This is a genomic window from Marinifilum sp. N1E240, from assembly GCF_009295825.1.
In the GTDB taxonomy this organism is placed as follows: Bacteria; Bacteroidota; Bacteroidia; order Bacteroidales; family Marinifilaceae; genus Marinifilum_A; species Marinifilum_A sediminis.
The window spans coordinates 57,672-115,342 of the sequence record NZ_WHKF01000003.1; the positions used below are offsets into that span (position 1 = coordinate 57,672).

31 protein-coding genes (1 of these 31 only partly in view) are annotated in these 57,671 nt (G+C 35.3%); 14 read left to right on the plus strand and 17 right to left on the minus strand.

The annotated features are described in order from the left end of the window. From GCQ56_RS09330 to GCQ56_RS09350, 5 genes are all read left to right on the plus strand, one after another. Positions 1-276, plus strand: the 3' portion of a protein-coding gene (locus GCQ56_RS09330; protein ID WP_193323756.1) for a glycoside hydrolase family 88 protein. The gene continues 936 nt to the left of window position 1, outside the view; 276 of the gene's 1,212 nt are visible here — the last part of the coding sequence; its start codon lies beyond the left edge, outside the window; the stop codon is at positions 274-276. Positions 277-434: 158 nt separating this feature from the next. After that, positions 435-3,500 carry a chondroitinase family polysaccharide lyase gene (locus GCQ56_RS09335; RefSeq protein WP_152734206.1) on the plus strand — a complete coding sequence of 1,022 codons (3,066 nt, stop codon included), beginning with the start codon at positions 435-437 and terminating at the stop codon, positions 3,498-3,500. A 90-nt stretch (positions 3,501-3,590) separates the two neighbouring features. Further along, complete coding sequence (locus GCQ56_RS09340; protein WP_152734207.1) at positions 3,591-5,093, plus strand: sulfatase-like hydrolase/transferase; 1,503 nt, start codon at positions 3,591-3,593, stop codon at positions 5,091-5,093. A gap of 116 nt (positions 5,094-5,209) precedes the next feature. Beyond that, on the plus strand, positions 5,210-6,067 hold the full coding sequence (locus GCQ56_RS09345; protein WP_152734208.1) for a DUF1961 family protein: 858 nt from the start codon (positions 5,210-5,212) through the stop codon (positions 6,065-6,067). Between the two features lie 211 nt (positions 6,068-6,278). Then, positions 6,279-8,612, plus strand: coding sequence for an outer membrane beta-barrel family protein (locus GCQ56_RS09350; RefSeq protein ID WP_152734209.1), 2,334 nt, complete (start codon positions 6,279-6,281; stop codon positions 8,610-8,612). A gap of 334 nt (positions 8,613-8,946) precedes the next feature. On the opposite strand, the gene GCQ56_RS09355 is transcribed toward GCQ56_RS09350, so the two are convergent. From GCQ56_RS09355 to kduI, 14 genes are all read right to left on the minus strand, one after another. Beyond that, on the minus strand, positions 8,947-11,814 hold the full coding sequence (locus GCQ56_RS09355; RefSeq protein WP_152734210.1) for an AraC family transcriptional regulator: 2,868 nt from the start codon (positions 11,812-11,814) through the stop codon (positions 8,947-8,949). A gap of 182 nt (positions 11,815-11,996) precedes the next feature. Continuing rightward, positions 11,997-13,256 carry a glycoside hydrolase family 88 protein gene (locus tag GCQ56_RS09360; protein WP_152734211.1) on the minus strand — a complete coding sequence of 420 codons (1,260 nt, stop codon included), beginning with the start codon at positions 13,254-13,256 and terminating at the stop codon, positions 11,997-11,999. A gap of 55 nt (positions 13,257-13,311) precedes the next feature. Then, positions 13,312-14,904, minus strand: coding sequence for a RagB/SusD family nutrient uptake outer membrane protein (locus GCQ56_RS09365; protein WP_152734212.1), 1,593 nt, complete (start codon positions 14,902-14,904; stop codon positions 13,312-13,314). Between the two features lie 53 nt (positions 14,905-14,957). Further along, on the minus strand, positions 14,958-18,095 hold the full coding sequence (locus GCQ56_RS09370) for a TonB-dependent receptor (RefSeq protein WP_152734213.1): 3,138 nt from the start codon (positions 18,093-18,095) through the stop codon (positions 14,958-14,960). An 89-nt stretch (positions 18,096-18,184) separates the two neighbouring features. Next, positions 18,185-19,780 carry a surface glycan-binding family protein gene (locus GCQ56_RS09375; RefSeq protein WP_152734214.1) on the minus strand — a complete coding sequence of 532 codons (1,596 nt, stop codon included), beginning with the start codon at positions 19,778-19,780 and terminating at the stop codon, positions 18,185-18,187. A gap of 379 nt (positions 19,781-20,159) precedes the next feature. Continuing rightward, positions 20,160-21,689 (minus strand): RagB/SusD family nutrient uptake outer membrane protein, encoded by a 1,530-nt coding sequence (locus GCQ56_RS09380; RefSeq protein ID WP_152734215.1) that lies wholly within the window; start codon positions 21,687-21,689, stop codon positions 20,160-20,162. A 54-nt stretch (positions 21,690-21,743) separates the two neighbouring features. After that, a complete protein-coding gene (locus GCQ56_RS09385) occupies positions 21,744-24,743 on the minus strand; it encodes a TonB-dependent receptor (protein WP_152734216.1) in 3,000 nt (999 codons plus the stop codon). 575 nt (positions 24,744-25,318) lie between these two features. Next, complete coding sequence (locus tag GCQ56_RS09390; protein ID WP_193323757.1) at positions 25,319-29,344, minus strand: two-component regulator propeller domain-containing protein; 4,026 nt, start codon at positions 29,342-29,344, stop codon at positions 25,319-25,321. A 171-nt stretch (positions 29,345-29,515) separates the two neighbouring features. Beyond that, positions 29,516-30,835, minus strand: a complete 1,320-nt coding sequence (locus GCQ56_RS09395; RefSeq protein ID WP_152734218.1) for an MFS transporter — start codon at positions 30,833-30,835, stop codon at positions 29,516-29,518. Between the two features lie 34 nt (positions 30,836-30,869). Further along, complete coding sequence (locus GCQ56_RS09400) at positions 30,870-31,538, minus strand: bifunctional 4-hydroxy-2-oxoglutarate aldolase/2-dehydro-3-deoxy-phosphogluconate aldolase (RefSeq protein ID WP_152734219.1); 669 nt, start codon at positions 31,536-31,538, stop codon at positions 30,870-30,872. Positions 31,539-31,568: 30 nt separating this feature from the next. Next, a complete protein-coding gene (locus GCQ56_RS09405; protein WP_152734220.1) occupies positions 31,569-32,609 on the minus strand; it encodes a sugar kinase in 1,041 nt (346 codons plus the stop codon). Positions 32,610-32,632: 23 nt separating this feature from the next. After that, on the minus strand, positions 32,633-33,901 hold the full coding sequence (locus tag GCQ56_RS09410; protein WP_152734221.1) for a DUF4861 domain-containing protein: 1,269 nt from the start codon (positions 33,899-33,901) through the stop codon (positions 32,633-32,635). A gap of 180 nt (positions 33,902-34,081) precedes the next feature. Next, positions 34,082-34,873 (minus strand): gluconate 5-dehydrogenase, encoded by a 792-nt coding sequence (locus tag GCQ56_RS09415; protein ID WP_152734222.1) that lies wholly within the window; start codon positions 34,871-34,873, stop codon positions 34,082-34,084. Between the two features lie 37 nt (positions 34,874-34,910). Continuing rightward, positions 34,911-35,753, minus strand: a complete 843-nt coding sequence (gene kduI / locus GCQ56_RS09420) for a 5-dehydro-4-deoxy-D-glucuronate isomerase (RefSeq protein ID WP_152734223.1) — start codon at positions 35,751-35,753, stop codon at positions 34,911-34,913. A gap of 315 nt (positions 35,754-36,068) precedes the next feature. Between kduI and GCQ56_RS09425 the strand changes: the two genes are divergently transcribed. Then, positions 36,069-37,088, plus strand: coding sequence for a LacI family DNA-binding transcriptional regulator (locus GCQ56_RS09425; protein ID WP_152734224.1), 1,020 nt, complete (start codon positions 36,069-36,071; stop codon positions 37,086-37,088). Between the two features lie 36 nt (positions 37,089-37,124). Here GCQ56_RS09425 and GCQ56_RS09430 read toward each other — a convergent pair whose 3' ends face one another. After that, a complete protein-coding gene (locus tag GCQ56_RS09430; protein WP_152734225.1) occupies positions 37,125-39,686 on the minus strand; it encodes a glycosyl hydrolase 2 galactose-binding domain-containing protein in 2,562 nt (853 codons plus the stop codon). 316 nt (positions 39,687-40,002) lie between these two features. Between GCQ56_RS09430 and GCQ56_RS09435 the strand changes: the two genes are divergently transcribed. The 8 genes from GCQ56_RS09435 (at position 40,003) to bglX (ending at position 55,718) form a co-directional block, all read left to right on the plus strand. Then, on the plus strand, positions 40,003-40,743 hold the full coding sequence (locus GCQ56_RS09435) for an NrtR DNA-binding winged helix domain-containing protein (RefSeq protein ID WP_152734226.1): 741 nt from the start codon (positions 40,003-40,005) through the stop codon (positions 40,741-40,743). A gap of 5 nt (positions 40,744-40,748) precedes the next feature. Next, positions 40,749-42,347, plus strand: a complete 1,599-nt coding sequence (locus GCQ56_RS09440) for an MFS transporter (protein WP_152734227.1) — start codon at positions 40,749-40,751, stop codon at positions 42,345-42,347. Positions 42,348-42,358: 11 nt separating this feature from the next. Continuing rightward, entirely contained in the window at positions 42,359-44,791 is a 2,433-nt protein-coding gene (locus GCQ56_RS09445; RefSeq protein ID WP_152734228.1) for a GH36-type glycosyl hydrolase domain-containing protein, read from the plus strand. Between the two features lie 150 nt (positions 44,792-44,941). Next, positions 44,942-48,013 carry a TonB-dependent receptor gene (locus GCQ56_RS09450; RefSeq protein ID WP_193323758.1) on the plus strand — a complete coding sequence of 1,024 codons (3,072 nt, stop codon included), beginning with the start codon at positions 44,942-44,944 and terminating at the stop codon, positions 48,011-48,013. A gap of 116 nt (positions 48,014-48,129) precedes the next feature. Further along, positions 48,130-49,665 (plus strand): RagB/SusD family nutrient uptake outer membrane protein, encoded by a 1,536-nt coding sequence (locus GCQ56_RS09455; protein ID WP_152734230.1) that lies wholly within the window; start codon positions 48,130-48,132, stop codon positions 49,663-49,665. Between the two features lie 81 nt (positions 49,666-49,746). Next, the gene (locus GCQ56_RS09460; protein WP_152734231.1) at positions 49,747-51,207 is read left to right on the plus strand and encodes a glycoside hydrolase family 30 beta sandwich domain-containing protein; all 1,461 of its coding nucleotides are present in this window, start codon (positions 49,747-49,749) and stop codon (positions 51,205-51,207) included. Positions 51,208-51,260: 53 nt separating this feature from the next. Next, a complete protein-coding gene (locus tag GCQ56_RS09465; RefSeq protein ID WP_152734232.1) occupies positions 51,261-53,444 on the plus strand; it encodes a glycoside hydrolase family 3 protein in 2,184 nt (727 codons plus the stop codon). After that, positions 53,445-55,718 (plus strand): beta-glucosidase BglX, encoded by a 2,274-nt coding sequence (gene bglX, locus GCQ56_RS09470; RefSeq protein ID WP_152734233.1) that lies wholly within the window; start codon positions 53,445-53,447, stop codon positions 55,716-55,718. It abuts the gene before it with no gap. A gap of 324 nt (positions 55,719-56,042) precedes the next feature. On the opposite strand, the gene GCQ56_RS09475 is transcribed toward bglX, so the two are convergent. Then, positions 56,043-56,672: a LysE family translocator gene (locus GCQ56_RS09475; protein ID WP_152734234.1), complete on the minus strand. Its 630-nt coding sequence runs from the start codon at positions 56,670-56,672 to the stop codon at positions 56,043-56,045. A 101-nt stretch (positions 56,673-56,773) separates the two neighbouring features. Next, positions 56,774-57,652, minus strand: coding sequence for a helix-turn-helix domain-containing protein (locus tag GCQ56_RS09480; protein WP_152734235.1), 879 nt, complete (start codon positions 57,650-57,652; stop codon positions 56,774-56,776). Between the last annotated feature and the right edge of the window lie 19 nt (positions 57,653-57,671).

Consider the following 57,671-nt stretch of genomic DNA (forward strand, 5'->3'; position numbering starts at 1 on the left):
AGAGATGCTTCCGCAGCCGCAGTTATTGCCTCGGCTCTATACGAAATGAGTACCTACAACATCACAAAAAGTTCTGAATACAAAAAATATGCAGACCAAATTGTAGAAAGTTTATCCTCATCAGCCTATCGTGCAAAATTGGGTGAAAACAATAATTTTCTTTTAATGCATAGTGTAGGAAGTATTCCTCATGGTGCAGAAATTGATGTACCGTTAAACTATGCAGATTATTACTTTTTGGAAGCACTTACCAGAAAAAAAGAGTTAGAAAAATAATGACATAAACTGACAGGTTTATTGATGTAATACTATAAACCTGTCAGCACTATAACCCATTTGAACTCCCAAATTCATAATCTGGCACCTTTGTATGCAGATGAAAACCCAAAAAATCAATAAGATTTATTTTATTGCAACCGATTAAAACGATCAAAATGAAAATATCACTACATTATAAATTAATACTGATTTTTCTGATATCATTCTTCAATAAAGTATCAGCACAGGATTTTTTCCATCCTGCCATTATCTCTTTTGAAGAATCAAAAAATCAAAATTGGTCTACTCCATCCCCATCTAGCATTGCGACAAGCACAGCACACTACAAACATGGCAAACAAAGTTTGCAGTGGACATATTCACCAAATTCTGAATTGAAATTAAGTCAGAACATCAATTTCAAACCGTTCGATCCAAATGCTATTGACAAATCGATTCCAACTTTTTGTGTTTGGATTTACAATGAAACCCCTAAAGATGAGAAAATCAAATTTCAATTCTTAACAGATAAACAAGTCAATTGCGAATTCGAATTTGGAATTAATTTTAAAGGTTGGCGTGCAGCATGGGTTGCCTTTGAACGTGATATGAAGGGAAAACCAGTAACAAGTATGAACAATATGAAGATCATTGCTCCTGAGAATAATTCAGGAACATTATTTTTCGATCATATCATGCTTTGTACAAATGCTGATAGCAGATGGAATACACCTGATTATCAGATTCCTTTTGTGAATGCCCAAACTAAAAATCATTGGTTAATTCTTTACAAGTCTAGTTTAAACAAGCCTTCTGAGAAACTTCAACCCATAACACAAAAACAGATCAAAGGCATTCAAACCATTAACAAAAGATACAGCAAGGATGTAATCAAAAAACTAAAAGTCAACTCAAAACTACTTAGCAAACTGAGAAAGGCTTATAGTCAATATGGTATTACTCGAAACAATGAGCAAATATCCGGTAAGGTGATGTGGTTCTGTCGTTTTTCAGAAATTTATAAACCATACACTTCAAAATTTAAAAACTATCACAACAAAAACGGAAAAGGTTTTAAAGCTTATACAAAACTAATGTTCGAGTTGGCTTCAGCTTATAATCAAACCGACAATGCAGAATATAAAAAAGAATTGGAAGAACTCTTCTTCAATATGTCCGATCATTTAATTGACCAGGGATGGGCTGAAGGAAGTGCAAACGGAACACTACATCATTTGGGTTATAGCATGAGAACCTACTATGCTGCTTACTTTTTAATGCGCGAATCGTTAATTCGTACTCAGCGTGCCGAACAGGTTCAAAGAGCAATGGAATGGTATTCTGGCGCCAAAGAAGTCTTTGCTCCTATTCACGAAAAAGGCATGAGTATCGATGCTTTCAATACTTCTGTTATGGGGCGCTTGGCAAGCATTTTAATGTTGGAAGATTCACCTGAAAAAGTTCGTTTTTTAAATGCCTACATTAAATGGATTGATAATGGTTTGGCTTACGCTCCCGGAGTGAAAGACTCTTTTAAAGTAGATGGTTCGGTTTTTCACCATGCCAATAACTACCCTGCTTATGCCAACGGAGGTTACGATGGCGCAACAAAAATGGTCTATTTCTTTAGTAGAACTCCTTTTCATGTTTCTGAAGAAGGTCACAGAATCTTAAAGGAATCTTTACTAAAAACGCGCCTATTCTGTAATAAAAAAACCTGGCCTACCTCTATGTCTGGTCGTCATCCTAATGGAAAAGGAAAGCTTTCTGCAGATCATTATAAGTTTATGGCTTTATCAGGAACTCCTGATAGAAAAAATAAGATTGATGAAGAAATGGCCGCTGCTTATTTAAGGCTAATGCTTGATAAAAAAGAAAATAAAACAGTTAAGAGATTACAAAAGTTAGGCTATAAAGCAGAATCAGATCCCAATGGAAACTGGACCATGAATTATGCTGCATTAGGCATTCATCGTAGAGATAATTGGTCGGCAACGGCACAAGGGCACAACCGCTATTTATGGGCTGCTGAGCACTATATTGGAGCTAATTATTACGGTCGTTACATGAAACATGGTCAAGTTCAAATCATCTCAGGAGATAAGAACCCAAGCGTATTTACCTCAGGCTTTAATGTAAATGGATGGGATTGGGGACGTTTTGCGGGAACCACCGCTATTCATCTTCCAATCGAAAAACTTCGCGCAAATATTCTTAATATTGATCAACTTACTGGTTATGAGGAAATGTTGATCTCCGATGAGATTTTTGCTGCTGCTATCTCTCTTGAAGGAAAAAATGGTGCATGGGCTATGAAATTGCACGAACATGACAAGTATAATGGTTCACATCATGCTACGAAATCTGTATTCTTTTTCGATAACAGAATCATTTGTTTGGGGAGTGATATTGAAAATACAAATACTGAATATGAAACCGAGACCACTCTTTTTCAAAACTATTTGAATGAGGAATCAGAAAGCATCACATTTAACAAAAATGAAATCAATCAGTTTCCTTTCAAGCAAGTAAGTCAAACTAAAAGAGCCAGTTTATTAACCGACAATGTTGGCAACAGCTTTTATATTCCCGCTAAGTATACTGTTGAAGTGGGTAAACAATTGCAACACTCAAAAGATCAGAAAAAAGAAACCCCAAATAAAGGAAACTTTACAACGGCTGTAATTAAACATGGGAAAGCACCTAAAAATGCTGACTATGAGTATGCGATTCTTGTGCAAAGCACACACAACGAACTCGTACAATTTGCCAAACAAATGAGCAAAAAGAAGAAAATGGCATATACTGTTCTTCAAAAAAATAAACAAGCTCATATTGTTAGAGATCATGCAACTGAAATAACTGCTTTTGCCTTATTCGAATCAAATTCCAATGTAAATCAATCAGACTTGATCTCGGTAAACGCACCTGCCTTAGTCATGATAAAAGACAAAGACAACACTAAAATAATGAGTCTTTGCGATCCGGATCTTCATCTATATGAAGGAGAAGCTGATGTTGTTATGGAAAATGGTAAGCGAAAAGAAAGAAGTGTTTACTCGAGAGATTGGGTACGAAATGAAAGTAAGGTTTCAAAAATACAGCTTAGCATTAAAGGCAAATGGTCATTAAAATCAAATGAATATTGCAAGATAATAAGCAGCAATGCGAATGTAACCATTCTCGAATTTTCTTGCCAACATGGGCTAACAAGAGAAGTTGAATTAATAGCAAATAATTAATAACTATTATTGTGTGTCGACTGTATCTTATAATGAGATCCTAGTCAACACACAATAATCCGATTAATTCGGAATAAAAAGTGACTTCAAATGATTAAAAAAAATATATCCCGAAGAAATTTCTTAAAAAGTTCAGCTGCTGTTACAGCTGGTTTGACCTTGATTCCGCAAGGCTTCCTTACCTCTTGCATGAAGAATGGAAAAAAACCAAATTTACTTTTCATCTTTCCTGATCAATACAGAAAACAGGCTATGGGATTTATGAATCAAGATCCAGTTAGCACACCTAATATCGATGCGCTGTCAAAACAAGGGGTTGTATTTTCAAATGCTGTAAGTAATCATCCACTTTGTAGCCCCTACCGAGGGATGCTTTTAACTGGTAAATATCCTTTATCAAACGGTGTTCTTTCAAATTGTCACTCAGGTCGTACAAAACATGGGAATTTTTTAAAGCCTGATGATGTTTGCTTCTCGGATGTGCTATCACAAAACAATTACAATGCAGGATACGTTGGTAAATGGCATTTAGACGGACCAGAACCTCCTGAAGATGGGAAAGCTAATGTTTGGGATTCGTATTGCAAACCTGGCAGATATCGTCACGGGTTCGATTTTTGGTATTCCTACGGAGCTGATGACAACCATCTAACTCCGCATTATTGGATTAACGAAGCTAAGGAAGAAGAAGCGAAGTACTTTGAACAATGGTCTCCGGAGCATGAAGCCGAAGTTGTTCAAAAATACTTGCAAAATGCTGGTGATAAGTTTAGAGATGATGAAAAACCATTCGCTTTATTCTGGGGAATAAATCCTCCTCACCATCCATTCAACCTGGTACCCGAGAAATACAAAAAAAACTTCGAAGGTAAAACTGAAAAAGATGTATTGAATAGACCTAACGTTCAGTTTAGCAATAATACTGAAATGGGTGATCACGGATTTGGTGATATGTGGGTTGATGATCGAATTGATCAATCGACCGATTATTTTGCCATGTGTGAAGGTGTTGACGAACAAATTGGGAAAGTTTTACAAACTCTAAAAGAACAAGGATTGGATGATAATACTATTGTCATTTTCACTTCCGATCATGGCGAGATGCTAGGTAGTCATGGCATGATGCACAAGAACATCTGGTTTAGTGAAGCTTATGATATTCCGTTTATTATTCGTTGGCCTAAAAAGATAAAGCCTGGAACTGATGATCTTCTTTTGAGTGTTCCCGACATTATGCCAACATTGCTAAGTTTAATGGGAATGAAAAAGGATATTCCTGCTGAAGTAGAAGGTAAAGATTACTCAGGAATATTTAAAAATGAGCCAGTGGAAAGACCTGAAGCTGCATTGTATTTCTTTGCAAAACCTGAGGATGAAACTGAAAAAAGAAGGGGTGTAAAAACCCATACTCATACCTATGTGATTGCCTATGATAATAAAGGTGAAAAACATCAATTCTTATACGATGATGTAAATGATCCATATCAGATGAAAAACATTTATGGTGAAAATACAGAATTGGAACAGGATTTAACCGAAAAATTACGTGAAATTCTTATCAGAACAAATGATCCATTTATCTCACTATTGTAATAACTTTTAGCATATCGTGATAGGGAAAAGGAGTAGTATTGAGCAATTCTATTTTTTTTATTGAATTATCGCTTCATTTTGAATACTCAATACTCTCCTTTTCAATTTTAAAAATTATGAAGATCAAACTGAAATATTTATTAATAGTTGCTTGTATCTCTTATTCACAGTTAATTTTTGCCCAGGAATCATTAGAGATAGGTAAAAGTAAAACACTGGTATATGAGTGTAATTTCAACAATAAATCATCCTTAAACGATTGGGTAATGGAAGGTCCCGGAATTGCAAAAATCAACAAAGGGAGATTGGAATTGTATTCGCGATACCACAAAAAAGTAAACCGAAGAATGAAAAAAGGTGAACTGGTATTCGAAGAGAATTCTCCCAAATGGTACCAGTATTATGTGGATGGTTTAGCTAAGAAAGTTGAACCTGAAATATATCCTATTTACAAATCGGGAAAAAATTTCAGAGGCGGACATTTGGTCTATTGGAACAAAACCATTTCTCCAGAAAACTATGTAATTGAATTTGACTTTCAGAGTCCAATTCCCTATCCATTGCACATGATCATGTTTTCTGCCACTGGTAAAAATGGTGAAAATGTATTCGATTCTAAACTAAAACCTCGCTGCGGTTTGGCAGGACAATACACCAAAGGGGATCTACACAACTATCGAATTTCTTTTCTTGCTCCAAAACGAGGAACTGCCAATATGCGCAAATGCCCGGGAAGAAGATTGGTCACAAAAGGAAGTGATCTTACATTAGATGATTTAACCGGAAAACATCACATGAAAGTAATCAAGTGGCAAGACCAGGTTGAGTTCAGAATTGATGGAAAATTGGTCTTTGTGTATACCGATGATGAAAAAGAAAAAGACAAAGCCTTTGGTGCCGGACAAACTGCCATTCGATTAATGGTTCCTGCAAGAGGTTTCTACGATAACTATAAAATTTACGAGTTAAAATAATTGATCCGAAATCAATTTTAAATTCCCTTTCCAGAAATGTAAAGGGAATTTTTGTTTCTATCAGGATCGTTGAATCTATTTTCATTTTATTACCCGAACCTATCCCAAATTTTAATTTTGGCACTCCCAGAAGCCTTTTATATAAGCAAAACTCAGCATAATTCAATTATTTCGTGATTCAATAAAACTCACACCTAAGACTGAAAAAAATATGCGACTGCCACTTGTTCTTACCTCTCTTCTTTTCATTTTAAGCCTAACATTAAAGGCTCAAAAAATACTTGTTACAGGACAAGTCTATGATGAAAAGATAGAAGAATCTTTACCTTTTGCACAAGTTGCCATTAGTGATATAAAAGGAGAAGAATGCATGAGTGGGGCTTTGACCGATAGTTTGGGTGTATTCTCCATCGCTATAACGCCGAATAAGACTTATAAAATAATAGTTCAATATCTGGGATACGAATCCTTTGAAAAACAAATAGACACCTTTACAGAACATATTAATCTGGGTAAAATCAAACTGAATTCATCGGCGCATGATCTTCAGGAAATATTTGTGACGGCAGAAAAAAAATCCATTGGTAAAGAGAATGGAAATTGGGTTTTGTACCCTGATAAATTACCCGAAGGAGGGAACAATTCAGCCATTGAATTGCTTAGTTCAATTCCTTCGGTTGCCGTTGATATGGATGATGCTATTAACATTCGTGGACGTGAAGCCAGCATACTAATTGATGGTGTAAAAATTGATGATCAATCGGAATTGGATCAAATATCGCCATCCGCAATTGCCAAGATAGAGGTCATACAAAACCCTTCTGCCAAATACGATGCCGATGGTAGTGTCATCAACATTCAATTGAAAGCACCAATACTGTCTAGTTCCTCGAGTAATTTGAAAGCTTCTGTTGACCATTTTGGGAATCATCAGGAGAATTTTTCAACGAATAAAAAACACAAAAATTGGGGTGGTTTTCTACAGGCTAACTCTAATATCAACCAATTCGATTCTGAAATAGATGTAAAAAGGAAAAATCTGCTTTCAGGTTCTCCTTTTTTGAATCAACTCAAAAAACAAAGCATGAAAAACAACAAACAGCAAATTAGAGCAGGTTTGAATCATCGCTTATCCATAAAACATCTCTTTAAAATTGACGTGCAATTGCAAAATCATCAAACAGATCCATCTATTTTTACTCATAAAGATATTTTGAATCTCGAAGAAGAATTGACCAAATACACAGAGCAAAACCAGAATATTGAAAAGGAAAAAATAACTCAACAATATCGTGCCCATTACATCGGAAAATGGGAGAATGAAACACTAAAAGTCAGATTGAATCACAGAAGACAAAATCAATGGGACAATCGTCATTTAGAAAATATGAATTTCTATCCCAATGGTGATGCATACTCAAACCTACCTGCCATTAAGAAAGATGATATTGATTGGGTGATTAGAAATTATCAAATTAAAATCGACTATCAAAAACCAATTTCTTCTTCAACAACACTTGAAGCTGGAGCCGATTGGAAGTATGAAGAACAAACACAAACAGCCTGTCAACAAAAATTCAAACACGATGAGAATCGCTGGGAAATCAATCCTGCCAAAACTTTCGATTATCAGTACAGTAGACGTAATATTGCCAGTTATGGTATTGTTGAGATCAAAAAAGAGAATTGGTTTCTCATTGCAGGATCAAGATTCAGGTTTATTGAATTATCTACAAATAACGCAAGAGAAGAAGTAACAAGTAGTCAGTACAATTTCTACCCAAGTGTTTTACCTACGGTTAATATCGGTAAAAACTGGCAGCAAAGCGATCTTAGTTTTTCCTATAAGAAAAGTCAAAAATTGCCCCGATCGGCTCAATTAAACTCTTTTAAAAATGATGCCAACCCTTTAAACATACAATTTGGTAATCCTGATTTAAAACCAGAAAAAGAACACTCCTTCTCTCTTGATTATTCTGTGCAAAAAGAAAATTTTCAGCTTGGAATTGCTCTCTTTCATCGCATGATTCAAGACGTGGTGATGCAGCAATACTACACACATGGCGATACTCTGTTTCGATCCTTTAACAATATGGCAAAACAATTTGTAACTGGTAATGAGTACACTTTTAATTTCAAACCAACAAAATGGTGTAGGTTAAATGGAAGCAGTACAATATATCACCAAAAGTTTATTGGAGAAAATCTAAGCTTAGGCAAAAAGAAGATTTGGAGTTATAATTTTAAAGTAGGAGGGCAATTTCAATTACCTAAAAACCTAAATATGATGGTCAACTACAATTATATCTCAGAAACTCTAACCGCCAACGGAGTAAAAGGTAATTTGTACAATCTGGATCTGGCATTTAGTCGGGATTTCTTACATAAGAAACTGAAAATCTCGATAAAAGGAATTAACCTGCTTGACAGCAAAAATCAATGGACGGATATCGAAAATCTTCAATTTACAGCTCGTAACAGACGTTATCAGGATAACAAAAGACTAATTGTAGGAGTGGTTTACAAATGGAGTCATAAAAACTAGGAAAGTTTCTATCATTTGATATTTATCTTCAAATAAAATCAGCACAAGTTAGTTGTATAGTTAGAAAATTGATCAAAATTGAAAACATTTAGATTTTCTAAACTAACAAGGACTGAAAAAATAGTATGTTTTTATCGTTACCTATTTAGGTAAAGACCGGAAAATGGTTTTTTTAAGCTTTACCTGTTTAGGCAAAGACCGAAAAATGGTTTTTTAAGCTTTACCTGTTTAGGTAAAGACCGAAAAATTAGTTTTTTAAGCTTTGCCCGTTTAGGTAAAGACCGAAAAATGGTTTTTTCAAGCTTTGCCTGTTTAGGTAATGCGTAAAAACTTTTTATCCTTCTTGTTGTTCCAAATACTCACTAGGAGTTAAATCGGTAAATTTCTTAAAAATTCGGTAAAAAGAAGTTTTAGAATTGAACCCACAATCCTCTGCAATGGCTAACAAGGTGTAATCCTTATTTTGAGGATCTTTCAAGCGCTTTTTCACTTCATTAACACGATAGGTATTAATAAAATCATTAAAGCTTGTCTGCAAACCCTCTCTCAATACATTAGATAGTTGCAATTCGCTCCATTCCATCTGCGTCGCAAGTTGCGCTTTTGTTAATCTCTTATCTCTATAGGGAGATTCCTTTGCCATAAACTCGTTCAACAAAAGAATGTAGTTTTCCCACTTCTTACTTTTATGATTTGTAATAATTCTTTTTGATGATCCTTTTGATTTTTGCGTCTTAAGGCTCTTTTTCTTTTTTCCTTTTAAGTAAACAATTGCAAAAACAGTACTTAAAATTAGAATTATAAATAGATAAATCACCCAGAAATATTCTTTCCAATCCCTTTTAACCACTATTTCCAATACAGAAGGTTCTCCCCATCTCATGTGGTTGTTCGAAGCCATTACTTCCAATTGGTATTCGCCAACCAACTGTTTGTCTATACTTATTTCGTGTAAACCAAGGGGTAAAATTGTCCAGGCAGAATCTGCAGAAGTCATTCTATATTTAATCCTGTTTTTTTCTGGCTCACAAAATGACATGACTGCCACTCTTAGCTTAAAATCCTCATCGGTGTGAAGAATTTTAATTTTATTACCAGAAATTTCATCCGAGTTTTTTGCTACACCATAACTGGTAAACCGTATTTTCGGTTGGTAGGTATTCATTACAAATTCCGATGGATTAAATGAGTTCAAACCATTGTTTCCACCAAAAAACATTAATCCCTGCTTATTTGTACAAGCTACTTTGTATTCAAATATATCGCCTTGCAAGCCATCTTCCTTAAAGAAGTTTGCAAACTGATTTTTCTCGATATCGAAACAACTCAAACCTTTATTGGTTCCCAACCATAATCGACCCAATTTATCTTCCTGTATGCTAAGCACCACACTTCCCGGCAATCCGTTGTTTTCATTCAACAACAAAAAAGAATCGCTTTTGCTATTGTACAAATTCAATCCCCTATCGGTAGCAATCCAAACTCTATCTTTACTGTCCTGAAAAATAGAATAAACTCTATTTCCCGATAGACTACCCTCTTTTTTAGAATCCCGATAAGAGGTAAAAGTACTCTCCCCTTTTTTTAATCGGCAAACACCTCGCATATGACAAGCAATCCATACATCTCCATTCTTTACTTGAGTCATCAGTTTTACATTCAGATTACTCAATTTATTCTTTTCCTTATTTAAAAGTTCTACCTCATTATTCTTAGGATTCCACTTCCATATTCCTTTATCTAATTCCGAGAACCAATAATTGCCTTTTTTATCTTGTAAGATTTCGAAAACTCCTTTACGAAATTTCAGGATTTTTTCATCAGGAAAGCTCTCAAGAGTTTTCTTCTTAGCATTGTACTTTAGAACACCTCCATCAGTTCCAAATAATACTTGTCCTTCCTGATCCAGATAAGCAGTTCTAACAACCTTATGCCTTTTCCTTGCCTTAACATTTTCTCCTAAAGGAATCGTGGTAAATTCTTCTTTTACAACATTAAACCTAGAAACACCATGTCGCACATTTCCCAGCCAAACATTTTCTTTAGAATCAGCTACAGCAGCTCTAAGCGTATTATCAATTAAGGATTCGGTGTTACCCGGGATATTTTGATACAAGTTAAAATTCAGATTATTTTGACTAAAATGGTTTATACCTTGCATGCTCCCTAACCATACACTTCCGGATTTCTCGCTTAAAACGACAAGTATATTATTACTCGAAATACTTTTTTCAATCATTGGATGATGCTTGAAATAATGAAATATTCCTTTGCTCACATCAAAATAGTTCAATCCATTTTTCGTGCCGATCCACAAATTCCCCTTTCTATCATCCGAAATTGCTGTCACATAATTATCAGACAACGAATTTGCCTTTTCGTTTGAGTGACGATAAACAATAAATGACTCATTTAGGGTATCAAACAAATGCAGACCATTTACCGTAGCCACCCACATTTTTCCATTTCTATCCTGAAATAGATCTTCAATAAAATTAGATGTTAATTCCCCTTCTTTTCTCTTTGCCGATCTTTTAAAAAATTGCTTTTTATTATGCACTATATCCAACAGACAAATTCCACTTCCTGCAGTGCCAATCCATAGTTTTCCATCTTTATCGAAACACAATTCATTAATCAATCTTTCCCCCTTTGAATAACTTACAGATTTGCTATTAAATGGAAAATATTCGTATTGTTCAAATTGATTTTTCAGCTTATTGAATCGGTATAAACCATTTCTGGTTCCAATCCAAATTTCTCCCAATTCGGAAATTGCTATGGCGTTTACATACCTGCTTTGCGCCTTTTTAACTTCGTATGGCAATTCATAATAAACTGTTCTTCTATTATTAGGATTTAATGATACAATGCCAAGCTGAGTTCCGATCCATATTTTCCCATCCAATCCCTCCGCCAGAGCATTTACTCTTTTATCTGCAACTTTGGCGAAAGGCACAGTTGGCAAGTCATAATTAATAAGTTTCGATCCATCATATCGATTCAAACCTTCCTTGGTTCCAAACCATAAAAATCCTTTTGAATCCTGAAGAAGAGAATATACAACGTTGGAATTTAATCCTTCAGATGTATCAATTTTCTTAAAATGAACTTCCTTGCCAATAGCATATCCACTCACCGAAAAAATCAGTAAGAAAAAAATTATCAATATCTGTTTTATCATTCCCATTATTATCTTCAATCTATAACTTTTATGAACCGCCTAAAATTAACATTTCATTTTGTGAGAAATACTCATTTCTGGAATTTAACTAAAAAAAAGCTCCCTTAAGTAATAATACCTAAGAGAGCTCCAATTTAAACAGATGTTTCAGCCTCCTTGGCTTTATACATTACAAGTATGTTTTTTTTAACCTTGTGTAACTACATATTGCTTTCCATAGCTTTTCTTCTTCGTAGCGCTTCCAGATAATAATAATCTGCATACACCAAAGCCACATCAATTTCGTTTCCTTGTGGTTTAGCACCTGTACTGTGTAATAAAAAAGCATCATTTTCTTCTTTAGCACTATAGGCTGGAGAAGCTAGCGAGTTTAAGATCGCATCAGCAGCGGCACAATATTTCTTCTTTAAATTCGCATCCTCTACCAAACTGCTCAATTCTACCAAGCCAGATGCTGCAATTGCTGCTGCAGAGGCATCTCGTGGTTCACCTTGCTTACCTGTTAAATCGAAATCCCAAAATGGAATGTAATCCTGAGGTAAACCTGAAATAAACCTATTGGAAACCTTTTCCACCAAGTCTAAAAATTTTGGATCTTTAGTTTCTCTGTATACCATGGTATAACCATAAACAGCCCATGCCTGTCCTCTTGCCCAGGTACTTTCGTCGGCAAATCCCTGCGAAGTATTTTTATTTCGCACCTCACCGGTTTGTTCATCGTATTCAACTACATGATAGCTACTAAAATCAGCTCTGAAGTGATTTTTCATTGTAGTTTCAGCATGCTTTACAGCGATATTCTTATAAATTGGATCGCCTGTTTCTTTTGATGCCCAAAACAATAACTCTAGATTCAGCATGTTATCTATAATGGTAATGTGCTGTTTCCACTGTGGGTGCAATTCATTAGACCATGACTTTATGGTACCAACCTTAGAATTATATCTTGAAATCAGAGAATTCGCAGATTCTAATAAAACATCCCGATACTCTTTATTACCAGTCAATCGATAAGCTTGTCCGTAAGAACAATACATCATAAAACCTACATCGTGGTGCTCTTTATTGAATTTATATGGTTCCAAAGGTAAGGTCCTTTTAAGAGCTTCTGTTTTCCAATAATCATTTTTGGTAACATCATACATCTGCCAAAGTATACCCGGGTAAAAACCAACGGTCCAAACAAGAACACCATTTTTAGGCATTTTCCAATGCTGCTCTCCACTCTCTATTAAACGAGGATGTGTTTCAAAATCGGTATGTAGAGCCACCGATTTTTTTAACTGTTCCTCGCAGTATTCCATTTCGTTTTCAATATTAATCTCCAATTGCTCCTGAAAAATAGTATTGTCGACAAGATCATTCTTTTCACTTTTGCCCTTTGCAGAGTTCGAACGGCAAGATGAAATCGATACTATTAATAGCAAAATGGGAACAAAACGAATTATTTTTTTCACCATTTGATTCATTTTTGTTTTAAGATAGAAACCGGAACAAATCCGGTTTCTCTAAAATCTATTCCCAAAGAGGATTCTGCTTAATTAGATTGTTCTCTTCAATCTCCTTTAACGGAATTGGAAGAACTTGGTGTTTTTCTTGTACATTATTTGCCCAGATGAACATCCACTCCAATTTTCCACTAACACCGGCATCAACCATATCTTGTTTTGCAGATTGTAGTTTCTCATTAAACACTCCCCAACGAATCAAATCGTATCTTCTTAATCCTTCAAAGCACAACTCTCTCATTCTTTCATCCATAATCTCATTTCTGAAAGCTTCTTTTGTTGCTACAGTTGTTTCATCGATTCCTTCTAAACCTGCTCTATCTCTCACCTGATCCAACACTACAATTGCCTCAGCAGTTTTATTCAATTCATTTAATGCTTCAGCTTTCATTAATAGAATATCTGAATAACGTAAAACCGGAAAGTTAATTCCTGTATAGTTCTTGTCTCCTGATTCTAGAACTTCGATAGAATATGAACCATCATCGTTTAGTACTCGTTGTCCTCTTTTGTATTTTCCAGGATACCATTGATAGATATTCTTCTGAATTACAGGAACATCTTTCTTTGCTTTCCAATTGGCTATATTCCAATCGTAACGATTATCATTATCCTTATCGTAGGCATTAATCAAACTTACACCGGCAAAAATATATCCATACGAATAAGGTCCTGTTGTACTGTTTTTTGTTTTGTTTTCGATACCATTCAATTGCCCAATTTTACCAGCTTCCTGTAATCCCTGATCACGCATGCTTGAAAATTGAATATCAAAAATAATTTCGGTCGGATTATTTATATCCTGAATCAAATTCATGAAAATATCTTCATAATTAGCCATCAAACTGTGTCTGCCCGAATTGATGACCATATCGGCATATTCAACCACTTTTGCATACGATTCTTCAGGTAAAATCTGATAAGGATAACCAGCTCTGTTTAGATATACTCGAGTTAACAGACCGTAAGCGGCAGTTTGTGTTGCTCTTCCATATTCCACTTGACCTGCAATACCCAAATTTGGAGCAATCTCTTCCAATTCATCGATAATAAATTGATATACATCCGCAGCGGATGACTTGGTAACGTTATTTCCTGATACACTTGTGATACTCTCTGTTCGCAACGGCACATCGCCCCATGCACGAACCAAATTGTAATAGTAAAATGCTCTAAGGAATCTAGCTTCAGCAATAAAACTCAACTTTAAAGCTTCATCTTCAACACTAGCGCTAGGAGCTTTTTCTAAAAATGTATTGGCATTATTGATACCATGATAAAGTGTTCTCCAAGTATTCTCAATAGTTACAGTAGTAGGAGTAAATTCGTTTCTTGTAACCGCCCAAGCGAAACCATTGTTATCTCTAGACATTGCAGCCTCATCAACTCCAGCCATCCACTCGATACTCATTGTTGAACCAAATGTTGAAGCAACACCCAAATCACTATAAATACCAGTTAAAGCAAGATTTAAATCCGCCTCTGTTTTGTAAAAGTTCTCAACCGTAATTGATGAATCTGGATTGTATTCCAAACTATCTTCGCAAGCAATAAATCCTAATGGAAGTAAAGCAAAAAGCAAAAAATATATTTTCTTCATCTTATTTATATTTTTAAAAGGAATGGGAATTACCCCATTCCCGGTATATTCAATTAAAATTTAAGATCAACTCCAAAAGTTACTGTTGTACTTGCAGGATATGCAGAATAGTCAAGTCCAGGAGTTAAAGCTCCTTTTTTACCAACAGATACTTCAGGATCGTAACCACTATAGTTTGTCCAAGTGTATAAGTTCTGTGCTGCAACATAAACTCTTGCTTTAGAGAAACATGTTTTCTTCAAGAACTTTTTACTAAAATTATAGCCTAACGAAACAGTTTTCAACTTAAGGAATGAACCATCCTCAACCAATCGATCAGACACCTTATTTCCATCTGGCGCACCTCCCAGAACAGATTTTTCTCCACGTATAATATGAATATTATTTCCAGGATTTGTTGAGGTATAACGATCTTCAACAGATTGCAAATAATTGTAATTGTACTTAATTCCCGGAGATTCCAATAATACTCGGTTTACATTTAAAATATCATTACCATACGACCATTGGAAAAAGATTGATAAATCGAATCCTTTGTAAGTAAAATCATTACCCAAACCACCAAAATGCTTAGGTTCTGCACTACCAATCACAGTTCTATCTTTTTCATCGATATTACCATCATTGTTTAAATCCTTATATTTTACGCTTCCCGGAATAACAGCTGAAGAACCATTCATTGGCACATCTTCTTTTAACACATATCCTTGTCCGTTTACATAGTTAAAATCTTCAACCTGGTATAAACCATCTGATTTCAATCCATAGAATTGTCCAACAGAACTACCCACTTCTGAAATATACTGGTACTCTGTAATTTTGCTATTCCATTGCGGATCTGTTTTCAACTCAGTAGCTCCACCAGTAAGCTCAATTACTTTGTTTCTATTCATTGAGATGTTAAAGTTGGTCGTCCAAGTAAAATCATCTGTTTCAATATTTCTTGAGGTAAACGAGAATTCAATCCCTTTATTTTCAACCTCTCCAACATTGGTCCAAATGGTTTTGAAAGAGGTTGATGGAGCCATAGCAGCATCCAATAGCAAATCTTTTGTGTTCTTTTTGTACACATCAATAGTTGCACTCAATCTTCCATCCAATAAACCAAAATCGATTCCGGCATTGTACTGGTAAGTGGTTTCCCATTTTAAATTCGCATCAGCCAATTTACTTACATAAAATCCTTTTGATAGATTGTTTCCAAATACATAACCATTCTCCGAATTTGAAGCCATAAGTGAATAAGCACTTTCATTTGGAACACGGTTATTACCTGTTGCACCCCATCCAGCACGAAGTTTCAAATTCGAAAATACATTCAAATCACTAATAAATTCTTCTTCAATCATTCTCCAACCAACAGAAACAGAAGGGAAATATCCCCATTTATTATCCCCAAGGAAACGAGATGATCCATCTACACGATACGATGCTGTTAATAAATACTTCTCACGGAAAGAGTAATCCAAACGTGAAAAATAAGATTGCATCATGTGTTTCGACTTATAAGAAGTAGGTAATTCAGGAGTCGCACCCACTTGTAAGCTGTGAACATTTAAATTGTCAAGTGGCATATCTTTACTTCCCGCAGTAAATACCTCATCATTTTTTACACTGTACTCATATCCTAACAAAGCACCAATCTTATGACCACCATCAATTTTTGTACTGTAATTTAAGGTATTGGATGTTGAAAGAGTTGTGTAAACACGATCGGTTAAACTTCCACTAATTCCACCATCTTTATATGCCTGACGAGTATCTGCATTGTAAAAAACACTCTCTTTACGATTATCAGAAACATATCCCCCAGTTAATTTCAAATCCAAACCTTTCATCAGTTCAAACTGTGTATAAGCATTTGCTCTAAACACTGTCCATCGCTTCGATTTGTCGGTATTGTTTAAGGTTTTAACCGGATTAAATCTCAAGTTGTCAGGATCATCAGGATCTACTCCATTTTCTAAACCATCAGAATTAATTGGTTCAACAGGTCTACTTGTTAAAGCATCCATAATAACACTTACACGATTGTTACTGGCAACTTTCACACCTGATTGTTCCATTTTCGAATAGTTGATATTTACACCTGTCTTGATTTTATCAGACAATTTGTGATCCAACTTTATTTTTCCATTAAATTTCTCAAAACCAGTATTAATTAATGTCCCTTCCTGATTTAAATAATTTAAAGACATATTATGAGTGGTCTTTTCATTACCTCCCGATAATCCTACTGTGTGATTCTGGATAACTGCAGATCTGAAAATTTCATCCTGCCAATTGGTAGCCTTACTATCGCGATACAATTCCGGATTTACCCATGTATCAATAAAATTCTGAGGTTCATCTCCCCCTTTTCCAATTGCAATTTCCTGCTGAAGTTTAACAAACTCGTAAGGACTCATTACATCCATCGTTTCCGGAATCCATTGAATACCAATTGAAGAATTAACAGTCACTCTTGAAGGACCTACATTTCCTCCTTTGGTATTAATGATGATAACCCCATTTGCACCTCGGGATCCATAAATTGCAGTTGCTGATGCATCTTTTAATACATCGTAACTTTCAATATCGCGAGCATTAATAGAACCGGAATCAAAATCTTCCATAGGAATACCATCAATTACATACAATGGCTTATTACTACCAGTGATTGAATTACCACCACGAATAATAATATTCATTCCTTCTCCTGGCTGAGCATCGGTAAAGTTAACTTGTACACCTGCCATACGACCTGCCAATGCCTGATCGAAATTTGCTACCGGTGCTTTCGCTAACTCTTCAGGTTTTACAGAAGCGATTGCGCCCGTAACATCCTTAATGCTTTTTCTACCATATCCAACAACTACAACTTGTTCCAATTGTTGCACATCCTCTTCCAATGTGATAATGAAAACGTTCTGCCCTTCAGAACTAATTGTTTGTGTTTTAAATCCGATAAAAGAAATTATTAAATCAGCTTTATTCCCTACATTCAAACTAAACATACCATCCATTCCTGTTATGGTACCATTAGATGTTCCCTTCTCTAAAACGCTAACACCTGGCATTCCAAATCCGGAATCATCAACAATTTTACCACTAACTTGCTTGCTTTGAGCAAAAATTACAGTGGAAGAAAACATAAACACAATCAGAAGTAAAAATCGTGTTATATTCTTTATTTTATTAGAATAATTCATTTGCTATCATATTTGAATTACGATCCTGAATTCCCTTCAGTTCAACTCACTTCCTATCAGGATCGTATTTCTATTAATTCAATTATTTCTTATTTCAATCCAAAGATCTGGAATTTTTGAATACCTATATCTCCTGTAGATTGATCCTCTGCAACTACATGAATTGCAATTGTAATTACTTTGCCTTCATAAGTTTTCAAACTCAATTCATTCTTTGAATTGTAATCGAAAACTAAAGGAATTCTTTGAGCATAACTTGTATAAGCCTCTTGATAAATCTCTTCAGGAGTAAATTCATACAAAGTGTCCCAATTCGCTGTAGTTACATCCCCTTCGAAATCTTCAGAAACCTTGATCGTAACTTTGTCACTTCTTTTTGCTACACTGTTTGCTACATCCCAAACATACAACTGGAAAATGTGAATCAAAATACCAGGCTCGCTTACATCTGTTAAATCAATATTTCCAGAAACTAACCAGTCATCATTCTCAGTATTCACTCCAGCTTCTTTCTTACCTTTCATTTCGGCAGTTGGAGCTTTTTCTCCGTCGATATTTCTTAGTGTAGTATTTAATCCCCAGGAATTAACCCATCTTAATTTACTGTCCTGATATCCTGGATTTTTAAAATCGAATTGAGTAAAATTACCAAGCTGATGTTCTCCATTTACATATCCTAATTCCTGCCATCCATCTTCAAATACCATCTGCAAACTTGGAGCTTCAACGGTTACAGTCAACACATCATTATAGGTTACATCTCCAGCATCGCTTGTCATTGTTACTGATAATTTGTAATCACCTTTAGTTAGTGGATTTCCAGCATCCAATGATATTACTCCTGTTTCAGCATTGATTTTAAAAGCTCCAAAATCGTCGACTAAAGCAAAGGATAATGTTCCATTTCCAAATGCTGATGGAGTTTCAGATACAAATTCTTTTCCTTCGGTTACACTAGCTGTTGGATTGGTGAATGAGAAAGATTTGTTTACAAGCTTTACGGTAATCGCATCTTCGAATGTTTGTTCTCCTGCCGCATTAGTAACCTTAACAGACAAGCTGTAATTCCCTTCTGCAACATCCACTCCATCTTGTAAAGATATTTCTCCTGAATTTTCATCAATTGCAAACTGAGAGTTATCTACCAATGCGTAGATTGCAGGTTTGCTTCCCTTAAAATCAGGACCTGTAGTTTTTGATCCGGCAAAATCTTTAGAAATTGTTTGAATTGATGGTGTAAAAATTAAGTCTTCCGCCAAACTTGGCATTATTCTTAATTCAAAAGCCGCAGGAAATACATTCTCTCCCGAATTATTCTTAACCTTAATATCTAGTTTATATAATCCTGCTACTAAAACATTCTCGTTTACAAGACTAACAACTCCTGTCGAATCTTTAATCGCAAAAGTATTTTCTACATATACTCCATTATCTTGAGCCGTTCCGCCTGCAATTTCAAATATTGGCTGAGTATCTGATAAAACAACCGGTTTAGCGGATTCCATTCCTTTTCCTTCGTACACTTCAGTAACCGACGCATAACGCAATCCACTTGGAGCTAAAATTTCCCCAACAGAATCGTCGTCATCGCATGAGAATGATATAGGTGCCAATATTGTAATTAATACCGCCAACCATTTCGATCTCAAACGCCATTTACTTTTACAATCGTTTGAATAATTCATTGATTACTTTTTTGATAAAGATTAGTATTAGATTTTTTTTGAATTTCAACATCGTTCCGAAAACGACTGCATAAATGTATCTAAGCCTCAAAATGGCTAGATGATATATTCATTCAGAAAATCTCCAATATTGTCCAAACCCCAATAAATCATCCAATTCAATTGTTGTGTTGAATAATTACAGCATATAATTGAATGATATTGGAAACAAAAATATCAAAGAGATTAATAGCAGAAAGTGTTTTATATTAGGAAAGGAAAATTGAGTAGTTGAAATTTGACAAACAACATTGAGCAAGATATCAATGCTTTTTTTAATCGATATACTAACATCGCATAAAAAAAAAGAACCGATCCGGAAAAACCGGATCGGTTGAAACTATAAATTTGGATTGATTAATTTTTCTCGAGCGGGAATTGGAAATAGATAATTCAATTCCGTTATTCTTGAAGGATCAAAATCACTTCGTTCATCCATGTGGTTTACATTTGCCTCTTTTACTTTCTTTCTACGAACCAAATCGTGCCAACGCTTTAATTCAAATGCAAACTCCCAGGATCTCTCCGAAAGAACTGCTGAATCAAATTCCTCACTTGTTGCTCCTGCATTCAGTCTATTAGCTTCTGCAGCACTTCCCAAATAAGCTCTATCTTGCACTGCCCATAAGGCTTCGTATGCACTTGCTGAAGGAGATCCTTCCGCTAAATTAGATGCTTCTGCATAAATTAACAGAACATCTGCAAATCTATAAATAGGGAACAAAGCATTTGAAGTTGCCTCTTTCCAAACGGCTCCTCCAATATCTCTATATTTTGCAATAAATGGATGAGCCTCTACCGATTTATCCCAAGATTTCCATTTCGACTCTGGAAGAAGTTTCCCTTTTTTGTCATATTTAAGAGTATCATAAATAGTCCATTCTCTTCGATTATCAAGTGGGTAATTGCGAGCGAATTCCTTTTCAACAAGTACCTCTCTCCATCCACCTTCATCTTTACCTCTAAATGCTTTATTTCCAAAAGAACCATAATTCCTATTTGAAGAAAAATCAGGATAAAAAGCAAAAATATGTTCCTTTTCTGACAATCGTTTTTCGAAAGACCAAAGTGTAGAAAATTCAGATTCTAATTGATAATTAGCTGCATCAATTATCTCTTTTGCCTTATCGGCTGATTTTTGATAGTACTCTGTTCCTTTCTCTAAAGGCCAACCTGCCATATGCAAGTAAACATACGAAAGTAAAGTTTTCGCTGCATCCTGAGTCGGACGCCCTTTATCCATTTGTTGAACAGGTAGTAGCTTTTCAGCATCCAAAGCATCGGCAAGAATAAAATCATATACATCTTGAATGGAAGCTTTTCTGGCAGATTGAGCCTGTTCTCCATTCATTAGTTCATCTATAATAGGCACTTCTCCCCAGAATCTAACAAGATAAAAATAAGACAGTGAACGTAAAAATCGAACTTCTCCAATTCTCTCATTTCGAGTATCATCAGACATTGGAATTTCCTGTATCTGTTCTAAATTTTGAAGAATATTATTTGCGGCTCCAACAGATCTGTATAATGCTTTCCACACCATCTCTAAATCATTGTTTTCCGTAGAAACTTCAAAATCATCAAATTCCAATAATCGTTGTTTATTTAATCCTCTTGTTGAAGTAATATCTTCCGCTCCACAATTCAATCCCCATCCACGACCACTTAAACCGTTCAAACGACTGTCATCTTTAAAAATGTAATTGTATATAGGATAGATTGCGGCATCCAACTCTTGTTCCGTTGAAAAATAATTATCAGGACTCATAAGGTAAGTATCCTCTTCATCCAGTAAATCACAAGATGTGATAAGACCGAATCCTAACAAAAGGCTAAGTCCAATCGTAACTTTATTTAATATATTATTCATTTTTGATTCTAAATTTAGATTGTTAATAACGACTTTACATTAGTTATCATTAAATCAAAATGTAAGATTTAAACCTACAGTTATGATTCTAGCTTTAGGATAAGGTGCTCTATCAAAACCAACACGATAATCGGCTTGAGATCCTCCTGCATTATTTACTTCAGGATCGTATCCCTTATAATCCGTAGATGTCCATAAGTTTTGGCCACTTGCATAAACTCTCAGCTTACTAATGTTACATTTTTTCAACCAAGATTGACTGAATGTATAACCTAAAGAGATATTACTTAATCTGATAAAAGATGCATCTTCAACGGTAGCTGAAGAGTTATTTAAATACGAAGTTTTATAAGTGTTACTAAAGGCTGGAATTGTATTACTTTCGTTTTCAGGAGTCCATCTTTTCAAAATATCCTGATTGGTTGGATCTTGATTTCCCCATCCCATGGTACGACTATAAACCTCATTCATAACTTCATTCCCAAAAATTCCGGTAAATAGAATGTTCATATCAAAATTCTTATAACTCAAAGAATTTGACCATCCCATACTCCATTTTGGATATCCATGTCCAATAATGGTTCTGTCATCTGCAGTTATCGCATTGTCACCATTAACATCTACAAATCTTGCATCTCCAGGTTTATTTCCATATACAGCTGCTTCAGCAGATTGATTTTGTTGCCAAATACCATCAAATTTATATCCATAAATTAATCCCATAGATTCTCCTTTTTGAATCATTGAAATCGCATTATTATCTCCCATTAAAACCTTATCAACATCACCAAGATCTAATACCTTATTTCTATTAAGAGAGAATGTAACATTAGAGTTCCAATTAAGTTCACCATGACTTAAATTACTTTCCAAACTGAATTCAACTCCTTTATTTTCTACCTCACCTAAATTTTTAAATTCTGATTTAAATCCGGTATAATAAGGAACAGCTACTTCCAGTAATAGATCGGTTGTTTTTTTATAGTAATAATCTGCTGTGAAAGTGAATTTCCCATCTAAAATTGTCATGTCGAAACCCAAATCGATTTGCGATGTTTTTTCCCACGATAAATTTGGATTTGCAGAACGAGCTGGAGCAATACCTACACTAACTGAAGAGCCATCAACGGCATAATTCACACCTGTGCTCATTAATCCTTTAGATTGATATGGATCGGTAGCCTGAGATCCTGTGATACCGAAACTAGAACGCAATTTTAAATTGTCCAGAAAAGTAAGATTCTTCATAAAATCCTCTTCTGATATGCGCCATGCCAAAGAGCCGCTTGGGAAATAACCCCATTTTTCATTCTCAGCAAACTTAGACGAACCATCGGCTCTCATTGCAACTGTTAACAAATACTTGTCATTGTAAACATAGTTGAAACGTCCTAAAAAAGACATCAATTGCCAATCTACAAACGACGACGTAGGAGCTAAAGGTTCTTTACCTAATGAAACATCATAATATCCATTTTCAACATCAAAATTCTTGGTAGATAAACTAGAACCTTGAGTCTTAGAACCTGTTTGTTCGTTCACAAAAGTAAAATCAAGTTTGTGTTTCCCAATTTTGTTCTTGTAGCTTAAGATATTCGTATTCTGCCATATATAGTATTTCTTATTCGAAATACTTGCACGTCCGTTATCTCCTTCTCCTGCATACAAGTCCACACTAGAATATTGGTTAGATACATAATCTCTTGTATTGAATCCACCAGAAACACGTAGGTTCCATTTTTCAGAGATTTGGTAATCAAAATATGCATTAAAATTTTGCTTCACATTATCTATATAATGATTCTGCTCCATATAATCAGCTACAGGATTTGATACAGTAGCAAAGGACGAACGAGTATAATTTCCTTCCTCATCATAAACTGGTAAAGTAGGTTCCATGGTAATTGCATCATTCGATATAGATCCATTCGGCCAGCTCAGTTTATGGGGACGATCTTTGCTTATGATTCCGTTGATACGTACACCCATTTTTAATTTCTCGGTAAGATCAACGTCAACATTTGCTCTATAACTAAATCGTTCAAATTTAGAATTCTTTAAAATTCCTTCTTGATTTAAATATTGACCTGAAAAAAGAAAATTAAATCCATCCTTTTTACCACTTACCGATAAATCGTGACTTTGAGTAATTGCTGTACGATAGACTTCATCTTGCCAATCCGTTCCACCATTTTCTTTAAAGTTCTTTATTTGTTCTTCTGTATATTCTACAGATCCTCCTGTCAACAAGCGTTTTTCATTGATGGTTTCAGCATAAGTAGCAGCATCCAACAAATCCATTTTATTCGCCAGATTTTGAATTCCCATGTATCCATTATAGGCTACCTGAATTTTACCATTTCGTCCTCGTTTGGTTGAAACCAAAATTACGCCATTAGCTCCTCTTGATCCATAAATTGCAGTCGCAGAAGCATCTTTCAAAACTTCTAAAGATTCAATATCATTAGGATTTAAATCAGACAAGGACTGCCCAATAAATCCATCAACAATTACCAATGGATCGTTACTTCCATTAATTGAATTTGTACCTCTAATTCTGATTTTCATGTCTCCACCAGGAGCACCACTATTGGATTGTACCATTACACCAGATAATTTTCCTTGTAATGCCTGACCCACATTAGGTGTTTGAATATCCATAATAGATTCGGCTGAAACACGTGATGTAGCACCAGTTAAATCACTTTTTCTCATCGTTCCATAACCAACTGCAACAACCTCATCTAAACCAACATTATCTGTCTCCAAACTAACATTGATTACTCGTTTCGATTCCACAAGCACCTCCTGCGTTTTCATTCCTACAAACGAGAAAACAAGAATCTTACTACTCTCAGGAATCATTAATACGTAATTGCCATCGATATCAGTGGTTGTTCCAACAGTAGATCCTTTCACCATAACCGAGGCACCAGGTACTCCTAAACCATCATCCACCAAGCTCACTTTCCCTGATATAGACAATTCTTGGGCACTTAAACATTGTAATCCTATAACGGATAGGAAGACAAAAAGTCCGATAATTTTTTTCATTAGATTAAAATTAGTTTTTAGTTTCAGATCAAATCTTAAATCTAGCAACTCTCAAAAGTTTTGAATTCTGAAACCGGGTTAGACATTAGTAAATCGATCGTTTGGAACTCCCAAAATCCAAAAATGGAACTTTGCGATTAACTATTGTAAGCACAATGGAATCCGCAATCGAATGCATAAATGTAAATGGGTAATTCTCCAGGTATATCACAATACTGTTCGGAATTCCTCCAATATCATACACTTAGCATGACCTATGCTTTAAACAATGTCTTTCTGAACGATTCTATAAGTTGGGTGAATTAATTTGGATGTTTGAAAAGGTAAATCAGAAATTGAATACTCTTATTTGTAAATCAAAAATTGGTAAAAACCTTATCTCGAACTATGATTACAATATTAAAGCTTCTGTTCCAATTCAATATTGTATAGATTGATACTGTCCATTGATTTTAATTCTCGAGTTACACCATTTTCCTTAAAATAATGGCACAAGTAAATTACCAGTATAATGCATATACCAATAATTATCCTGCAATTTAAAATATCAATTAGAAGCTAGCTTTATACAATATCTATAATTCAGGATTATCTCCTTTGGCGTATTTCGATGGGGAAAGTTTAAAATGATCGCTAAAGCACTTGCTAAAATAACGCGGTGTGGTAAATCCAACTGAATAGGCAACTTCAGAAACACTTACACCAGATTCGGAACGTAACATTACAGCAGCCTTTTTCAAACGACTACTTAAAATAAATTCGTTTGGTGTTTGACCGGTTATACCCTTAATTTTAGCATACAAACTAGTTCTACCCAAACACATATCCTGAGCAAAAGTATTCACATCAAACTTGGAATTATCCAGGTTTTCTTCCACAATTTGAATTGCTTTTTCCAAAAGCTCTGCGTCTAAAGTATTTGAGGTAATATTTTTTATTCCTAAGGTAGGATTTGATCTAAACTTATCCTGTAATTGTCTTCTGGATTTCACTAGATTACGACAACGAGCCTGAAGTAATTTCATATTAAATGGTTTGGTAATGTAATCGTCGGCACCAATTTCCATACCTTCCAATTTGTATTCCAACGCATCTTTAGCCGTCAATAATATCACAGGAATATGACTTGTAGTAATATCATTTTTTAATTGCTGACACATCTCTGTTCCTGTCATAACAGGCATCATCACATCACTAATAATTATATCAGGCTGAAATTCAATAGCCTTCTCCATACCTTGCTGCCCATTTTCAACAGCAATTACCGTAAATTCATCTTCAAATGAAGATTTTAACATTTCTCGGACTTCTATATTATCTTCAACTAACAACAAAGTAGAGTTCAGCAATAATGATTTGCTATCTGGAAGTTGTTCATCTTTATCTTTTATTTCGTCAGTTAGAATTTTTGTATTTGCACTTAATTCAAAAGTTTGTTCATCATTCCAAATAGTATTCTCGTTGATAAAATGACTTTTCCCTTTTGGTAAATAAACTTCGAAGCAAGATCCTTCTTCCGATTTACTATCAACCTTAATTCTACCACAATGCTGTTCTACAATTCCTTTGGTTAAAGCTAAACCTATACCAGAACCAAGATGTTGTATTTTTTCTTGACTTAAATTGTCAACCTGATAAAATCGATCAAATATTTTATCCAAATACTCCTCAGGCATACCTTCTCCTGAATCCAGTACTTTCAACACTACTTCATCATCATGATTATCGATTAAAACATATATGGAGCCTCCTTCGGGAGTAAATTTAAATGCGTTGGATAACAAATTAAACAGCACCTTTTCCAATTGTCTTGCATCAAAATACAATGGTATGTTTTCCTGATGACAAACCAATTTAAATCTGATGTTCTTACGAGAGGCAAACTCATTAAAGGAATCACAAATACTGCCAGCAAAGTCTACAAAATTGTGCTCACTTACGTGCAATTTCAAATGACCTAACTCTTGTTTTCTGAATTCTAATAATTCGTCTACCAAATTTTTTAAACGAAATGAATTCTTATAGGCAATTAATATTTTGTTGTAAAACTTCGGAGCAATACCCGATTCATCCAAAAGACCTTCAAGCTGACCCAAAATTAAAGTTAAAGGTGTTCTAAACTCATGTGAAATATTAGTAAAAAAACGTAGTTTTGACTGGTTCAACTCCCTTATTCTCTCCTTATCAACCTGTTCCTTTTTTAAATTCTCCTCTAAAATGGCTTTTGATATCAAAACTTTATTGATGTATACCAAAACAGCGCCTATAATCAAAATATAAATAAGGTATGCCCACCACGTATTGTAAAAAGGAGGATCAATTTTAATATTCATACTTGTAGTGGCACCAATTTCGCCATCTTTATGTCTTTCTCTAACTTTAAAAATGTATTTCCCTCCCGATAGATTTGTGTAACTAACCGATCTTCGATAGCCCGCATCAATCCAATCATTATCAAATCCCTCCATTTTATACTGATATCGGGATTTATTTGCCTTTAAATAATTAAACGAAGTAAAATCAAAAGCAATGACATTGTGATAATGTTTCAAGCGAATTTTCTTTGTGTATGGCAGCGTTTGTGTTAAAATATTGGTTTCATCACCAACATGTACTTCCTTATTATTCACTTTTAGCGAAGTAAAATACAATGGATGCGTAATGGTTTGATTTTGCAATTCCTTTTCCCAAAAAGAAACCATTCCATGTATTCCTCCAACAAATACTTCTCCATCTGATGTGATAAAAAGTCCTCGCTCGTTAATTTCTCCCAAAGGAAATCCACTCTCATAATCGTAGGCTCTAAATTTTTCTGCTTCCACATCAAATTTACTGATACCTTTACTTGTTGCGACCCAAAGAAATCCGTATCTCGATTCTGTAATACCGTAAATAAAATCAGAAGGTAAATCGTAATTCACACTCGAATAAACTTTAAAATCGTCTGTTTCCGGTTGATATTTGTTTAAACCACCACCCGATGTGGCAACCCAAACCCTTCTCATATGATCCTGATAGATTTGATATACAAAATCACTACTAATACTATTTGCCTTGTTTAAATTCCTTCTGTAATTCGTTAATTTTCCACTTTTCAGATCGAGAACACTAAGTCCTTTACTTTCTGACCCAATCCAAATACGATTATTTCGATCATGCAATAAAGCCAATATTTTCTGTCCAACTAATTGTTGTTGTTCCTTATCCGAAAAGAATTCTGTAAATCTTTCTGTCTTTGGATCAAAAAGAATTACGCCCTTATTGGTTCCTAGAATTAGTTTCTTTTTGTAAGGAATTATCGCAGAAATCACATTACTAGGGATGGTATAAACTTGCTTATCACTACTTAAGTATTTCTTTATTCTACCTGAATTGATATCCAACACATTTAATCCACCAAAATGAGTTCCAATCCATAAGCTATTTTTGTCGTCGAGATAAAGGCTTTTTGCATTATTGTGCGATAACTTATTCAATCCTTTACCTTGAGTTATGTATTTAAATCGTTTGCTTTTTCGATTGTAGAAGTTAAGACCGCCACCTTCGGTTGCAATCCATAGATTTTTGTCGTCATCTTCCAACATCGAGCCAACAACTCTGTAGTTTATCGATTTGTTTTCATCAGGATCTGCAACAAAATATCGAAAAATATTAGTGGTTGGGTTGAAAATATTAATTCCACCAAAATAGGTTCCAATCCAGATACTTCCCTCCTGATCTTGAAACATAGTATAAATAGAGTTGTGACTTAAAGCATTAGGATTTTTATCAGATTGATAATAGCTAGAGAATTGTTTGGTTTGAGCACTTAAAACACTAACTCCTAAAAATGTACCAATCCAAATATTACCATCCTTATCCTCACATATATCTCGAACCACATCATGAGCTAATCCTTTATTCTTATTGTAATGTATTGGTTTTTCTTTATCGTGGATTTCGAATATTCCATTCGTCTTCGTCCCAATCCAAAGTGTCTCTTTTTTATCGTGGTAAATACATGACACATCATCCTTAAGAATTGTTTCTAATTTTTTTGTTGATTTATTGTATTTAAGCAAGCCTCTATTGGTTGTTCCCATGTAAAGTTCCGTATCTCCCACCTCTATAACTTCAGTGATACTTGTAGTTCCTGGAACAATATCATTTACAGATCTGTATTTTTCATTCTCAACATCCAAAGCTAATAATCCACTTTTTGTACCTACCCAAATAGTACCTTTCCCAATATAAAAACAGTTAATTTCATTGTGTGGATAATTAATCAACTCCTCTGTTTTTATATTATAACTCGATAATCCTTCCCAGGTTAAGATCCAGATCCTAGAGCTATCATCCGCCTGTAAATCCCTAATATTATTGCCTAATAAACTATTCGAATTTTGTCTGTCGTGTCTAAAAACATCAATCTCGTAACCATTATATCTATTTAATCCATCTCTTGTTCCTATCCACATTGTACCAAGGTGATCTTGCTCAATTGCAGTTACTGATATTTGCGACAAACCATCTTTTAAATCCAAATGATCGAAATAAATATCCTGAGCATAACCAACAAAAAGATTGATTACAAATACAAATAGAATTACAATTTTTTTCATAGAAACAAAGTTATCTCTTAATGTATCGTATACCGATAGCATACTAAGGCTGCAAACTAACAATTAATTAAGAAAATAAAAAAGGCAAAGCTCATTCAAAAGAATGTTGCTTTGCCTTTAACCAAACAGATTAACAATTATAATAAATCGTCAATTAATAATTTGTAAATATTATTTAGCCAATTGCAAGTCTTCATTCAAAGGCTCTAATTTTGGAAGCATTAAATGAATAATTCCCAAAATAACCAAGTACAACATACCAGCAACTAAGAACATCCAGAAATAGAATGAATTACCGGTTGCATCAAGTCCTTGTCCTAATGCAAAATCAACTAACATACCGGAAATGGCACCAACCATTCCTCCAATTCCTACTACCGATGCAATCGATTTTTTAGGCATCACATCAGATACTAAAGTAAATAAGTTAGCAGACCACGCCTGGTGACCCCCAGAAGCCAAAGCAATTAAACTAACCGCTACCCAAACATTATCAGTTAATGCGGCAAAAGCAACCGGAGCAATACACAAGGCACAAATCAATAATGAAACCTTTCGTGCTGCATTTAAAGTCCAACCACGGTTTATAAAGAATTTTGAAAGATATCCGCCTCCTATACTACCAAAATCGGCAACAAGATATATTACAACCAAAGCTCCACCAAGCTCCTTAATACTTTCCAAGCCAAATTGTTGCTTGAAGAAAATACCACTCCAAAACATAAAGAAAAACCAAACTGCATCGGTAATTTTACCAATTGCAAAAGCCCATGTTTGTCTTAGCGGCAATACTTTAGACCAAGATAATTTTTCTGCTTCTTTTTCTGCATTTGCAGGTTTACAGTCATGCAAAATGTACGCTAACTCTTCTTTGGATACTTTTGGATGCTCCTCTGGTCGCTTGTAAATCTTCAACCATAAGGAAACCCAAATCGCACTAAAAATTCCTGTGACCAAAAATGCAAATTGCCAATTATCTCCATTCGAGGCAACCACCAATGGTATAATAGCAGGCGCTAACACCGCTCCAACATTTGATCCGGCGTTAAAAATTCCCGTAGCAAAAGCTCGATCTTTTTTAGGAAACCACTCAGCAACCGTTTTAACTGCTGCTGGAAAATTACCTGCTTCACCTAAACCCAAACCAAATCGAGCACCAATAAATCCCATCAATGCAAAACCTGGACGAACTGCAGCATGTAGAACTCCAAAAATACTCCAAACCGCAATGGCTGTTGTATATCCAATTCTAGTTCCATACTTATCAATTAATCCTCCCATGGTAAGCATTCCTAGGGCATAAGCAGCTTTAAAGGACATATTAATGTAACCATAGTCTGCATTGGTCCAATTAAATTTATCCATTAAGGTTGGACCTAATACTCCCATTATGCTACGATCCATGTAATTGATGGTCGTTGCAAAGAATAGCATGGCTAATATCCTATAGCGATAATTTCCAGCTGGTTTTTCCAATGTTATTTCACTCATAGTAAATTCTTTTACAGAAGAGTATATCTTCTTGTTATCTTAATCTCTTTATGATTTCGAATGCTTTAGCGGTTGCTTGCTCAATTCCCTGATAATCGAAAGATCCATCTTCCTTTTTAATTATTAATTGAGATCCCATACCTACGCAATGAACTCCTGCGTTGAACCAGGTTTTCAAATTTTCTTCATCGGGTTTTACACCACCTGTTGGCATGATAGATGACCATGGGAAAGGACCTTTAACAGCCTTTACAAACTCGGGACCTCCAACTTGTGCTCCAGGGAATATTTTAACAACTTCTGCACCCAATTCTTCTGCATAAGAAATTTCGGTAAGCGATCCACAACCTGGTGACCAGGCAACTTTTCTACGATTACATACCTTAGCCATTTCTGCATTCAAAATTGGTGAAACTACAAAGTTTACACCCAATTGAATGTATAAAGCGGTTGTTCCAGCATCAATCACTGAACCTACTCCCATCATCATTTCAGGACACTCTTTGGCTGCCCATTTGTTTAACTCACCGAATGTTTCATGAGCGTAATCTCCTCGATTCACAAATTCAAACAATCGGGCACCACCCTTATAACAAGCTTTCACAACTTGTTTGCAAACCTCTATATCTTTGTGAAAGAAAACAGGAATCATTCCTGTCTCCTTCATTTTTAATGCAACTTCTATTCTTGAAAAACGAGCCATTTTTAGTCCATTAAGAATGATTAATAATAATTAACGAGCAACACGTCCAGACGCATCACCATTCATTAGTTTCTCTACTTCTTCCACAGTAACTTGGTTGTAATCACCATAAATGGTATGTTTCAAACATGATGCTGCTACTGCGAAATTTAGTGCTTTCTGATCATCATTTGGATAAGTAAGCAATCCATAAATTAAACCTCCCATAAATGAATCACCGCCACCTACACGATCAACAATATGTGTAATCTGATAAGTATTGTTTGCTTTAAATAGCTCCTTGCCATCGTACAACACACCCGACCAAGAATTATGATTCGCACTAATTGATCCACGTAAAGTTGTAATCACTTTTTTACATCGAGGAAACTCCTTCATGATTTGCTGAGAAACCGATAGATAAGCCTCTGCATCAACATGTCCACCTGTTACATCTACACCTTCAGGATGAATTCCTAAAACCATAGCTGCATCTTCTTCATTTCCTAAAATCACATCGGTTCCAGCAACCAATTCAGGCATTACTTCACCTGCCGTTTTTCCGTATTTCCAAAGATTCTTGCGATAATTCAAATCACATGAAACAGTAATTCCTTTTTTGTTGGCAGCTTTAATTGCCTCCAAACAAACATCAGCAGCTCCCTGCGATATCGCCGGAGTAATTCCTGTCCAATGAAACCAGCTAACACCTTCGAAAACCTGATCCCAATCAATCATACCACTTTCAATTTCAGAAATGGCTGAATGAGCTCTATCATAAACTACCTTACTACCACGACTAACCGCACCTGTTTCAAGAAAATAAATCCCTAAACGATCACCACCATATACAATTTTATCGGTATTAACACCGTATTTTTTCAAATCCATTTCACAAGATCTGGCAATATCGTTTTTTGGTAAACGCGTCACAAAACTAGATTCAATTCCATAATTTGCTAAAGAAACAGCAACATTCGCTTCACCACCGCCAAAGGTTGCAGTGAACTCTGAAGCTTGTGAAAATCTTTCATATCCCGGTGTTGCCAATCGCAACATTATTTCTCCAAAAGTAACTACTTTATTACTCATTATAATTTCCTTATCCTTAGTTATTATTTCACTTTCACAACAACAGGTGAACTTAATTCATTCGCCTGTATTTTCATTAATTGTTCAAACTTTTCCTGTTTTGCCCAATCCGAATTTTCTTTTTCCCACACAGCAAAAAAGTAATGCGTAGCAGTGGTATTGCTCTTCATCTTTTGTGTCACAAAATGTGTTTCTCCAACCGGCTGATTCCAGCGACTACCTTTTACTACTTCGATTGGTAAAAGAGGAGCATCTCCCGTCCTTACTTTCTCATCTGATTTCACAAGAATACCTAATCCAAGATAATCCTCATTCATTGATTGAACATCATGAGTTGCAACTGCTGTAAATTCATTATTGGCTATAAACTCAAAAGGTTTTTTATCTTTCAAATAGCTGGTAACTATCCCAATTGCCAACTCTTCTTCATTTTCAATTCCACTAACAGTAACATCACTTTGGAAATAATATTTACCAGCCCAAACGCTAATTCTTTCGGTTGCATCTAGCATTTTACCATCAACATTCCATCCAGAAAATTTTAAATCGAAAATCGACCGTACCGGACCTCTAGAAATTACCTTAAATTCAAATTTCTCAGTGCTTCCTAATCTATACAAAGAATCTTGATGATAGATTGCCAAACCTCCAGCTCCCAATGAAGGACCTACATGCAATACATCCATACCCCAATCTGAAAGTTTGTGATAAGATCCGCTCTCCATTGTAGCCAATTTATCCATTATCATTCCAGGCTCTAGCTTACCGAACAAATCCTTGGCATTTCTACAATCGAAATAATTACGAAATCCCATAATATCATTTTCCCAGCTTACACTTTCAGCCTGATACATAAATGGAACACCTGTATATCCTTTAGGAGATATTGCCTGATCAACTCCCGTATATCCTTTTTCTTTTGTACCTACACCTAAACGCACATTTGTACGAATTGTAAACTTTGGAAGCTCACTGGCTTCTACAAATTTCACATTAAATTTCTTTACTTCTTTAGCCTTAAAATCGCACACTAATGAAAGTTCATCCCAAGTTCCATCACGATCTAAATCATCAATTTGTGATGGAATATAGTTGCCTTGAGCATCCATTACAACAGGCACTTTATTAACAGGAATTTCTCCCGTAATTTTCTTTAATTCAAGTCTACTCACAATAATTGAGGCATCTTTTCGAGCAAGATCCAACTCATTCTGTAATTCTAAAGTAGGCTTTGTATTACAAGATTGAAAAAGGAATCCGAGAGCAGCTATGGCAACACAATATCTTTTCATCTAAAATTATTTAAGTATTAAGATTGTCCTGATGACATTTTTGTTGTTGATTTTAAATGGAAAGGAAGATATAGGTTACACTCCCCAGCGATAACTACTCAACAACTTCTTCCTTTCCTGTTTAATCTCTGTATATAAGGAGAGTTCCAACAAAAACTCCCCTATCTAAACTACTACTAACTATTCTTCGTTTGAAGGTTTTCCAATGGTTGCCAAAATACCACCATCAACATAAACCACATGTCCGTTTACAAAATCCGAAGCTTTTGATGCCAGGAAAACTGCTGTTCCGCCTAAATCTTCTGGATCGCCCCAACGAGCTGCCGGTGTACGATTGATGATAAATTCGTTAAATGGATGTCCATCCTCACGGATAGCAGCTGTTTGAGAAGTTGCAAAATATCCCGGACCAATTCCATTGGTTTGAATTCCATATTTCGCCCACTCTGTTGCCATATTTTTGGTCAGCATTTTCAATCCACCTTTAGCAGAAGCATAAGCACAAACATCATTACGTCCCAATTCACTCATCATTGAGCAGATATTAATGATTTTTCCTTCCTTACGCTCGATCATTCTCTGACCAACATATTTACCCATGATAAAAGGTCCGACCAAATCAATATCAATTACTTGACGGTAATCTTTCACTTCCATATCTTGCATTGGTACACGCTTAATAATTCCAGCGTTATTCACTAAAATTCCAATTGGACCAACTTCATCTTCAATTTGAGCAATTCCTGCTTTTACACCTTCCTCGTCAGTTACATCAAAAATATAACCTTTACAATCAATTCCTTTTTTTGCGTAATCAGCAATACCTCGCTCCAAATTCTCTTTAGAAATATCATTCACAACAATCTGAGCTCCAGCCTCTGATAAAGCAGTTGCAATTGCCATTCCAATACCATGTGTTGCACCTGTTACCAAAGCAACTTTTCCTTCTAACTTAAATAAATCTAAAATCATAACTATACTATATAATTAAACACAACAACAACTAATCTTAACGTAACTCGTCTGGTTGACAAATATCCATATCGCCATAATCCAGGTTTTCACCCCCCATTCCCCAAATGAATGTATAATTACTTGTTCCTGCAGCCGAGTGAATCGACCAGGTTGGTGAGAAAACAGCTTCCTCATTGCCCATCCAAATGTGACGAGTCTCTTTAGGATCTCCCATAAAATGACAAATTGCTTGTCCTTTTGGCACTTCAAAATAGAAGTAAGCTTCCATTCTTCTGCTGTGGGTATGTGCAGGCATGGTATTCCAAACGCTACCAGGATGTAATTCTGTCATTCCCATTTGCAACTGATTGGTTTTGATTGTATCTGAAACAATCAGCTTGTTTAATGTTCTTCTGTTTGAATTTTCTGCTTCTCCCAACTCAATAACAATAGCATCTTCACGACCTACTTTTACTGTTGGAAAAATTTCATGAGCAGGAGCTGAATTCAAATAAAAATGAGCAGGAGTTGCTGCATCAGCACTTTCGAATATAATTTCCTTTTTACCCTTTCCTACATAAAGTGCTTCTTTGTATTCCAATTCGAACACTTCTCCATCTACACTTACACTTCCTTTTTCACCAACATTTACAATGCCCAACTCTCTTCTCTCAAGGAAATATTCTGCCTTTAAAGGATCAATGGTTTCCAATGGTAAAGCTTGATTTGTAGGAACAACTCCTCCAACTATTAATCTATCGTATTGCGAATAAGTAAGATTAACATTTCCTGCTTCCATAATATCTTGAACCAAGTATTCATCTCTCAAACGCTCTGTATCGTAATTCTTTGCATCTGCCGGATGAGTAGCATATCTTTCTTCGTACTTCACACTCATTTTATCTGTTTTTATAATTTGAACATTTTGTATTTCAAGTATCAATTTCCAAACTTGAACACAACAAAGAAATAAAATGCAAATGAATTGTGCAATCGATTGTCTAATTTTTATTTTTTTCTCAACAATTTCAACAATCGCACAAAAACATCAAAACCCCAATAACACTTAAAGTTCAAGACTTTATATTGTATCAATAAAAATATCTATTTAAATTCATTTTGCGCAATCGATTTCTCATTATTTGTCAATTCATTCATATTTATAAAAATTATATGCATCTTTGCATCAAATTCCATTAGCAGTACGATAAGAATGAAAAAGGAAAATAACATTACCATACACGATATCGCAAAAGCCTTAAATATCTCTGGATCCACAGTTTCCAGAGCTCTAAATAACAATACACGCATTAGTGAAAAGACAAAAAAGGCTGTTCGCGATAAGGCAAAAGAATTAGGGTATCAACCCAATGCACTTGCGTCAAATTTGCGCACTAGTTGCACAAATACAATTGGTGTTATCATTCCAAGAATTAGTCGTTACTTTTTCTCTTCAGCAATTACTGGTATTGAAGAATTTGCACGGGAGAAAGGTTTTAATGTTATCATATGCCAATCAAACGATCTTGAAGCCAGAGAATCAGACTGCGTACAAACTTTATTTGCATCACGAGTTGACGGAGTCATCTCCTCAGTAGCATTAAAAACAAACAACTATGAACATTACAAAACCTTTACCAATAGAAATATTCCATTGGTCTTTTTCGATAGAGTTTGCGATGAACTGGAAACCAGCAAAGTAGTTGTAGATGACTTCAAAGGAGGTTTTATTGCGGCAGAACACCTTATATCTAAAGGATGTAAAAGAATTGCACACATTAGCGGTCCTCAACACTTGAACATATATATCAACCGCTTGCAAGGCTATTTGAAAGCACTTAGGAAACATGATATTACAGTTGATCAAAACTTGATACTTGAAAGTCCATTAACAAGAGAAGATGGCTTAAGATGTGCAAAAGAATTACTGGAATCAAGCAATCCTCCGGATGCTATTTTTGCAGGTAACGATACTACAGCACTAAGTATCATCTTGTATGCAAAAGAGAAGGGAATAAGGATTCCTGAAGATTTAGCCATTATGGGATTTAGTAATGAACCTTTCTCAGAATACCTATCTCCATCCTTAACAACTGTTGAACAATCGGGTTTTGATGTTGGAATTAAAGCAACTGAATTATTAATAGATATCATAACAAACAAAAGTGGAAATACTCAGGAAACAATTGTACTTCCTGTAAAGTTAATAGAGAGAGAATCTACGAATAAATAACAAAGGCTACCATACCAGCAACCCTTATTTCATTCATTAATAAGTAGCATCTAATGTCCTAACACTGAAGGTCTTCTTTAATTTTTCCAGACTTAATGTTGTTTGCAAGTGAATCTCAACAGTTTCATTTGGCAACAAATCAAAGTAATTATCCGAAAAGAATCCACTTCCTGAACCTATTGTTAAAAATATATTTTTTGCCAGAACAGCACTTTGCAACTCAATTACAAAACCTTCATTACTTTCTTCAATCTTATAATCTATTTTTGGTTTTGGCAAACTCAACTCTTTAACTGACTTAAAATAAAGCACATTATTAGCAATTTGTTCACCATCCTTCAGCAATTCCACTACTAACAAGTGATTTTTTGGATCAATATCGTTTAAAACATCTACCAAATTTGATTCATAATAGACTGCACTAGAATTCTTTTCTATTATGATATCTTTAGAAATAGATAAAACTTCATTCCCTGAAAAATCAATCATTCTAAGATTCATTTTTGTATTTATTCCTTCCAAACGATCGTTAACAACAGCTATTTTCAAGCTTTCATCTTCTATATATGGAGATATTAAAAGAGGTTCAAATCCTTTCTTTACGTAATATTGTAAAGCTTTCCACTCTTGATAATAATCGGTAGAACTCCATGAGGCAACAGGCCAACAATCGTTAATTTGCCAGTACAAACTTCCCATACAATAAGGCATAGCACGACGATGTCCCTCCAAAGCAATCTTAATTCCTTCGGCTTGCAGAACATGATTTACATACAAAAATGATTCAAAATCCTTTGGCTTTTTGTAATCCTGAAGCATATAGTATTCAATGGTTTCATTACCTATTGAGGATCGTTGATGTGACTTCATTACTTCCGAAAAAATATTATAATCTTCAGGAATGGCATATTTCTTTACTGATTTCATTTCAGGAAAAGATTGAAAACCATACTCACTCATAAATCGTGCAATATGAGTTGCATAATTTTTAAAGGGTTCTTTTCCCCACCAAACACCCCAATAGTGATCATCTCCATTAATTAAATCTGGAACAATTCCAGTACCAGATGAAGGGCTTGAACTCCAGTAAGATCTTGAAGGATCATATTTCTCAACCGCTTCAGGTAAAACTTCATGAAATATATCGGTATATGCTTTCCAAATTTCATCAACATTCTCTGTAGCTTTTCTCTTCCATCCCCAATTGTGCCAAGCGACAAGTATTTCATTATTGCCACACCACAAAGCTATACAGGGATGATTTCTTAAGCGCTTAATATTATACTTTGCTTCTTCTTTTACAGACTTCAAAAATTCCTCATCTCCAGGATACATTGCACAAGCAAACATGAAATCTTGCCAAACTAAAATCCCAGCTTCATCACATAAATCGTAAAAATATTCGTCTTCATAGTAACCGCCTCCCCAAACGCGAAGCATATTCATATTCGACTCTTTGGCTGTATTCACAACCTTCTCTAGTTGTTTTTTACTTACTCTTGATGGGAATATATCATTCGGAATATAGTTGGCACCCTTCATAAATACAGGTACACCATTTACCTTAAAATAGAATGATTTCCCTTTTTCATCCTTTTCTCTTACCAATTCAACAGTTCTAATTCCAATTCTATGATCAGCAACCGTTATTTCTCCTTCAACATCTAATTCAGCATTAATAGTATACAATGGCTGTTCGCCTAGACCATTAGGCCACCATAATTTTGGGTTTTCAATTTTAAAATTAATGCTGTATTCTTTCTTTCCCTTTTTCAGATGAAATTTAGATGTAGCCAGACCTACCTCATTATTTTTGAGATTAATGTTAGCCAATACTTCTTTTTCAGATTCAATCTCGAGTATTGCCGTAAACTCCGCAACATCTTCGTTCAATTTATTTTGTACAATCTGTAAATCAGTAATTCGGTTTACATTCCATGCTTTTAAATAAACAGGTCGCCAAATTCCACTAGTTACCAAACGAGGTCCCCAATCCCATCCATAATGATAACCAGCCTTTCTGGTATAAATACTTACTCTTTTATTACCTTCAACCTGCCCCAATTCTGCCTGATCATTCTCTGCTCCAGGAAATACAAAACCATTTGCATCGTGTAGCTTTAATCCTTCTTTTATTGGTGATCGAAACACAATTTTCAACTCATTTCCTCTACTCTTCAAATGCTTCTTCACATCAACTTCCCAGCCAATAAACATGTTATCAGCCGAAAGCACCAATTCACCATTCACAAATACATCGGCATAGGTATCCAAACCTTTAAAATCAAGAGCAATTCTATCTTTATTTAGCACATCAGCTCCAATATCAAATCTTGTTTTATAGATCCAATCTTTCTTATCAATCCATTGCAAATTTCTTTCATTTAAACGATAAAACGGATCTTCAATTTTCTCATTAGCTAACAAATCAGTATGCACACAACCCGGAACTTCTGCAGGTAGCCAATCATCTTTATCCATTTGAGAAAAATGCCAATTGGTATTTAATTCTTCCACAATCATTAAAGGTTCTTTCTTCGATTGACATGCCGTTAATGAAAAAAGAATTGCGATAAATAATATAGTTGATCTTGTCATGGAAGTAAATGTAGCATTTTGTTGACAATAATACTTTCAATCTCTGAGTAGAATAACTTAATATCATCTTAAAAGATCAACACTATTAAGAATTTATATAAATAACTCTCTTTTAGAAAAACTGTTTAATTTCTTAAAAAGTCAGAAGACACAAAGCACTTAGTGTACTTTTAACAATTACATCTAGCATTCGTTTGCAAAAAATTGAAAATCAATTTTTGTCATTTCTAAAAAAGAGTTTACATTAGCGTCAAAACATACTTAGTGTAGTTTTAACACAAACTTAAATTAAAGCTAATAATTACTGACTTATAGCATGACAAATAGAATACTAAACCCATATATATCTGTTGACTGTGTAATTTTTGGTTACAACGGTAAAGAGCTACAGGTTCTTCTTGTAGATAGAACACTAATAAGTGAAACCGATGGAACAATAGAGTTCTCGGATCTTACCTTAACAGGAAATCACTTGTACGAAGATGAAACCATTGAAGAGGCGGCTTATCGTGTTCTTTTCGATTTAACTGGATTGAACAATGTATTTCTAGATCAATTCAAAGCATTCGCTCATCCCGATCGTTTGAAAAAAGAAAGAGACAGAAGATGGTTACTTCATGATGGTAGAGATCCTGACAAAAGAATTGTATCAATTGGATTCTTCTCCCTATTGGCAACTCAGGATGTAACACTGGAATGGAAAGGAAGAAATGTAAAATGGGTTCCTCTTTCAGAAATTGGAGAATTGGCTTTCGATCACAACCAAATTGTTGAAGAAGCCTTAAGATCACTTAGAAGTAAAATGAAGCACGAACCAATCGGTTTCGAGTTACTTCCCGAAAAGTTCAGCCTTACTGAGATGCAACATGTATACGAAGTGATACTTGGAACTGAATTGGACAAGAGAAATTTCAGAAAGAAAATTGCACGCATGAAATATCTGGTTCCATTGGATGAAAAGCAAAAAGGCGTTGCGCACAAACCTGCCAGACTTTATGTGTTTAGTCGTGATGTGTACGAGAAAACCAGAAAAGAAATGTTTGATTTTACTGTGTAAAGAAAATGAGTTTGACTTCTAAAATATCAATAAAAGAGAAAATTGGTTACGCTTTAGGTGATGGTGCAGCAAACATCGCCTGGCGTGGAGTAGCTACATTTCTATTCATTTTTTACACAGATGTTTTTGGTCTGGCACCTGCAGCAGTTGGAGTATTGATGTTGGTTGCTCGTTCATCGGATGGAATCAGTGACGTATTAATGGGCATAGCAGGCGATAGAACCAATACCAGATATGGTAAATTCAGACCCTGGATTTTATTTACAGCCATCCCTCTTGGCGTTATTCTATCACTTCTCTTTACCTCTCCGAATCTTTCGGATACTGGAAAAATCATTTATGCTTATACTACCTACATTTTATTCACACTAATTTACACAGCCAACAATATTCCTTACGGGGCACTAATGGCGGTAATGACAGGTGATGATAAGGAAAGAACAAGTATTGGTTCGTACCGAATGGTTGGCGCTTTTGCAGGTGGTATGCTGGTACAGGGAGCTCTCCTATTTTTGGTTGCCAATTTTGGAAACATCAACCCAAATATCAAAGTTCAAGAACTTGAAAAAGACAAATTCCAGGTTACGGTATCGGCTTATAATGATATCGAAAATGTAAACATCAAAACCAAAAATGGGATTGCCAATTTCATTTGGGAGAATAATACTAACACGGACAACACGCCAACACCGGGAAAGAGTTTCAGTATAGAATCAAACAAAGAATATGCATTCATTGTAAGTGGTGAAGAAAATTTGAATAAAGATCAAATAATTGTAATCGATCAGAAAAGTGGTTACTCCTATTCTATGTATTTGATGGCTGTTTTTTTAGCGCTGTTCATGTTAATTACATTTTGGAGCACGAAGGAAAGAATTCACCCCCCTAAAGAACAAGAGAACAATCTGCTGAAAGATTTAAAAGATTTAGTGCAGAACAAACCATGGTTGGTATTATTAACCATTGGCTTGATTTTTAGCATCTACAATTCAATTAAGCAAGGTATTGTAGTGATTTATTTCACTCACTATCTGCACAATCAATTACTGGCAGCATCTTTTATGGTTGCCCTTATGTTTGCTTCGATTGCTGGTGCTATGATTACAGCTCCTCTAAGCAAAAAATTAGGAAAGAAAAAACTATTTATTTACGCACTTATATTCTCAGGAATCACCAATGCATCTATCATATTTTGTGGATCAACTGATATTTCAGCAATTTTCGTTTTAGGAATTGTATCGGAGTTTGCCGCTGCTATTTTCCCAACACTATTCTTTGCTATGCTTGGTGATGCTGCCGATTATTCTGAATTCAAAAATGGTCGTCGTGCCACTGGTTTAATTTATTCTGCCGGTTCATTTGCTACCAAATTTGGAGGAGGTCTTGCTGGTGCCATTATAGGCTTTGTTTTGGCTGCCTTCCATTACAATGGACAGGATCATATTGCCATACAAGGAGCTATTCCAGGAATTAAAATGCTAATGAGTTGGATACCTGCAATTATAGCAATCTTAGGTGCCCTATTCATGACTATTTATCCATTAAATCAGAATAAAATGGATAAAATTACAAGAGAGTTAGAAACAAGAAGATTAACAAGTTAATTCAAAATATTATGAAGTACGGTTTCTTTGACGATGCCAATAAGGAGTATGTAATTAACTCACCAAAAACACCATTTCCTTGGATCAATTACCTTGGAAATAAGGATTTTTTCGGGTTGATTTCGAATACAGCGGGAGGATATACATTTTACAAAGATGCCAAGTTCCGTAGATTAACAAGATATCGTTACAATAACGTTCCTGTTGATACAGGAGGACGTTACTACTATATTAAAGATGAAGATACAGTTTGGAATCCTGGCTTTAAACCTACACAAACTGCATTAGATCATTACGAATGTCGTCATGGTTTAGGATATACGCGATTTCTAAGCAAGAAAAATGATATTTCTTCAGACCTTCTTTGTTTTATTCCATTGGATTATATGGGAGAAGTTCACCTTTTGAAGTTGAAAAATGATTCAAATCAAGCTAAAAAAATAAAGTTGTTCTCTTTTGCAGAATGGTGCCTTTGGAATGCCGAAGATGATATGACCAACTTCCAACGTAATCTGTCAACTGGTGAAGTTGAAGTTGAAGGATCAACCATCTATCACAAAACGGAATACAAAGAGCGCAGAAATCATTTCGCTTTCTTCTCTGTAAATGCTGATATCGATGGTTTTGATACAGATCGAGAATCTTTCGTAGGAATACACAATGGTTTCAACAATCCGGAAGTGATTGAAGTAGGTAAAGCTAAAAACAGTATAGCACACGGATGGTCGCCAATTGCTTCGCATTATATCGAGATTGAATTGCAGCCCGGAGAAAAGAGAGAATTCGTTTTTACATTGGGATATGTGGAGAATAAGCAAGAAGAGAAGTGGAGTTCTAAAGGTGTAATCAACAAAAGCAAAGCAGTTGAAATGCTGAAGCAGTTTGATTCATCTTCGAAAGTAGATGCGGCATTCAATAACCTGCAATCCTATTGGAGTAAATTACTTGAAACTTACCAGTTGCAAAGCTATGAACCAGAATTGAACCGAATGGTGAACATCTGGAATCAATACCAATGTATGGTTACCTTTAATATGTCGCGAAGTGCCAGCTTCTTCGAAAGTGGTATTGGTCGCGGAATGGGTTTTAGGGATTCAAACCAGGATTTAATTGGTTTTGTACACCAAATTCCAGAATTGGCTCGCGAGCGAATTTTAGATATAGCAGCAACACAATTCGAGGATGGTGGATGCTACCATCAATATCAACCTTTAACAAAAATGGGCAACCATGCTTTGGGTGGAGATTTTAATGATGATCCATTGTGGTTGATTCTTTCTGTTACTGCATACATCAAGGAAACCGGAGACTTTGGAATACTCGAAGAACAAGTTCCCTTTGATAATGATGAGAGCAAAGCCAAGAGTTTATTTGAGCATTTGCATGCTTCTTTTTATCATGTAGTGAACAATTTGGGACCTCATCAATTGCCACTTATTGGTCGTGCCGATTGGAATGACTGCTTGAACCTGAATTGCTTTTCTGATAATCCAAATGAATCATTTCAAACCACAGGTAACAAAAAAGGAAGAACTGCTGAATCACTAATGATTGCCGGATTGTTTGTTGTTTATGGCAAAGAGTACGTGAAGCTTTGCAAGAGAATTGGCAAAGATCAGGATGCTAGTAAAGCTCAAAAGCATGTAGATAACATGAGCGGAGCTGTAAAAATGAGTGGTTGGGATGGAGATTGGTACCTACGAGCTTACGACTATTTTGGCAATAAAGTAGGATCGAAAGAGAATGAGGAAGGTAAGATCTTTATAGAATCGCAAGGATGGTGTACAATGGCTGAAATTGGAGCTGAAGATGGCATGCCTGAAAAAGCACTGAATAGTGTAAAAGAAATGCTGGATACACCTTATGGTATTGTTCTCAACAATCCAGCTTTCACTGAATATAAAATTGAATATGGCGAAATATCTACTTACCCTGCAGGATATAAAGAGAATGCAGGTATTTTCTGTCACAACAATCCCTGGATAATTATTGGTGAAACCTTATTGGGAAGAGGAGATCAGGCATGGGAATATTTTAAGAAAATATGTCCTGCTTATTTAGAAGAAATAAGTGAATTGCATAAAGTAGAGCCTTACGTTTATTGCCAAATGATTGCTGGAAAGGATGCTTTTAAACCTGGAGAAGGAAAAAATAGTTGGTTGACTGGCACAGCATCCTGGAATTTCTATACAGCAACACAATACATACTAGGCATACAACCTGATTATGATGGATTGAGAATTGATCCATGTATTCCAAAGGAGTGGAAAGAATATTCGGTTACTCGAAAATTCAGAGGTGCAACTTATTTCATCCATATTACCAATCTACATGAAAAATGTAAGGGTGTTAAATCAATAAAAATAAACGGAGAAAAAATAAATGGAAACATTATTCCCGTTCAAAAACCAGGAGAATATAAGATTGAAATTGCATTAGAATAATTAGAAACAGATAGAATTCTAACCCTAAATATACCCGATATGAATGATTTCAATATTAATACAAATAAAAGATGCCGAAAGGAGTTGTTGGTCCAGTCCTTCCGGCAAATAATTCATAACAAATTAACGCTAATGAATCACTTCAAATTTATGAAAAAATCTAACAATTCTAGGGCAACCTTATCCTATTCGGATAATGGTAAGCAAACGAGTGGGAATTGGTTGATGAAACCAGCTCTCTTTCTACTAGCTGTTTTAATGAGTACAGCTATGGTTTTTGCTCAAAATTCGGATAAAACAATTTCCGGTAAAGTAACCGATTCATCTGGTCTTGGTCTACCAGGTGTTAACATCTCTATTAAGGGAACAACCATTGGTACAGTTTCTAATATCGATGGAGATTACAGTATCACCGCAAGTCCCGAAAACCATATCGTATTTAGTTTTATTGGTCACACCACACAAGAGATTTTTGTTGGCGATCAAACTACAATCAACGTAGTAATGATGGAAGATGCACTAAGTGTAGACGAAGTTGTTGTTATTGGTTATGGTGTTAAAAAAAAGAGTTTGGTTACCGGATCCATCTCCAGTGTAAAATCTGAAGACATTCAAAATGTTCCTGTTTCAAGAGCCGATCAAGCCATTCAAGGTAAAACTGCTGGTGTTTCTATCCTATCTACTTCAGGTTCTCCTGGAGCAGGTGCTAAAATTAGAATTCGCGGTGTCAACTCAAACGGAAATTCCAATCCATTGTTTATTGTTGATGGAATGAAAACTGGTGATATCAATAATATTGATCCGGGTGATATTGAATCTATGGAAGTTCTTAAAGATGCAGCCTCGGCAGCAATTTATGGTACCGAAGGTGCAAATGGTGTAATCATGATTACGACCAAGAGCGGTAAACCTGGAGCTTCTAAAATTTCTTATGATTTTCAATATGGATTCCAATCCTCACGAAGCGATTTGGATTTGATGAATGCTGAAGAATATAAAAATTGGATGGAAGAATCTGGCGCAGGAACTGTTACTTTAAATGGAAACGATACCGATTGGTTAGACGAACTTTTTGAAGTTGCACCAATGCAAAAGCATCACTTAAGCTTCTCAGGTGGTAGCGAAAAAACAACCTACCTAATTTCCGGTTCATACTATTCTCAGAATGGTATTGTTGGTGATGATAAGGCAAAATACGAACGTTTTACTGCTCGCGCGAATGTAAAAAGTCAACTTAAGGAATGGTTAGAGGTTGGAAATAGCTTTAGTTTCTCACACTCAAAACAAAAATACATTGGTGAAGATGATGAGTACAGAAGTCCTGTAAATTCAGCTCTTTTACTTGATCCTTTAACTCCTGTAACATATGAAGATACTCCTGCTAGAGTACAAGATCTTCTTGATAAAGGAAACACAATTCTAAAAAACAAAAGTGGCAAATACTACGGTTTACCTGAGTATGCAACAGGTGAAATTTCTAACCCTCTTGCATTATTGGACACCTATAGAAATAACATTATTCAGGACAAAATTCTTGGAAATGTTTATGCAACCATTAAACCTATCAAAGGACTTTCTTTTACTTCCAGAATTGGTTTGGATTTAACTTATCAAACCGATCACAACTGGGCTCCTGAATATTACTTCTCAGATGAAAGTAAAAATCCTGAAACCTATGTAAATGATGACATCAACAAATGGTACACCTGGTTATGGGAGAACTTTGCTTCTTACAACAAAGCATTTGGCGATCATGACTTCACAATTTTAGCTGGTTATTCTGCTGAAGAATCAAAAAGTCCAGAATACAACATGCACTCTGGTCCTTTAGCTAAGGAAGGTAGTCAATATGCTCATCAGGGATATGCTACAGGAAATGATGCTGACAAAATAGACGGTAGCTATGAAGAACATGCGATGACTTCATTCTTTGGACGTTTATCATACAACTACCTAAACAGATACATGTTGGAATTTTCGATAAGACGTGATGCTGCGGACGTATTTCCGAAGGATAACCAATCGGCAGTTTTCTCGGCATTTTCTGCAGGTTGGACTATTTCTGAAGAAGATTTCTTCGATATCAAAGGAATCGATTTCCTAAAACTACGTGCCAGTTGGGGTGAAAATGGTAGTAGATCTAACATACCAGGAAATGAAGATCAGATGTTCTATACCTTTGGACACAAATATCCGGGAAGTGATGAAAACGATAATTATCAATCAGGTGCTGCTATTGAAAAACATCCAAATCCTGATTTAAAATGGGAGACTACTGAACAGCTTGACCTTGGTTTTGATTTAAGAGCATTGAATGGAAAGATCTCCTTTTCTGCCGATTATTACCATAAAAAAACAAAGGACTTATTAGCAGAAGGTAGTGGTCCATTATCAACGGGTAGGGATTTTCCTATTCAGAATGTAGGAGATGTTACAAACAAAGGATTTGACTTTGAATTGGGTTACACCAATAGAGATCATGAATTCAAATACAGTGTCAACCTTAATTTATCTACTCTTGATAATGAGGTTACCAGATTGGATGTAGACTCTCCTGTTGAAGGGGATAATTTAAGAGGATACAACTTAACTTGGTTTGAAGAAGGACTCCCAATTTGGTACTTTAAAGGCTTTAAAACTGATGGTGTAAACTCTACAAACGGAGAGGTCAATGTTGTTGATGTTAATGGAGATGGAGAAATCACAGATGCTGACCAAACCTATATTGGAGATCCTCATGCAGATATTTTGTATGGTGCTACCTTCAATGCTCAATACAAAGGATTCGATTTGAATCTTTTTATTCAAGGTTCGAAAGGAAACGATGTATTTATGGGCTGGTTCCGTTCTGACAGACAATTCTCTAACAAGCCAAAATTCATGTATGATGATCGTTGGACACCAAACAACACAAACGCGAGTCGTCCAGCTGCAAATAACGACGACAATCATATTTACCGAAGTGATTTAATGGTTTCTGATGGTTCTTACATGAGAATCAAACAAATCCAATTGGGTTATACTTTACCACAATCAATACTAGAAAAAGTAGGTATCGATCGTGCAAGAGTATTTGTCTCTCTTGATGACTTTTTCACCTTTACTGATTACGAAGGTTTAGATCCTGAAGCAGGAAGTTCTGACAATACACGACAAGGTGTTGATAGAGGATTATATCCAATTGCAGGAAAAGTAATTTTTGGTGTATCTGTAAACTTCTAATATTAAAAACGGAACAAATCAAACGTTTTTTATTCAATAATTAATAACTCATACAAGAAAATGATTGTTGAATAATGACAAGTTCCATCTGATCATAACATGAAAAATATAAACAGATGAAATATTCAAAGTACTATAAATACATAATAGGATTAGCTCTGACTTTTTCTATTGCTTCGTGTAACGAAGATGACTTTCTGGATAAGGAACCTATAGGTAAACTGTCGACTGAAACCTACATGGAAACAGATGCCGAAGTAAAAACAGTAATTGTTGGTATTTACAACTCTATGCAGAATAACTTTTCCAGTGGAGCCTGGGCAAGTGTTTATTTTATTAAAAACTTACCGGCTGATGATTGTTTGGCTGGTTCATCGCCTGGTGATCAAACCGGATATCAAAACATTGATGATTTTGCAATTCAAACCACTAGCGCGAAGATTGAAGGCATTTGGACTAACTTTTACAAAGCGATTAGTTCCGCCAATACCATTATCAATTTAGTTGAGCCGGAAACAGATGCAAAAAAAGAAATGATTGCTGAAGCAAAAGCTCTTCGTGCATATCAATACTTCGAAATGGTTACACTATTTGGTGGTGTACCCCTTATGACTACAAATCCGGTTAGCTCTGCTGATTATCATTTACCAAGATCATCAGCTGAAGAAGTTTATACTCAAATTGAAAAGGATTTTTCTGAAGCTATTGTTGATCTCCCATTAAAGAGTGAGTACAGTGCTCCTGATCAATATCGTTTTTCAAAAGGAACTGCTCAGGCATACTATGGAAAAGCTCTTTTGTATCAGAAAAAGTATGCGGAAGCTGCCACTCAACTTGCCTCTGTTATAAGTAGTAATGAGTACGATCTAGAACCTGACTTTGCTGATGTTTGGACAAAAGAAACAGAATTTGGACAAGAATCATTATTCGAAATTTCATATACCGCACAAGAATCTTATGATTGGGGAAATTTCCCTTGGGGTGGAGGTAACGAAAACAATATTGAAATTCAATTGCAAGGTCCTCGAAGCAACTTATTCAACATTTCAGGATCAAGTTTAGACATTGCTAATGGTTGGGGTTTTAACATGCCTTCTGCTAAAATTGGTCAGGCTTTTATTGATGCTGGAGATACTGAGCGTGGAAATGCAACGCTAATGTCAGCTGCAGATTTTGAAGCAACTGGTGGAGTTATTGAAGATCCAAATGCTCATGATTACGAAGGATTCATGCGTTTAAAATATGTAACCAAACCATCTGAAACAAGTGAAAGTGGTGTGCCAGATTTGAATTATACCGTAAACTGGCGATTGATGCGCTATGCTGATGTTTTACTAATGGCAGCCGAAGCTTATCACTTTTCAAGTAGTCCGGGACAAGCATTAATTGAGATCAATAAAGTAAGATCTCGTGCAGGTTTATCAGATATTACAGGATCAGATGATATGTTTCAGGCTATTGTTAGTGAACGACAGTTAGAGCTCGCTTTTGAAGGAAGCAGATATTGGGATTTAGTTCGTTGGGATCTTGCAGTTCAAGAGCTTGGGAATTTAGGATACACGGCTAACAAACACGAGTTGTTTCCTATTCCTCAAAATGAAATTATTGCGAATAATGCAATGAGTGAAACTGATCAGAATCCTGGTTATTAAAAACAACTACATACAATTATAAAAAGACTACCTCACTTGGAGGTAGTCTTCCCCTATTTTATGGATTAAGAACCATTTACTATGAAAAGATACATTCCAATTTTAGCAATTGTACTCGTTGCTTGTACTCAACCTAAGAGTACAGAATCTGTTCAAACAGCTACTTCTTTTAGTGTAAAAGGAAAAAAAGCAAGAGTAATCACCACCGCAAAAGATACCGACTTGCGCTTGAGTAATACCGGTGAAATTGCATTTACGAAATCAGAGCAAGCCAAGGAAACCGAGAACTCGATTTTTGTGAATCCCAACAATACTTTTCAAAGCTTTATTGGAATTGGAGGAGCAATAACAGATGCCTCTGCAGAAGTTTTTGCTAAACTTTCAAAAGAAAATCAGGAAGAATTATTAAATGCCTATTATTCCAAAGAAGGTATCGATTACACCTTAATGCGAACATCAATTCACTCTTGTGATTTTAGTAAAGGGAACTTTACCTATATTGAAGAAGGTGATAAAGAATTAAAGACATTTTCCATTGACGTTGATAAAGAATATCGATTGCCTATGATTAAAAGAGCAATTGAAAAAGCAGGTGGAAGTATGCTATTTTATGCAAGTCCATGGAGCCCACCAGCTTTCATGAAGGATAACAAGAACATGCTGCAAGGAGGAAAATTATTACCTGAATTTTACGATTCCTGGGCTAAATACTATGCAAAATTCATAAAGGCATACGAGAAAGAAGGAATTCCTGTTTGGGGAATTACCATTCAAAATGAACCAATGGCAGTTCAACGATGGGAATCTTGCATATACACTGCAGAAGAAGAACGTGACTTCCTTAAAAATCACCTCGGTCCAATATTGGAAAAAGAAGGATTGGGAGATAAAAACATAGTGGTATGGGATCACAATCGAGATTTAATTACACATCGAGCAAATACCATATTCGATGATCCTGAATCATCTAAATATGCTTGGGGAACTGGTTTCCATTGGTACGAAACCTGGAGAAAAGGTGAACCAATGTTCGACAATCTACAAAAGATTCAGGAAGCTTATCCTGATAAAAAACTATTATTTACAGAAGGATGTAACGAAAGTTTCGATCCTGAAAAATATCAACATTGGTCAAATGCAGAGAGATATGGTCACTCTATTATTAACGATTTTAATAGGGGAACTGTTGGTTGGACCGATTGGAATATACTTTTGGATGAAACAGGTGGACCAAATCATGTAAATAATTTGTGCTTCGCCCCAATTCATGCAGATACCAGAACAGATAGCCTAATCTATACTCCATCCTATTACTATTTAGGTCATTTTTCAAAATACATTCGCCCTGGGGCAAAAAGAGTTAGTACTGTTTCCAGCATTAGCTTCTTGGAAAGTACGTCATTTCTCAACGAAGATGGGAAAATGATTACGGTTGTAATGAATGATTCTGATCAGAAAATAAATTATAAGCTTTATGTTGGAGCCAATGTTGCTTCGCAAATTGAAATACCTGCAAGAGCAATACAAACCATTATTTATTAAATCAACTTTACAGGCTGCAATTTTAATATATCGATTAACCAAAACCAACCGACATGAAAAATTTATTCTTCATCATACTTCTTTCAATTCTTATAGGAACAATTCCCTTATTTGCACAAAACAGCTCAGAATCAATGGATCAAAAAATAGAGGAAATAATAAAACAGCTAAGTTTAAAAGAAAAGCTTGATATGTGCCATGCTCAATCAAAATTTAGTTCAAAAGGAGTTCCCCGATTAGGAATTCCTGAAATTTGGATGTCCGATGGTCCACATGGTGTTCGTGCTGAGATTGCATGGGATGATTGGAGTCATGCCAATTGGACAAACGACTCCTGCACAGCTTTTCCTGCACTTACCTGTTTAGCCGCCACATTTAATCCTGAATTGTCTTACAAGTATGGAAAAGCCATAGGCGAAGAAGCAAGGTATCGTAAGAAAGATATTCTTCTTGGACCTGGTGTTAACATTTACCGTACTCCTCTAAATGGAAGAAACTTTGAATACATGGGAGAAGATCCATATTTGGCTTCGAAAATGGTAGTTCCCTATATTCATGGAGTACAGGAAAATGGTGTTGCAGCTTGTGTAAAGCATTACGTACTCAACAATCAGGAGCATTGGAGAGATCATATTAATGTGGAATTAAGTGACAGAGCTTTGTATGAAATCTATTTACCTGCTTTTAAAGCAGCAGTTCAAGAAGGAAATGTATGGTCTATTATGGGAGCATACAATCAATACAGAGGTCAATATTGTTGTCACAACGAATTATTAGTAAATAAAATTCTGAAGAGAGACTGGGAATTTGATGGTGTTTTGGTTACCGATTGGGGAGCAACTCACGACACCAAACAAGCTGCACTTTATGGTTTAGATATTGAAATGGGAACCGGAACTGATGGACTTACAAGCTCTTCTAAAAATGCCTACGATAACTATTATCTGGCAAATCCTTTAAGAAAAATGATTGAAAATGGAGAGATTGATGAAAGTGTAGTTGACGAAAAAGTTAAACGCATTCTTCGATTGATGTTCAGAACCAATATGGACAATTCCAGACCTTTTGGAAGTATGAATAGTCAGGAACATTTTGATGTTGCTCGTGAAATTGCACAAGAAGGTATTGTATTATTGAAAAACGAGAACAACTTCTTTCCTATCGATCCTGAAACAACAAAAACAATTGCGGTAATAGGCGAGAATGCTACTCGCATGATGACCATTGGTGGTGGATCATCGGAATTGAAAACCATTCATGAAATATCTCCTTTGGAAGGAATACAGAAACGATTTGCAAATGCAAAAATATTGCATGCAATGGGATATTCGTCAGGTCCTTCGGCATACGGAAGAGTAATTCCTTCTAAACTAAATGCAGATTCTCTTCAATCAGAAGCCATTAAAATTGCCAAACAAGCCGATATGGTTCTGTTTGTAGGAGGATTAAACAAAAATCATCATCAGGATTGTGAAGGTGATGATCGTTTACAATTTTCTCTTCCTTTTGGACAGGATGAACTGCTTTCTGAAATATTAAAAGTAAATCAAAATACAGCAATTGTTCTTGTTAGCGGGAATGCTGTTAAAATGCCTTGGATCTCAAAAGTAAAAGCAATTGCTCAGGTTTGGTATTTAGGAAGTGAAGCCGGAAATGCCATTGCTGATATTCTATCAGGAGATGTAAATCCATCGGGTAAATTACCTTTCACTTTCCCAGTAAAACTGGAAGATAATGCAGCCCATTCATTTGGAGAAATATCCTATCCGGGTGATGGTGTAAACCAGGAATACAAAGAAGATATATTAGTAGGTTATCGTTGGCACGATACAAAAAACATTAAACCTTTATTCGCATTTGGCTATGGGCTTTCATATACTGATTTTGAAATCACCAATGTAAAAACAGACAAAAAGATATACCAAGAAGAGGATGTTATTTCTATTACTTGTGAAATAAAAAATACTGGAAACTTGAGCGGAAAGGAACTTATTCAAGTATATGTAAACGATGTAAAATCCTCGGTTTTAAGACCGCTAAAAGAATTGAAAGGTTTCAAAAAAGTATCTTTAAATTCAGGTGAAAGTAAATCCATTCAAATTGATATTCCAGTAAAAGACTTAGCCTTCTTTGATGATAAAAAAATGAATTGGAAGTTAGAAACCGGACAATTTAAACTAATGATTGGTACATCTTCCAAGAATATCATTAACACAACTAAAATTGATGTAGAATAGATGAGAAAATATTTAATTTTTGGGATAATTTACTTCTTGCTACTTTCGGCTTGTTCCAAACAAGACACAACTGCAAGTAAAGCTGATAAGTTTGTAAATGACTTGATGTCTAAAATGAATTTACAAGAAAAGATTGGTCAATTGAACCAATGTACGAGTAGATGGGAAATGACTGGTCCGGCTCCCAAAAATGATAATATTCAGAATCAACTTGATAATATTAAAAATGGAAAAGTAGGCTCTATGCTTAATGTAAATGGAGCCTCTGAAACTTATGAAGCACAAAAACTGGCTGTAGAAAACAGCCGACTGGGAATTCCAATGATGTTTGCTTACGATGTAATTCATGGTTACAAAACCATGTTTCCTATCCCACTGGCAGAAGCATCATCCTGGGAACCCGAAATGGCAAAACTTTCAGCAGAGGTAGCGGCAAAAGAAGCTTCGGCAGCAGGTCTGCACTGGACATTCGCACCTATGATGGATGTTGGCAGAGATGCTCGCTGGGGACGCGTAATGGAAGGCTGTGGAGAAGATCCTTATTTGGCTAGCATCTTTTCCCTTGCCCGCGTCCAAGGTTTTCAAGGCGATGATCTTTCCGATGATTATACAATTGCTGCTTGTGCCAAGCATTTCGCAGCTTATGGATTTTCAGAATCAGGTAGAGATTACAATACAGTTGACATTGGAAGCTATACACTACACAATATTGTTCTTCCTCCGTTTAAAGCAGTTGCCAATTCGGGAGTTGCCACATTTATGAACTCCTTTAATATTATTAATGGTACACCGGCAACAGCAAATAAATATCTGCAACGAGATTTACTGAAAGGCGAATGGAAATATGAAGGATTTGTGGTATCCGATTGGGGAAGCATTGAGGAAGTAGCTTATCATGGTGCAGCAAAAGATTTAAAAAAAGCTGCAGAAAGGTGTCTTAATGCAGGTTCGGATATGGATATGGAATCGGATGCTTATCTGCCCTATTTAAAAGAATTGGTAGCAGAAGGAAAAGTTGATGAAAACTTAATTGATGATGCAGTCCGCCGTATTTTAAAAATTAAATACAAGCTAGGATTGTTTGATGATCCATACAAATATTCAAATCCAGAGAGAGAAAAAGAACGGATTTACAATGAAGAAAATAGATCTGCTGCAAGAAAAGTTGCCAAACGATCGATGGTCTTGCTAAAAAATAACAGACAAATCCTTCCTCTTTCAAAAGAGATCAAATCATTAGCCATAATTGGTCCATTAGCCAATGATAAAGATGTTCCATTAGGAAGTTGGCGAGCAAAAGCAATTACCAACTCTGCTGTATCATTACTTGAAGGTGTTAAGGCAGCAGTATCGCCCAATACAAAAATTAATTACGCTAAAGGTTGTGACCTAACTGTTGGGGAAAGAAGTTTCTTACAAGAACTCACCTACAACAATAATGACAGATCTGAATTTTCAGAAGCCATTAAAGCTGCAAAACAATCTGAGGTTGTATTGCTAACAATTGGAGAGGATTGCTGGCAGACAGGAGAAGCAAGAAGTCAAACTGATATACAGTTAAAAGGCTTGCAAATGGAACTGTTCCATGCAATACGTAAAGTAAATAAAAACGTGGTTGTAGTGTTAATGAATGGTCGCCCAATAGCCATTCCCGAACTTGCTGAAAAAGCTGATGCCATTTTAGAAACCTGGTTTGCAGGTAGCGAATCTGGCAATGCAATTGCTGATGTTCTTTTTGGTGATTACAATCCAGCTGGGAAATTGACCATGTCTTTTCCTCGCAATGTTGGACAATGTCCAATTTATTACAATCACATGAAAACTGGTCGTCCTACTCCATCGGGGAATGTATTTTGGTCACACTATACCGATGCTCCAAATACTCCTTTATTTCCTTTCGGATATGGTTTGAGCTACACAAATTTCACCTATTCTCAGGTTAAAATCGATAAAGAATCTTATCAGTTAAACGAATCAATAAAACTTAGTCTTCTATTATCAAATACAGGAAAATATGAAGGTGAAGAAGTAGTACAAGTCTACATTCAGGCTCCTTCAGCATCTTTTGCCAGACCTGTTAAAGAATTAAAAGCTTTCAAGAAAATTAAGCTGGCAGTTAATGAAGAACGAAAAATTATATTCGAATTGAACCAAAAAGATTTAGGATACTATTCTCCTGAAGGTGAGTTTTTATTTGAGAGTGGAGATTATAACATTTACGTTGGAACAAATTCTCAAGAAGTTCAGAAAATAGTAGTTAGTTTTATACAATAATTTAGTTAGTATTATGTGATTTTTTGTACCAATAGGTTGTCATTCGTGACGACCTATTTTTTTTACTAAATCATTGCAATTAAGAAAGGGGAAAAATCCCATTAACCACAATGCACCTTTCCCCTATACTCACCAAATGTTTTTTTATTTGACAATATAAAGTAACACAGAATTAAGTTCGAAACATTTAGCAATATCAACATAAAATTGTGCTAAAACAACATACTGTTAACTGTAAAAACAAAAAAAGTCACCAAAAGGTGACTTCACAATTCTGATCCCCTAAGATCATTAAATATACTAGTAGGTTAATACTCAAGTTTATTATTTTTCCGATACCAATAGCAATCCTGCCAAGACAGATAAGACTCCAAACTTACTCCACCGGGTAATCTTCCAAAACTTCGGACTGTCCAAATACTGATTCAATCGACCTGAAAGAATCGCAATCAAACTAAATACTACTAATGATTGAATCATAAAAATAAATCCCAATACAATCATTTGTATGCTAATATTGATACCTGAATTACTTACAAATTGTGGCAAGAAGGCAATAAAAAATAGTGATACTTTAGGATTTAGAACATTCATTAAGAATCCCTTACGAATCAATTGCATCCAACTCATTGTCTCATTTTCCTGAATCTGCTCATCCTTGTTACTCTTCGATTTATCTCTTAAGGCGGTAATTGCCAAATAAAGTAAGTAGGCAGCACCTAAATACTTAATTACGGAAAAGACCAATGCCGATTGTTGAATAATTAAGGACAAACCTAAAGCTGCTGCCAATGTATGAATCATTACGCCAAGCGATAAACCCATCGAAATAGCAATACCATTTTGGTGCCCTTTCGTAACACTTTCTGTTAATACAAAAATATTATCAGGACCAGGCATAATTGATAAAATCAAGGATGCACTTAAAAAAGACAATACCAATTCTATTTCCATTTCTTACAACTCCTTTTTTAGAAATTCAAAGAAAGCGGGAAATGGATCAGGTGACATTAGCAAAATTCACTTAAAATTGTGCTATTTATAGTTCTCTTGATTTATTGTAGAATATTCTGAAGTTGTTCTTTTAGTTCTGACGGTTTACAACCGAGATTTTTCAAGACAAATCGGCTATAAGAACTCTGACTATCAAAATTGAGTCGATAACTGATTTCCTTGTGTGTTAATTGTTCGATCATAAGCAATCTCTTAATTTCAAGGATTAATAAGCCGTGAATGACCTGCAAAGGTGTTTTTCCAACTTTTTCTTTTAATTCGGTATTCAGCTTACTAAGCGATACATTTAGTTTATTTGCATAAAAAGCCACCGTCCTATTTACCTTAAAATTACATTCAACTAAATCGATAAATTGATTTATCAAATTATCACGAACCATAGCTTCTGATTTTTTAGGTAAAACATCAAGCACCTGATAAAAAACATAGGCAAACAAATGTCGCAACTGCTGAGTTTTAAATTTTTTATCAGAATTGTACAACCTCTTTAATTTTTTAAAACTATCAAATAGGGTATCGAAATTTTCAGAAGTCAATTTCGTATGTGGATTCATCCGTAAAGATGAGGTAAAATCGATATGAGATAGTAAAAGACTGGAGTGTAAAAACTCTTTTGTAAACTGAAGAATGATACCATTTTCCTCGTTAAGACGATTTAACAAATGAACTTGATTAGGCATCACAATATCCAATGTTTTTTCACTTATTGGATATTCGACAAAATCGATCAATTGTGAACCTTCTCCCCCTTTCTCAAACAAAATAAATTCAAAGTAATCATGCCTATGCTTTTTCTTATAATCATACATAGGATTATGCTTGACATCTACAATTTGAAAGGACAAATGATCGTGATTCGCATTTTGTAATTCAAGAATTTTCATGGCAGTCATTCTCTTTTTAAAAGATTGTGTAATCATAATCAGGGGACTGCAAGCT

Bases quoted from the DNA above. Each gene is read 5' to 3' on its own strand.
- GCQ56_RS09380 (WP_152734215.1), bottom strand. From the start codon at position 21,689: ATGAATAATATATTAAATAAAGTTACGATTGGACTTAGCCTTTTGTTA.
- GCQ56_RS09475 (WP_152734234.1), bottom strand. From the start codon at position 56,672: ATGGAAATAGAATTGGTATTGTCTTTTTTAAGTGCATCCTTGATTTTA.
- GCQ56_RS09375 (WP_152734214.1), bottom strand. From the start codon at position 19,780: ATGAATTATTCAAACGATTGTAAAAGTAAATGGCGTTTGAGATCGAAA.
- GCQ56_RS09385 (WP_152734216.1), bottom strand. From the start codon at position 24,743: ATGAAAAAAATTATCGGACTTTTTGTCTTCCTATCCGTTATAGGATTA.
- GCQ56_RS09445 (WP_152734228.1), top strand. From the start codon at position 42,359: ATGAAGTACGGTTTCTTTGACGATGCCAATAAGGAGTATGTAATTAAC.
- GCQ56_RS09480 (WP_152734235.1), bottom strand. From the start codon at position 57,652: ATGATTACACAATCTTTTAAAAAGAGAATGACTGCCATGAAAATTCTT.
- GCQ56_RS09405 (WP_152734220.1), bottom strand. From the start codon at position 32,609: ATGAGTAATAAAGTAGTTACTTTTGGAGAAATAATGTTGCGATTGGCA.
- GCQ56_RS09460 (WP_152734231.1), top strand. From the start codon at position 49,747: ATGAAAAGATACATTCCAATTTTAGCAATTGTACTCGTTGCTTGTACT.
- GCQ56_RS09370 (WP_152734213.1), bottom strand. From the start codon at position 18,095: ATGAATTATTCTAATAAAATAAAGAATATAACACGATTTTTACTTCTG.
- GCQ56_RS09390 (WP_193323757.1), bottom strand. From the start codon at position 29,344: ATGAAAAAAATTGTAATTCTATTTGTATTTGTAATCAATCTTTTTGTT.
- GCQ56_RS09395 (WP_152734218.1), bottom strand. From the start codon at position 30,835: ATGAGTGAAATAACATTGGAAAAACCAGCTGGAAATTATCGCTATAGG.
- GCQ56_RS09455 (WP_152734230.1), top strand. From the start codon at position 48,130: ATGAAATATTCAAAGTACTATAAATACATAATAGGATTAGCTCTGACT.
- GCQ56_RS09345 (WP_152734208.1), top strand. From the start codon at position 5,210: ATGAAGATCAAACTGAAATATTTATTAATAGTTGCTTGTATCTCTTAT.
- GCQ56_RS09350 (WP_152734209.1), top strand. From the start codon at position 6,279: ATGCGACTGCCACTTGTTCTTACCTCTCTTCTTTTCATTTTAAGCCTA.
- GCQ56_RS09440 (WP_152734227.1), top strand. From the start codon at position 40,749: ATGAGTTTGACTTCTAAAATATCAATAAAAGAGAAAATTGGTTACGCT.
- GCQ56_RS09410 (WP_152734221.1), bottom strand. From the start codon at position 33,901: ATGAAAAGATATTGTGTTGCCATAGCTGCTCTCGGATTCCTTTTTCAA.
- GCQ56_RS09340 (WP_152734207.1), top strand. From the start codon at position 3,591: ATGATTAAAAAAAATATATCCCGAAGAAATTTCTTAAAAAGTTCAGCT.
- GCQ56_RS09435 (WP_152734226.1), top strand. From the start codon at position 40,003: ATGACAAATAGAATACTAAACCCATATATATCTGTTGACTGTGTAATT.
- kduI (WP_152734223.1), bottom strand. From the start codon at position 35,753: ATGAGTGTGAAGTACGAAGAAAGATATGCTACTCATCCGGCAGATGCA.
- GCQ56_RS09425 (WP_152734224.1), top strand. From the start codon at position 36,069: ATGAAAAAGGAAAATAACATTACCATACACGATATCGCAAAAGCCTTA.
- GCQ56_RS09365 (WP_152734212.1), bottom strand. From the start codon at position 14,904: ATGAAGAAAATATATTTTTTGCTTTTTGCTTTACTTCCATTAGGATTT.
- GCQ56_RS09430 (WP_152734225.1), bottom strand. From the start codon at position 39,686: ATGACAAGATCAACTATATTATTTATCGCAATTCTTTTTTCATTAACG.
- GCQ56_RS09415 (WP_152734222.1), bottom strand. From the start codon at position 34,873: ATGATTTTAGATTTATTTAAGTTAGAAGGAAAAGTTGCTTTGGTAACA.
- GCQ56_RS09465 (WP_152734232.1), top strand. From the start codon at position 51,261: ATGAAAAATTTATTCTTCATCATACTTCTTTCAATTCTTATAGGAACA.
- GCQ56_RS09450 (WP_193323758.1), top strand. From the start codon at position 44,942: ATGAAAAAATCTAACAATTCTAGGGCAACCTTATCCTATTCGGATAAT.
- GCQ56_RS09400 (WP_152734219.1), bottom strand. From the start codon at position 31,538: ATGGCTCGTTTTTCAAGAATAGAAGTTGCATTAAAAATGAAGGAGACA.
- GCQ56_RS09360 (WP_152734211.1), bottom strand. From the start codon at position 13,256: ATGGTGAAAAAAATAATTCGTTTTGTTCCCATTTTGCTATTAATAGTA.
- bglX (WP_152734233.1), top strand. From the start codon at position 53,445: ATGAGAAAATATTTAATTTTTGGGATAATTTACTTCTTGCTACTTTCG.
- GCQ56_RS09335 (WP_152734206.1), top strand. From the start codon at position 435: ATGAAAATATCACTACATTATAAATTAATACTGATTTTTCTGATATCA.